The sequence below is a fragment of the Antrihabitans stalactiti genome (assembly GCF_012932915.1).
GTDB classification, from domain to species: Bacteria; Actinomycetota; Actinomycetes; order Mycobacteriales; family Mycobacteriaceae; genus Antrihabitans; species Antrihabitans stalactiti.
The window spans coordinates 1-57,671 of the sequence record NZ_VCQU01000005.1 but is presented as its reverse complement, the minus strand read 5'-3'; the positions used below and the strand labels follow the sequence as shown (position 1 = coordinate 57,671).

Here is a 57,671-nt window from a genome sequence, read left to right as displayed (position 1 = left end):
TCGAACATGGTCAACGGCGGCATCCACCGAATCGCGGTGCTGACCCAGTACAAGTCGCATTCGCTCGACCGACACATTTCGACCGCATGGCGACTCGCGTCGCTGCTCGGCGGCTACGTCACACCGGTCCCTGCCCAGCAACGGCGAGGTCCGCATTGGTATCTCGGCAGCGCCGACGCGATCTACCAGAGCATGAACCTGATCCACGACGAGGCGCCCGACATCGTTGCGGTGTTCGGCGCAGACAACGTCTATCGCATGGATCCCGCGCAGATGATCGAGCAGCATGTCGAGTCCGGCGCAGGTGTCACGGTCGCCGGTATTCGTGTCCCTCGTGACCAGGCGTCGGCGTTCGGCGTCATTCACACCGAAGACGGCACCACCATCTCGGAGTTCCTGGAGAAGCCCGCCGATCCACCGGGACTGCCCGATTCGCCCGACGAGTCTTTCGTATCGATGGGCAATTACGTGTTCTCCACGGAGGCCCTCAAAGACGCACTCGCACAAGACGCCGCGGACCCGACATCGCGGCACGACATGGGCGGCGACATCGTGCCGCAACTGGTGGCACGGGGTGAAGCCGGCGTCTACGACTTCAACTCGAACGTGGTGCCCGGCGAAACCGAGCGCGACCACGGCTACTGGCGCGACGTCGGAACGATCGACGCCTACTACGACGCACATCAGGACCTGATTTCGCCACTTCCGGTGTTCAACCTCTACAACGAGGAGTGGCCGATCTTCGCGCTCCCCTCACAACGCCCGCCGGCAAAGTTCATTGCAGGCGGCGTGGCGCAGGATTCCATGGTCAGCGCGGGGTGCATCGTGTCCGGAGCGCAGGTCGTGAATTCGGTCTTGTCACCGGGAGTGTTCCTCGAACAAGGCGCAGTGGTGCAGGACTCGATCTTGTGCGACCGCGTGCGAGTCGGCGCCGGGGCCGTTGTGCGGCGCGCGATTCTCGACAAGAACGTCGAGGTTCCGGCAGGCGCTCACATCGGCGTCGACCTCGGCCGCGATCGCAGCCACTATCACGTCAGCGACAACGGCATCGTCGTGCTGGGCAAAGGTGCCCTCGCCGTGCGGTGACCACGCTCAACCAACAAAACCAGGAGGCCACACCCAGTGTCGATTGCAGAAGACATCCGCTTGCCAACCCGGACGGGTCGCATCGCGATCGATGAGGTGTGGCCGACGATCCCCGGTGGTCGGGCTGCTAAAGCGGTTGTGGGCGAGGTGTTTCCGATCCGCGCGGTCGTGTGGCGCGAAGGGCACGACGCCGTCGCTGCAAACGTGGCTGTCCGAGAGCCCGGCGGCAAAACGCTGCGGGTACGGATGCACCCCGCCGCCGAGCCCGACGTGTTCGAAGCATCGTTCACGCCGACGTCGGAGGGTGTGTGGCAGTTCCGCATCGAAGCCTGGGGCGACCCGATCACGACCTGGCGGCACGGCCTGGAGGCGAAGCTGGCGGTCGGGCAAAGCGCGGCAGACCTGGCCAACGAATTGGAAATCGGGGCGCGGCTGTTCGATCAGGTCGCACGAAAGGCTCCGCGCGGTGAGCGCTCACGCCTCGCCGAAGTGGCGCAGTCGTTGCGCGGGGATGCCCAGTTGCACGCCCGGGTGGCACCGGCATTCGCCGGTGACGTCACGGAGTTGCTGAACGTATATCCGTTGCGCGACTTGGTCACCCGCAGCGGTGTGCGGTCCGTACATGTCGACCGTCGGCGCGCATTGTTCGGTTCCTGGTACGAGCTGTTTCCACGCTCGACCGGCGGCTGGGACGACCACGGCCGGCCGGTGCACGGTACTTTCGCGACCGCGGCCGCCGACCTTCCGCGGATTGCTGCGATGGGTTTCGACGTGGTGTACCTACCGCCGATCCACCCGATCGGACGAGTAAACCGCAAGGGTCCCAACAACACTCTGACTCCCGGTCCCGACGATGTCGGCTCGCCGTGGGCAATCGGGTCCGCCGAGGGCGGCCACGACGCGATCCATCCGGAATTGGGTACCGAAGCAGATTTCACGAGCTTCGTCGCGGCGGCGGCGAAGCTCAATATGGAAGTCGCACTGGATCTTGCACTCCAGTGCGCGCCCGATCACCCTTGGGCACAAACGCATCAGGATTGGTTCACTGTGTTGCCGGACGGTTCGATCGCGTATGCGGAGAATCCGCCGAAGAAGTACCAGGACATTTACCCGGTGAATTTCGACATCGATCCCGACGGGATCTACACCGCCGTGCTGGACGTAGTGCGGCACTGGATTTCGTTGGGAGTGAAGATATTTCGGGTCGACAATCCACACACCAAGCCACCGGACTTCTGGGAGTGGCTGATCGAGCAGGTCCACACCACGGACCCGGACGTCCTGTTCCTCGCCGAAGCGTTCACTCGTCCCGCTCGCCTCTACGGACTGGCTCGGCGCGGATTCACGCAGTCCTACACGTATTTCACGTGGCGAGTCGCGAAGTGGGAGCTCACCGAATTCGGTACCGAGATCGCCTCGAAAGCCGACGAAGCCCGGCCGAACCTGTTCGTCAACACCCCCGACATCCTGCACGAGAGCCTGCAATACGGCGGTCCGGGCATGTTCGCGTTACGAGCCACACTCGCGGCAACCCTCGCGCCCACTTGGGGCGTGTACTCCGGTTACGAACTGTTCGAGCACCAAGCGGTCCGGGAGGGCAGCGAGGAGTACCTCGACTCGGAGAAGTACCAGCTCCGTCCTCGCGACTTCGCTGGTGCGCGGTCTCGCGGAGAATCGTTGGAGCCCTGGATAACTCGGCTCAACGAAATCCGCCGTGCGCACCCATCGTTGCAGCAGCTGCGCAACATCCATTTTCACCACATCGACAACGACGCCCTGATTGCTTACTCCAAAGTCGATCCGGCGACCGGTGACGCGGTTCTCGTCATCGTCAACCTCAACCCGTTCGGCCCCGAAGCCGGCACGATCCACATCGACATGCCCGCAATCGGGCACGACTGGCACGATCACTTTCCCGTATACGACGAGGTCAGCGGCGAGGAATATCATTGGGGCCAAACCAACTTCATCCGGTTGGAGCCATGGAAAGCGGTCGCACACATTCTCGCGTTGCCGGTGGTCCGATGAGTACCGGAGCGCCCACCGCGGCAGACCTGGATCGACTTGCCCGCGGTGAACACCACGACCCCCATTCGATCCTCGGCGCGCATCCACACCGAGATGGCACGATCATCCGGACCCTGCGACCGCAGGCAGAGTTGGTCGCGGCGCGCATCGGTGGCGTCGACTACCCGCTCGAACACGTTGCGGACGGGTTGTTCAGTGCTCTCGTGCCGATCCACGACTTGATCGACTACCGACTGGTCGTGACCTATCCCGGCGGAGACCCACTGGTCACCGCCGACGGCTACCGCTTCCTTCCGACCCTCGGCGACCTGGATCTCCATCTGTTCAAAGAGGGCCGCCACGAACGGCTCTGGGACATCCTCGGTGCCCATGTTCGCACGTACACGACGCCCGACGGCGACGTCACCGGCACGTCGTTCGCGGTCTGGGCACCGAATGCACGCGGGGTCACCGTGATCGGCGACTTCGAGTATTGGTCAGGCAACCGCACCCCCATGCGCGTGCTCGGCTCGACCGGGGTGTGGGAACTGTTCGTCCCCGACGTCGGCGACGGGACGCGGTACAAGTTCCGCATCCACGGCAGCGACGGCGTCGTCCGCGACAAAGCCGACCCGATGGCGATGCGCACCGAGATTCCGCCCGACACCGCGTCCGTCGTCACCACCAGCCGCTACGAATGGCGCGACCGCGATTGGCTGGCCACACGCGCCGAGACCGAACCCAGCACTGCGCCGATGAGCGTGTACGAGGTGCATCTCGGGTCCTGGCGGCGCGGCCTGGACTACCGATCTCTCGCGCACGAGCTGGCGGATTACGTCAACGAATGCGGATTCACGCACGTCGAATTGCTGCCGATCGCCGAGCATCCGTTCGGCGGCTCGTGGGGTTATCAGGTCACGTCGTACTTCGCGCCGACGGCTCGCTTCGGCAGTCCCGACGACTTCCGGTACTTCGTCGACCATCTGCACTCCGCAGGCATCTCGGTGCTCGTTGACTGGGTCCCCGCGCATTTCCCCAAAGACGCGTGGGCGCTGGCACGCTTCGACGGCACACCCCTGTACGAACACGCCGACCCTCGCCGCGGCGAGCAACTCGACTGGGGCACCTACGTTTTCGACTTCGGTCGCTCGGAGGTCCGCAACTTCCTCGTCGCCAACGCGTTGTACTGGATGGACGAATTCCACGTCGACGGGCTGCGCGTGGACGCGGTCGCGTCGATGCTCTACCTCGACTTCTCGAAGGACGAGGGCGGCTGGACGCCGAACATCCACGGCGGGCGCGAGAACCTCGAGGCTGTCGCGTTTCTGCAGGAGATGAATGCAACCGTGCACAAGGTGCACCGTGGAGTGGCAACCATCGCCGAGGAGTCCACCGATTGGCCTGGGGTTACGCGCGCAACTTCGGATGGCGGGCTCGGCTTCAACATGAAGTGGAGCATGGGCTGGATGCACGACACGCTCGACTACTTCGCGCACGACCCGATTCACCGCTCGTATCACCACAACGAGATCACGTTCTCGGCGATGTACGCCTGGAGCGAGAACTACCTGCTGCCGATCAGCCACGACGAGGTCGTCCACGGCAAAGGCACGCTATGGACCCGGATGCCGGGTGGTGATTACGACAAGGCCGCTGGGCTGCGTAGCTTCCTCGCCTATATGTGGGCGCACCCCGGCAAGCAGTTGCTCTTCATGGGTCAAGAATTCGGTCAGGTCCGTGAGTGGTCGGAGGAACGGTCGCTGGACTGGTACCTGCTCGACGACGACAGACACCGCGGCATCTTCCGCCTCGTGACCGACCTCAACAACGCATACAAAGCCCGTCCCGCGCTGTGGAATCAAGACACCTCACCGCAGGGCTACTCCTGGATCAACGCCGACGACCGTGACGACAACGTCGTCAGCTTCTTGCGCTTCGGTTCCGACGGCGGCGTGGTGGCGTGTATCTACAACTTGTCCGGCTCATTGCACGCCACCTATCGGATCGGCCTTCCCTCCGCAGGACGATGGATCGAAGTACTCAACACCGACGCGCAGGCATACGGCGGAGGTGGCGTCGGAAACTTCGGCGCGGTCGAGGCGTCGAACGAATCGAGGAACGGACTCCCCGCATCCGCGCAGATCGCCCTGGCCCCGCTCAGCGCGATCTGGCTCGTCCCCGACAGATCGAGCTGATCTGGATTAATTTCGTGATTGCATTATCGTGATAATGATGTCACGATAACTGCAGCGCGCATCGAACGTATGCCGCTTCCGTGGAACAAGGGAGTTCTCCGAATGGGTATCAACGTCGCCGAAGTGCGCAAAAACGTCGATCAGTACCTGGTCAAGGACGTGGAGCGGATGAATGCGGTCCGGCTCGCGCCGCGGCCCGACAACGGCTTCTACGGACCAGAATCGCTCACTTGGGAGTTGGGCAAGAAGAGTCCGCTCAGTCTGGTGCTCGGCATCTATCGGGGCGCGATCGAGGTGCTGTTCGACCCCCGCGTGGCCGAGTCGGTCTCGACCCACAGCGTGATGCGCACCGATCCGATCACCCGCGCCCGGCGGTCGATCATGTTCTTCCAGATGGCTTCGTTCGGGGACTCGGAATCCGCCATTCGCGCCGGCCGGACGCTGTTCCGCGTGCACTCGCACATCAACGGAATGGACCCGATCACCGGCCGGGAGTACCACGGCACCGACCTCGAGATGGCGCTCTGGACGCACGCGCTCGGCATCGTGAGCTTGGCCGAGTGCTACGGCCAGTTCGGTCCGGGGCTGAGCAAGTCGGACAAGGACCGATTCGCCGCAGAGAACGTGCCGTTCGCGCAGCTGGTCGGCGTCGATCCCAAAGATGTGCCGCTCACCTTCGAAGGCTGCCGGGAGATTGCGCTTGGTTGGATGCCGCGAATGGCATTGGGCCTCAAAGGCGTCCGGGATGTCGACTTCCTGATGCGCTCACCGATGGAGCCGGCATGGCCGATGGCTGTCGCCGCGCCGGTGCTGCGTGTCGTCGCCACCGCTGTCTCGCGACATCTCACACCAGACCTGTTGGAAATGGCCAGGTTTCATCCATCGAAGCTGACTGTGCGGTTGGCTGAGTTGACTGTCCGGGCGGTGGCGACGGCTCAGGCGAAGGGCCCACTGCGCAACGCCGCCATACCGGTCAGCCCCGAAGGCTGGGGCATGATGCAGCAGGCGTTCGAGGCCGACCCGAACTTGCCGCTGGCTGACGCCTCGATTCGGGAGGACTTGCACCTGCGGGTTCGGCAAGCTGGGCCGGGCAACCAGTACTCCGACAACGAACACTCTCCGTTCGTTCATAGCCAAGCCATGTGATGTCGTACGTCATCGCCGAGCCGTGCGTCGACGTGATGGACAAGGCCTGCACCGACGAATGCCCCGTCGATTGCATCTACGAAGGCGGACGCAAGCTCTACATCCGTCCCGACGAATGCATCGACTGCTCGGCTTGTGAACCGGTGTGCCCAGTCGATGCGATCTACTTCGAGCAGGATCTGCCCAGCGAGTGGGTTGGCTACGCCAGCGCGAACGTCGACTTCTTCGGCGGCAACAGGACGCCGAACAACGAAGCCCCGTTCGTCGCGACGGTGCCACCGCGCACTGTGTCGCCGCCGCGCCGGGAAGCGCCGCCGCCGGTATGGGTGTCGGTGGCCCGGCTCGGACGCCGGCTGCTGAGGTGATCTCGTCCGCGTCCTCGCTGGTCGGATACTGTCACCGAGTGAGTTCCGACGCCGCGCCCGCACGCAAACGCGGCCGACCGCGCGCCACAGCCGCCGATATCGAAGCCCGCAGGCAGAAACTCATCCACGCTGCGTACGAGGTGTTTCTGGAGAAGGGCTACAACGCAACGTCGATTGCCGACATCACCGCCCAGGCCGGCCTCGGCTTCGGCACCTTCTACAAAGGATTCGAGAACAAACGGGAGATCCTGGACCCGGTGATCGACTACGGCGTCCAACAGATCCTCGGCGACATCCTGCTCGACGATGTGGCGTTGACGATCACTGCTACGTCGCTCACCGACTTCGAGAATCAGCTGCGCACCATCGCCCGCCGAATCGACGCTGCCTTCGTCGCAAGGCCGCGGCTGGCGAAATTCCTTGTCCTCGAAGCGAACACCATCGACGACGCCCTCGCCGACCGCTGGTACGGACTTGTCGAGCTTGCAGCATCACTCGTGGCCGGCTACCTCGAACGCGGCATCGAGAGCGGCGTACTGCGAACCGGTCTCGATGTCACCGAGACCTCGCACGCCGTCGTCGGCATCATTTTGATGGCGATCGTGCGCGCCGCACGCGACCCTGACGCCGTCGGCTCCTCCGACAAGTACACAGACGCTGCGATATCCCTGATCACCTCTGGCGCCCGCGCGACTTAGCATGGGCCCCATGGCCATCGACTTGTATGCAGGTATCCCGGTCACGGATTTCGCCGCGGCGCTGGAGTGGTATTCGAGGTTGTTCGGCTGCCCGCCCGATCTGCTGGCCGGCGAATCCGAGGCAGTCTGGGACCTTGCTGAACATCGATCGGTCTACATCCGGGTTCAGCCGACGCACGCCGGGCACGCAATGCACAACATCTTCGTCGACGACCTCGACGCCGTCATCGACGAACTGGAGAAGCAAGGTCTCCAACCCGCCAAATTGGAGACCTACCCGAACGGGGTTCGGAAGGCGACGTACTACGACCCCGACGGCAACGAAACCGGCTTCGGCGGCGGACCGCTCGACACCTAGGACACCTCCTCGGTGCGAGGCACGAGGCTGGTCGCCGAACAGCTCGTCGGCAATCACACGAGCACCAGCGCTCGGCGAAATCCCGTGCGCAACATTAGTTTCTACAGTCTCGAGCTGCGGTTTCTTGTCGGTGGGCGCCGATACAATTAGCACATGAGTTCGAGCACGGTGGTAGCCGACGAGGCAGCGGAAGCAGCGCTCGCTGCACTGTCGGCTGCGCTCGACTCTATTGCCGCGCTCCCCACGACGCTGCCGGAAAAGGTGCAACTCGACATCCTCCGCGGGTTGGAAAGCGCTGCACGACGCATCCCGGCGCTCGGACACAACGCATTGCTGAAAGTGTTGAAAGCGCCCGACGAAGTCTTCGGCAATCAACGAAACCGCGACGTGGTCGCGGATGCTCTGCGCATCACACGTCATGAGTTGCAGCGCCGCATCGGGGAAGCCGAAGACCTCGGTGAACGCACGTCGCTGACCGGTCAACCGATGCCGGCTTTGCGCGAGCACACCGCCGCTGCCCAACGGTCCGGGCTGATCGGACGCGACCACATCAAGGTCGTCCGCGACTTCTTCCGACACCTACCCAACTCGGTGGATATCGAGACTCGCGAGGTCGCCGAGGAAACCCTGGCGACGTTGGCGACCACCATGCGGCCCGACGAGTTGAAGAAGGCTGCCGATCGGTTGGACGCCCATCTGAATCCGGACGGCATCTTCGACGACCAAGACCGCGCCCGCCGCCGCAGCTTCCATCTCGGAAAGCAAGGACCGGACCTGATGAGCACCGGAACCTTCACAGCCGACCCCGAACTTCGCGCAGACCTCGAAGTGCTCTTCGCCAAATGGGCCAAGCCCGGAATGTGCAACCCCGACGACCAATCACCCGTGGTCGACGAGGAACCGACCGAGGAAATCGCCTCGAAGGATCGCCGCAACACCGGCCAACGCCAACACGACGCCATCAAAGCCACGTGCCGAGCCATGCTCGCCTCCGGAGACCTCGGCCAGCACCGCGGCCTACCCGTCACGGTGATCGTGTCGACCACAATGAACAACATCCAGAACCTCGCCGGTCACGCCGTCACCGGCGGCGGGTCGATGGTTCCTCTGCGCGAGTTCATTCGCCTGGGAGCCCACACCAACCACTACCTGGCGATCTTCGACGACTCCGATGGGCGACCGTTGTATCTGGGTCGCAGCTGCCGAATCGCGAAACCCGACCAACGGATCGTGATGCACGCCCAACACCGTGGGTGCACCTTTCCTGGCTGCACGCGCCCGGGGTACTTCTGTCAATGCCATCACTGCAAGGCCTGGCGCGCGCAGAATGGCGCCACCGATGCCGACGAGTTGACCTTCGCCTGCGAATTCCACCACCCACTGGTCGGTGAAACCGAAAACGACTGGACCACAACACCTTGCCGGGCAGGTCGATATCGCGGTCGGACCCTCTGGATCCCGCCCGCCCACATCGACCCGCAACGAAAACCGAGAATCAACCACTACTTCCACCCCGGCGAGTACCTCCTCGACGAGGACGATGAGGACTGTCGTCAGAGAATTCGGTAGTCGGGGTCCAGCGCAGGCGGGGGTGTGTGCCGACTGACCGCGAAGCGGGCCCACGAGACCGTGGGTGACACGATCGTGTCGTTCACGACTGCCACGGCCTCGGCGCGCGATCGCCAGTAGTACTGGCGGTAGGCGTTGTCCCAGCGCCGGATTCCTCGCTCACCGGCATTGTCGGTGAGATTCACAGACAGCGACTCGACGATTTCGGCCGGGGCAGTCGAGACATTCAGCAGTCGGACGACGAACAAGACCTGAGTTTCGTCGCCCTCCCCTGCCGTGTCCATGAACGTTTCCCATTTGAGGACCGGATCACGCGGGATCAGCGCCAACTCCTGGCGAATCGTGGCGACCACGTCTATCGGGTGCCCGTAATTTGCGTCCTGAAGCGTCTCGATCGGTGCATGGATTGCGCCTTTGCGATACAGCTCGTTCCACGGTTGCGCACCGACCGATCCGCCGTATCGCCACAGGACGAAACTCATCCCGCCGACGATCGCGACGACGAGTAGCAGTGCGATCGCGCCCATTCCTACATGGTGCCCCTTCGCAGCGAGTTCATGTAGCCGGAGACTCGGCGCTCTCCCTCGCCGGGAAGACCAGCATCACCAGACCGATAGCGGCGACCCACGCAACCGTGCAGTAGGTAGCCGTTATCCCAACCCACGTGTGAAACAGCGGAAGGATGCCGAGCAGGGCGCCCACCGACGCCCATTTCGGGAGCGCGCTGGTCCGTTCGATTGCCACTGACGCCGCGAAAATCATTACTGCAGCAGCGATCTGACTGTAGTGGTAAAGCCAGACGGCAAGCATGAGAAAAGACTGATCCGACCCCGCGACAGCCACGCCACCGAATCGGGAGATTGCCGCGGGCCGGGCAACTTCTGCGGCGAGCCCGGCGGCCGTCAAAGCAATGAACACTGTGCCGCTGACCAACAGCAAGTAGACGTCGGCAGTCGGACCGGACACAGCGCGCAAGAGGGAGACCAGCACCGCGAGAAAGATCAGTCCGAACAAGATATGCAGCAGCGGCAGCGTGCCATTGGCGGTGATGAACGACGACGCGTCCTCGTAATAGTCACCGACGTCGGCCGGTGTCTTCGGAGTTTCAGGGGATCCGACAACGTACGCCGGGATGACGATCAGCGCCGATGCGACTCCACAGAACCCGCCGAATCTGGTTGACACGGTCTGCGTCATGCATGGCTCCTTCGCTCTGTCTCAGCGTCCAAATGTGCCCCTCAGCTGCGGCAGCCTAGCCCAGTCTGATGCGGCGTTAAGCAAAAGCCAAGAGCCGAGTAAGGGCTCAGCGGAAAGATTCCTGACGTGAACATTCGGACAGTCTCGGAAGGGTACGGAAATGACGGACAGCCTTATTGAATCGGAGGAGCGTCCGTTCAGTCGGCCCGCTGGCCCGCCCCCCGACGATATGCAACTGCCGGACGTGTGGATCTACAAAGGAAAGGCCTACGACCTGACCGACTGGATCTCCAAGCATCCAGGTGGTGAGTTCTTCATCGGTCGAACCAAGAATCGCGACATCACGTCGATCATCGGGTCGTACCACAAGAACCCGGAGCGAATCGACCGGATGCTGAAGCGGTACGCACTGAACCGCGACGCGACGCCCGAGGATATTCATCCGACTGCCAACGCGCCGGAATTCCTGTTCAAGCCCGGCTTCGAAAGTTGGACCGACACACCGTCGTACAACTTCGATGACAAGAAGGATCTACTGCACCAGATCAAGGCCCGGATCCAGGAACCGGTGCTGGCCGCACGAATCAAGAAGATGGACAAGATCTTCAACGTCGTCGTCGGCATGCTGATCGTCGCGTACTTCGGTGTGCAAGCGCTGCGGCTGGCCGAGCCGTCCTGGATGCCGTTGCCGGCGTTCGTCATTGCGATGGTGCTGCTTCGAAGCGGGTTGGCAGGTTTCGGTCACTACGCGATCCATCGCGCCCAGAAGGGCATGACCAAGATCTACGCGAACTTCTTCGACGCCAACTATGTTGCGTTGGCGTTCGTTACCGCCGACGGCCACGCGCTGCTGCACCACCCGCATACGCAGAGTGAAGTCGACATCAAGAAGAACGTCTTCACCTTCATGATGCGCATACCTCGGCTGTACCGGATACCGATCCACACGCTGCACAAGTTCGGGCACGTGCTGACCGGGATGACGCTTCGACTGCTCGACGTCTGCCGCCTCACCCGCAAGGTCGGCATCAAGGACATGTACGGAACCTGGCGCGGTGCACTCCCCCACTTCATCGGGGCGTTCGGCATGCGGTTCCTGCTGGTCGGCGAGTTGGTCGTCTTTACCGTGATGGGCGACTTCTGGGCCTGGGCGCTGCAGTTCGTCGTATCACTGTGGCTCAGCACGTTCTTGGTCGTCTCCAGCCACGACTTCGACACCGACGAGCCAGAGCACGTCGAAACCGAGGACTGGGCGATCAACCAGCTAGAGCAGGCCTACGACTTGAAAGTCGTCGGCAACCGCTACATCGACTGCTTCCTCTCGGCAGGCCTCAGCAGTCACCGCGTGCACCACGTTCTCCCGTTCCAGCGCAGCGGATTCGCGAACATCGCGACCGAAGATGCTGTGCGCGAGGAATCGGCGAAGTACGGCGTCGAATGGCTACCGGCGAAAAGCTTTCTCACCGACCGGTTCCCGAAGTTGTGCCGCACCTACCTCCTGTCGCCCTCCCGCGACGCACAGGAACGCAACTGGGGATTCATCCGCGAGCACTTCTCACCGAGCGCATTGAAGACGAGCGCTCAGTACACCGTCCAAGGATTCACCGGAATCGGAACCGTTTAACACACTTTCTCGAAAGGAAACTGCCATGACTATCACCTTCGGCGAAGGCAACGCCCACACCACCTCGGTCCGTAGACGCAAGCCCCGCAACGACCGCTCGTTCGCGATCGGCATGCACGAACTGCCACCCACCCCGCCGACAACCGTTGCGGTGATCGAAAGCATCGCAACCGGCTCGCCGAGCCAGGTGTACCACCAGTCCGACGCAGCCGCCCAGGTGGCGGCAATGTTCGACGATCCTGCACAACAGGCCCGGATCCCGCGCATCTACGAGAAGACGAAGATCGACACCCGCCGTCTCGCAGTCGATCCGATGGGCCCCGAGATCGAGGAGCTCAGCGGACCGGGGACCATCCGGGACCGGATGAATCTGTTCTACAAGTACGCCGCGCCGCTGGCCGTCGACGTCGCCAGCCGGGCTATCGCTGGCATGGACGGCGCTGTGGAAGACATCGGTCTGCTGGTGTTCGTCACGAGCACCGGCTTCATCGCCCCCGGCGTCGACGTCGCCGTGGTGAAGGAACTGGGCCTGCCGAATTCGGTTGGCCGCATCGTCGTCAACTTTATGGGCTGCGCTGCCGCGATGAACGGCATCCGGACCGCCACGGACTACGTTCGGGCACACCCCGACCAGAAGGCGATGGTCATCTGCCTCGAGTTGTGCTCGGTGAACGCGGTCTTCGACGACAACGTCAACGACGTCATCATTCACAGCCTGTTCGGCGACGGCTGCGGCGCGGTCGTGATCGGCGCCAGCAACGTCCAGCAGCCTTTGGCGCCAGGCAAGATAGTGATCCGCAGCAGCTTCAGCCACCTGTTCGACAACACCGAAGACGGCATCGTGCTCGGCGTCAATCACAACGGCATCACCTGCGACCTATCGGAGAACCTCCCCGACTACATCTACGACGGTGTCGATCCTGCCATCGCAGAGGTGCTGCGGCGCAACGGCTTACGCAAGTCCGACATCGATCTGTGGGCAATCCACCCGGGTGGCCCGAAGATCATCGAGGAGTCGGTCCGCTCGCTCGGGCTCAACCCTGCCGCTGCTGCGCCGAGCTGGGACGTCCTCGCCAAATACGGCAACATGCTGAGCGTTTCGCTGATCTTCGTGCTCGAGCAGATGGCCGCGCAGATCGAGACGGACCCGCGGAGCAAGCGCAAGCCGGCCTCGACCGGCGTCGCATTCTCGTTCGCGCCTGGGGTCACGCTCGAAGGCCTGATTTTCGACATCGTCCGTACCTGATCATCACATCGCCCTAAGAGAGCCCAGTCATGCAACTCATCAAATTCCTCATCTCGGTCTCCTGGCAACGGATTGTCGCCATCATCGCCGCCGGCCTCGTCTGCGGTGCCGCGAACACCTACCTGCTGATCCTCATCAGAAGTGTCGTGTCACCGGAACCCCAGCCGCCGGACATGCTTACGCGCTTCGCCGTGACGGGGGTGGTCGTACTTGCCAGCGGGGTGTTGTCGCAGGTGCTGCTGATCCGTCTCGCTCAGGAAGCGATCTTCCAGCTGCGCGCGGACCTCAGCTCCGGCGTAGTCTCGGCACCACTCGAGCAGCTGGAACGCCTTGGTACACACCGGCTCATCGCCACCCTGACCGAAGACGTGCGGTCGCTGTCGCAGGCCGTCACGGCGATTCCGAGCATCTGCGTCGACGTCACGACGATCATCGGCTGCTTCGTCTTCCTCGCAGCCGTGTCGGGTCCGATCTTCGCCATCACTGTTGCAGGAACGTTGGTGAGCATCGCGTGCGTCGAGATGTTCCTCAAGCGAGTGCGCAAGATCTACCACGAGGCTCGGGAGAACGAGGATGTGCTGCTCCGGTCCTTCCAAGCGGTCACGCTCGGCATCAAGGAACTGAAGCTCCACCGTGGCCGTCGCCGTGACTTCATGGACCGGCACCTGCTCGGCACCGCGGGCACATTGCGGGCGCAGAACGTCGAAGCCGGCTCGAAATTCTCTGTGGCACAAGGACTCGGGCAGACGTTCCAGCTCCTGACGATGGCGCTCATCCTCTTCGTGCTCGCCGCCGCGATGCATGTGCCGCAAGAAACCATGGTTGCCTACGTCCTGATCACGACGTTCTTGTCGATGCCGATGCAGAACTTCATGCACCGCATCCCGGACCTGTTGCGAGGTGACGTGGCACTGAAGAAGATTCGCGGAATGAACCTGTCGATGACCTCGGGGCCGAACGAGGATCTGCTGCCCTACACCGAGCGTCCCGCAGCGGGCGAGGCACGGCTGGAGCTGGCCAATGTCAGTTACAGCTACGAGATGCACACGCCCCCACCGCCGCCGCCTGGTCCGGGCGGTCCGGGTCCGAAGGGTCCGCACCCGATGGGTCCGCCGCCGGACGACGGGTCGGGATTCGCGCTCGGACCGATCGACCTCACCTTCGAACCCGGGCAGATCACGTTCATCGTGGGTGGCAACGGAAGCGGCAAATCGACTCTGGCGAAACTGATTACCGGACTCTACGTCCCGCGGACCGGTTCACTCGTCCTCGACGACGAGATGATCGACCAGAGCAACGTCGAGTGGTACCGCCAGAACACGTCGGCTATCTTCACCGACTTCCACCTGTTCGAGGATTACCTCGGCTTCGACCGGACCGGCATCGACGACGAGGTGCGCCACTACCTCGAAGAGCTGCAGATCGCGCACAAGGTGACGGTCAAGGATGGGCAACTATCCACGATCGCGCTGTCGCAAGGGCAGCGGAAGCGGCTCGCGCTGCTGACCGCTCTGCTCGAGGATCGCCAGATCTACCTGTTCGACGAATGGGCCGCCGACCAGGAGCCTCGCTTCCGGGAAGTCTTCTACAAGGAGATCCTGGTGAACCTCCGTAATCGCGGTAAGACGGTCATCGTCATCACCCACGACGACCGCTACTTCGACTGCGCTGACCAGCTCGTCAAGCTCGAATACGGCCAGGTCGCCGAGGTCACCTACCCCGCGAAATCCCTGCAGGTTGCCTAACCCCTCGTGAGTCTTTTCGGAGTCTATAGACTCCGAAAAGACTCACGAGGTTAGGTGGAGCTTCGATGTCGACAGCGGTTTCTGCGTACGAGCGCTTGCGCGCCGCGCATCTGCACACGGTCCAGGCGGCACTCATCGATCACATCGGTCGGCTGGATTGGTCCCGAGAAGAGATCGAGCGCCACCAAACCCACCGGCTGCGGGCTTTGCTCGGTTACGCCAAGGAACGGTCCACCTTTCACTCGTCGCGGTTGAGCGACATCGATCCCGCGACGGCCACCGTCGCGGATCTTGCGTCGGTGCCGATGATGACCAAGCAGGACGCACAGAACGAATGGGACAGCATCGTCACAGTCAACGACCTCGACCGGGCACAGGCCGAGCGGATATTGGCTGAGCAACAATGGTTTTCGTACACGCCGGGCGACGAACAGATTTTCAGCTCGGGTGGGTCGAGCGGCGTTCGCGGAGTGTACGTCTGGGATTGGAACTACTACGTCTCAGCAGCGTGCCTCGCTTGGCGGGTGCAAGCGCGCGAAGAGCTCCGGACTCAGGGGAACGGTCCGGCGCGGCTTGCAGTCCTGGCGGCCGGGACGCCGCCACACGCCAGCACCCCGTTGTTCGACGTGCCGACGGCCGCCGGGATGGAGACCGCAGTGATACCGGTCGGGGTGCCGTTCGACGAGATCCTCGCCGCTGTCGCGGCCGCCCAGCCCACGCATATGGTCGGCTACGCGTCGGTGATCGGTCGACTGGCTCGGGCGGCGTCGGCCGGCGAACTGAAGATTTCGCCCGTGCGCGTGAGCACCAACTCCGAACCGCTGCTCGACGAGGACCGCCAAGCCATCCGGGATGCCTGGTCCGTGCCGGTGCACAACCTCTGGGGCTCTACCGAGATCGGTGTCCAGGCCGTCGGCTGCGCGCGCGGCGAGGGACTGCACGTCTGCGAGGACGAAGTGGTGCTCGAGCGCGTGGACGAGAACGGCATGCCGGTTGGTCCAGATGAGCCCGCCGTTCGAACCCTGGCTACCGGTCTGGCCAACCGGACCTTTCCGTTCATCCGCTACGACCTCGGCGACCAGGTGACGTGGCTTCCCGATCCATGCCCGTGCGGGAGTGCCTTCGCCCGGGTGGCGGACATCGGCGGCCGCCGCGACGACGACTTCCAATACGGCACAATCACAGTGCCCGCGAGCGCCTTTCGCTACGTGCTCGGCACAGATCCCCGAGTTTCCGAATATCAGGTCACTCAAACTGTCGGTGGCGCAGACATTCTCACCGTCGGCTCACCGGATATCACCACGCTGACCGCTGCGGTCGTCACCGCTCTCCGCGCGCAGGGGCTCTCCGACCCGGCCATTCGGATTCAAATCACCGACCGGTTGCGACGACACGAAGCGACTGGCAAACTTCGCCGATTCGTCCCACTCCCCTCACAGGGGTAGCTTTCCGTTCGCGGCAGCTTCGACCATGAGGCCGTGGTCGATCTCGGTCTGGTCGGCATACGCGCGGGCAAAGTTGCAGAGCGCGGTCTCGAGTCGGTCGGACTTCCCGACGTAGCCGGCGATCATGGACGCGCCGCTTGTCCGCGCATGCCCCTTCGCCAGCAGCCTGCCGCATATTCCTGCGTAATCGGTGAGGGCCGAGGGCGACAGATGATCGATCGCGATGGCGCCCTTCATGTTTCGAAACTGTCGCACGTAATATTGGCGGCCCTCGACGGTCGTCCAGCCGAGCAGCGGATCGCTGACCGTCTGTAGCGCCTGCTGGTATTCGACGACTCGGCGGCCCTGGTGGTCGTGCCATGCGGAGTCGCCGTGCACGAACGGTGCCACGACCGATCGTCGGGCCTGCTTGAGCTGGAGGAAGACGACGTCGTCCGGACTGCTGCCTTCGAGGAGTGCCACGTACGCGCGCAAGCCGACGCTGCCGACCCCGACGACCTTGTGCGCTACATCGACCAGCGTGTAGCCACTGAGCATCCGGCGCCAATGGCTTGGCAAGGTGTCGAGGTAGTCGTCGAGGCCTTGGGCAAGCTGCTCGGCCTCGACTTCGGGCAGGCGAGTGATCAACGGCGGCTCGGTCACGATGCGCCGCCCACCTTTCGCCTCTTCGGTGAACCTGGGCAGCGCCCGGTCGCTCACCCGCCGCCGTGCCCGCTTCGCAGAGCGTTTGATCTCCTTGCGCAGCGACTTGTTCGACGCCGTCGTCTGCAGGCGGTCACGATCCAGGCGTTCGAAAGACCGTGCCAGTAAAGGCTGCTCGGCCAGCCAGCGAATATGGCTGCGATACATGGCAACACACGATTCGACCGCACTCCCACACTGCGCCTCTGTCGCCGAATTCTGTCTCCCCGCAATCCAAATGCTTGCGGTCAGGCGGCGCACGTCCCACTCCCAGCCGCCAGGATGCGCCTCGTCGAAATCGTTGAGGTCGAGGACGAGGTCGCGTTCCGGCGAAGCGTAGAAGCCGAAGTTGCCGAGGTGTGCGTCCCCGCAGATCACCGGTCGGATGCCGGTCGCGGGCAGCATCGCGAGATCGTGTGCCATCACGATCGCGGACCCGCGAAGAAACCCGTAGGGCGAGGCCACCATTCGGCCCACCCGCACGGGAACAAGTGACTCGATCCTGCCGCGATGCGAGGCATCGATCAGGGCAAGCGTGCGCGGACGGTCTGTCGTGGTCTTCCATTCGCCCAACGACGATCTCGGTGTGTCATGACGCAACTGCTTGCCTAGTAGGTATCGCTCCCGCCGTGGCACGGCGCGCCGCCGCAGCGAGGCGTAGTCGGTGCCGTCGGCAGTCGGGACCACCTCGTGGCTGCCGACGCGTTCGGGCACAGCGTCCATAAGCCAATAGTGCGCTGTAATCCCCTGCTAGCGCAGCAATTCGATGCGATGCGTGAGGTGCCCGCGCAACCAGAGCGGGTACAACATGATGACCGCCAGGAAAACGAAAAGTATTGCTTGCGCCCAGTACCACGCCGATGATGTGAGCGCGTGATAGGCAAAGGAGGCCGCGACCATCAGCTCGATGATCGCCAGCGCGACGTAGACCCGGGCGCCGATCGTGTTGAGCCGAGTCAATCCGTTTTCGGCGAGCCGCTCTGCGGCGCTGCGGGTCTCGGGGTCGGATGGCACAGGTCCGCGGATGGCCGCACGCTTCGCGGACCGATAGGCGTCGTCGGATAGTGGACCGACCAGGGCGTTCACCTCTCGCCGCTGGCGAGCCATCTTCGGACCGATTATCGCGCCGAACAGAATCCCGCCGACGACGGCCGGCAGGAGGGCGTCCGGAAGGGTCGCGCGGCCGTGCTGCAGGATCGGCCACTCGATCGCGAGGCAGATGGCGAAGATAAGCCCGAAGTACACCGACAGCACCCAGGTCGGTGCGTTCCGCAGGTAGACGTTCATACAGCAATTTTCGGAGCGTTGAGCTGCGCCGACCAGACACCTTCAGGCTTGATCTAGCCCACCCTTGCAAGGGGTTCGGGGCTTCGCCGCTGCTCACGCCGATACAGCCGGGCACTGCGCTTGGCCGCCATCCGCATGACGAACGGCGGCGGGTCGAGTGCGAGATTGGACAGCATCGTCGGCACATCCTCCTGATGCCAGACTTCGACGAACTTGCCGTCACGGACCCGAAAGATCTCCTGCCCGGTCATCGTGACGGGCCGACCTGTCGGCGGCAGACCGAACATCTCGAACGGTCCGGTGTTGGTGCCGGTCATGGTCCAGCGGCCGGTGACGTATTCGCCGTTCGAGAACGCGATGTCGAGTTCGAAGCGCAGGTCCGGGAACGCGGTGCGGACCATGTTGGCAGCCCACACATCACCCGCGCGGCCTTGGGGCTGCCCCTCCAATCGGTTGTGGTCGACGAGGTCCTCGGCAATCAACTCCTCGGCAACCGAGACGTCACCTGCGCCCCACGCCTCGTACAACCAACGCCGATACATCTCCGTCAAGTCGGTAGTCATCGCGGAACTCCTTGATCGATAGTGGCTTCGAGAAAGCGGTCGACGATCGACATCACCTGGTCCGGCGCTTCGAGAAGCGCCCAATGTCCGACGCCGTCGGTGCGGTCGACGGTCAGCTGCGGACATAGCTCCGCAAGCCGAGCGAGGTCGCAGTTCGGCGCACCGTGGTCGATATAGAGGAACGGCACCCGGCAAGCGGATGCGGCGGGCGCGCTGTCCCAACCGACAAGTCCGTTGATCCACGTCGATGCGACGACGTGCTGCGGCACAGTGTTCATACGGTCGAGGACTCCCGCCGCGTGAGTTCGCGTGTCGGTCGGCAAAACCGTCACCGCCATGAACTGATGCAGCGCTTCGAGATAACCCGGAGTCGTCATCGCGTCGGTGAACGGTTGCAACATGTCGCCGGTCCCATCGGGCGGGGCGATGGTGGAGTCCAGTGCAACGATCGCGGCAGGCAGCTCGGGGTGATCGGCCGCGAGCTGCAGGGCGACCTGACCGCCGAGACTGTGCCCGACGACGATGGGACGGTGGACGCCAAGCTGCGCGCACAGCCAGGCCAGGTCGTCGGCGAAGGCACTCACCGAGTAGACCTGGTCAGGGGTGTCGCTCTCGCCGTGGCCGCGTAGGTCCACGGCGATGACGCGGTGCTGCGGGCGGTAATGCGCGACCAGGCTGACGAAGTCGGCGCGAGTGCAATACGCACCGTGGACGAACAGCATCGGCGGTGCGCCGACGCCGACATCCTCGTAGGCGAGGGTGACTCCATTGCGGTCGATTGTGGACATCGGTACTCCTGTTCAGAGTGGGTGATGTCTTTCTACTGCTGCGTCGACGGCCGTCGCATCGACCAAAGTGTGTATTCGTGCGCTCAACGCGTAGGCGGTGGCCTCTGCACGATTACGGGTGCCGAGCTTGCGGTAGATGTTGGCCACATGCCGACGGACCGTCGGTTCGGCAACGACCAGTTCTCTCGCGATCTCTCGGTTGGTGCGGCCGTTCGCGAGCAGAGCGAGCACCTCGGTCTCGCGGTCGGTCAGCGCCGAATCGGGCTCTGCGGCTTGGCGTTCCCACCCTGTCATCGACAGTCGACGGAAGGACGTCACCGCGTCGTGTCGCAGTTCGGCCGCCCGTCGTCGCGCGTCGGCTCCCCCGCGTTCGAGAACGATCGCTTCGTCCAGATCGGCGATCGCACGCAAAGGACCTTGACCGCCCGACTCCAGCACCACCCGCGCTCTAGCGAACCACTCGCAAGCAGCGGCATCGTCGCCGTCCATTGCTGCCAGCCGCCCCGCGGCAAGCTCGAGCGACCGAGACGGTCCGGCGCATTGCCCAGCGGCCAGCATGCGATCGGTGACCGCCCGCAACCGGCCGACGTGCGGGCTCGACCGCAACGCCCAGATGCCACTCGTCGCCGTCCAGACCGCGCCATTGAGAAGGTAGGTATCCGGCCTGGCAAGTTCCATGCCGTCCAGCAGGTAGCCGAGCGTGCGGTCCGCGCGGAGTTGATTGCCCGAAAGCCCATGGGCCATCACAGAAAACGAGCCAAGCGTGAAGCCAAGCGGGATCGCAGCCAGGGCCGGGTCCGCGGTCAGTGCATCGGTCCGGGCTGCCAATTCCGGCCAGTCGGCTGCACCCACCAGGTATCCCAGGACGCACGGCAGCGCTATTTCGGTCACCACGTGCAGTCGATGCCCCGGACCGAGTTTGCGCACGAACTCGCGCGCTCGATCGAGGTTCGGTTGCGCACGAGGTAGGTCCCCGAGCAGCCCCTGACATAGGGCCAACTGGGCGAGCGCCTCCGCCTGGGCCTGTACAGAACCGTGCCGCTCCCCTTCGGCCAGCAACTCCGCGAGCGCATCGGCACCACGTCTGGCGTCGCCCTGCCGGTAGACGCGGTCACGCGCGACGACGTCGAACGCGCGCAGGCGTGCCGACGCTCGCTGCCAGGTCCGAGCGCGGGCCAGCACCGCCTCTGTCTCTGCAGGAGTTCGGACGTCGAAAGGTTCGAGGGCACGGGCGGCATCGTCCTCGTCGCCGAATTCGGCGACGATCCGCTGTGCTTCGGGGTCGAGGCCGAGCCAACCGGACAGCAGCAGCGGCCCATGCACGACCGGGGCGCCTCGGTCCTGCAGCAACGTCAGGCGCGCCCAGGCCAAGTCCCGGACGTCGCCCTTCAGGGCGAGCCCGCGATCGACGAGTTGATTCCACGCCGATCGCGGAGCGCCTGCGTCCTTGAGTGCAGTCGCCAGCGTGGTGGCAAAGGCGACCTGCTCTGCGGGTGCCAGCGCCGCGAACACCTGCGACGACGTGCGTAACGCGTCCTCGACGAGCACCGCCTCCGCTTGTGCGACCGCCAACTCGGCAAGGAGGTCCGGGCGTGACTCCCCGAGGTCGGCGGCCATCTGGAGCAGCCGGACCGCCTTCGCATGGGCGGCAACGGCTTTCGCTTCACGAGCGGCAATGCGGCACCATTCGATACCCCGCTCGGCGCCGGGAACCGAGGCCGAGGCGTGGTACTGGTATGCGAGTTCGGCAGCCGTGCCGCCAGCCGATTCGAGCGCCTCGGCGACCTGTCTGTGCAGTTGCGCCTCCCGATCGGGATTCATCCCGGCAAGGACCGCGTGGCGAACGATCGCGTGGGCGAAATGGTATTTGGGCGCGCGGTCGGCCGAGCGGATCAGCCCGGCGGCGATGGCCTCGTCGAGTGCGTCGAGCAGGACGGCCTTGTCCAGCGGCAGCAGGTTCTGCAGGTCAGAGAGCGCAAACGGACCGGTGAAAGCCGCCGCATTGGTCAGCAATTGCTGTGTCGTCGGGGACAGTCGGGCAGACCGCTGCGCGACGACCTGCCGGACGCCCTCGGGGATGCCGAGTTCGGCGATGCTGAAGTCCGTCGACCACCAGCCTTCGCGAAATCGCACGCGATCCGAATCGACGAGCAGCTGCCAGACGTGCTTGGTGTAGAACGGATTTCCCGTCGTAGCGTCGTAGACAGCGGCGGTCACCGCGCCGGGCACCGTCGCGCCTGCCGCCTGCGCAAGGTAGCTCGCAACCTCATCGGCCGACAGTCCGGACATGAGCATCAGTTCGGCGCCCGACTCTCGTTGCAACTGTTCGAGTACCGGACCGAGCGGGTTGCTCGCGTCGACTCCGGGATGGCGGTACACGCCGACCAGCGCGAGCCGCGACGAGCGGACGTGCCTGCCGAGGTAGCGCAAGAGCGCGAGCGAATCCGCGTCCGCCCATTGCAGGTCGTCGAGCACCACGACGACCGGCTTGGTCGCCGACGCACCAAGGACACCGCGAGTTACCGCGTCGAAGACCCGTAGCCGTTCTTGCTCGGGCGAGAGGTCGGCATGGTCGGCGCTCAGGTCGGGGGCCTCGCCAGGCAGTTGATTCAGTATCTCGATCCACGCGGCGTACGGCGGCTGCCATTGCCCCTCGTAGGCAGTCGCCGAGACGCCGAGTCCACCGCGCCGCTGGACATCGGCCAGGAAGCGCCGAACCAGCCTGGACTTTCCCACCCCGGGCTCGCCCGCGAGCAGCAGCGCACCGCCGCGCTCCAACAAGAGTTGTAGGCGGCCGAACTCGCGCTCACGCCCGACGAACACCTCCACACCACCATCAAACCGTGGTTCCATACGATCGACCAATGGAATTGGCGAAGCGGATCGCGGAGCTCTATGCCGCTCATCAGGACATACGCGATGCGCGACCGAACCCCGAGGTCGTCGCGGCGATCCGTGAGCCAGGGATGCGACTGGCGCAGGTGATCGCGACCGTGATGGAGAGGTACGCAGATCGCCCCGCGGTCGGGCAGCGCGCGGTCGAGCTGACCACGGACGCTGCGGGTCGTCGGTCGCTTCGCCTGCTACCCGAGTTCCACACGATCAGCTACGGCGAGTTGTGGTCCCGCGTCAATTCGGTCGCGGCCGCCTGGCACCACGACGCCGAACATCCCGTGTACGCAGGCGATTTCGTCGCGCTCCTCGGCTTCACCAGCAGCGACTACACCACCGTCGACCTGGCGTGCGTGCACCTCGGCGCGGTCACAGTGCCGCTGCAAGCCAATGCGACCATCGCGCAGTTGGCAGCTATCACTGCCGAGACGACGCCGAAGACTTTCGCGGTCAGCGCCGAAACTCTCACCACCGCAGTCGACCTCGCACTCGCCGGTCATACACCGGATCGGGTGGTCGTCTTCGACTATCACCCTGAAGACGACGACCAGCGCGCCGCATTCGAATCCGCGACCCGACGCCTCGCGGACACCGCGGTAATCCTCGAACCATTGGACTCGGTACTCGAACGGGGCCGTGCGCTCGCTCCCGCGCCGCTGTTCGTTCCGGCCGAGGACGACGACCCACTGTCGTTGCTGATCTACACCTCAGGCAGCACGGGGACGCCGAAAGGTGCGATGTACACCGACAGTCTGGTGACCGCGGTGTGGCTGTCCCAGCCGGTGGTTGCCGGCATCAATCTCAATTACATGCCGATGAGCCACATCGCAGGCCGCATCTCGCTGCAGGGCGTGCTCGCGCGTGGCGGCACAGCGTTTTTCGCGGCGAAGAGCGACATGTCGACGCTGTTCGAGGATATTGCCCTCACCGGTCCGACGGAACTGTTCTTCGTGCCCCGCGTGTGCGACATGATCTTTGCGCGCTACCAGAGCGAGATGGACCGGCGCTTCGTGCCTGGCGCGGACCGCGCTGCACTCGATGACGAAGTGAAAGCCGAACTACGCGAACACTTCCTGGGCGGACGGTACATGTCCGTCATCGTCGGCAGCGCGCCGATCGCACCGGAGATGAAGACGTTCATCGAATCGGTGATCGGACTGGATCTGCACGACGGCTACGGCTCGACCGAGGCCGGCGGCGGCGTGGTGATCGACACGATCGTCCGGCGTCCACCTGTACTCGAATACAAGCTGGTCGACGTGCCCGAACTTGGCTATTTCGGTACAGACCAACCACATTCGCGTGGCGAACTATTGTTGAAGACGACCACCATGATTCCCGGGTACTACAAGCGACCCGACATCAACGCCGAGATCTTCGACGCGGACGGCTTCTACAAGACCGGCGATATCGTCGCCGAACTCGCGCCGGACCGGCTCGTCTACGTCGACCGCCGCAACAACGTGTTGAAGCTGTCGCAGGGCGAGTTCGTCGCGGTCGCCAACGTCGAGGCAGCGCTTGCCAGCAGCCCTCTGCTGGAACAGATCTTCGTCTACGGCAGCAGCGAACGCGCATACCTGCTCGCCGTCATCGTGCCGACTCAGGAGGTCTTGAACAGCGCGGATCCAAAAGCAGCGCTGAGCAATTCGATGCATCAGGTCGCCAAGGCCGCCGGACTCAACTCACACGAAATCCCACGCGACTTCATCATCGAGACCGAGCCGTTTACGACCGCGAACGGACTTTTGACCGGTATCGGTAAATTGTTGCGGCCCAAGCTGATCGCTCACTATGGCGACCGTCTCCAGCAGCTGTATGCCGAGTTGGCTGAAGGCGAAGCCAACGAGTTGGTAGCGCTGCGTCACGAAGCCCGAGACCTGCCTGTGGTGGAAACTGTGCGTCGCGCGGTCAAGGCGTTGCTCGGCTGCGACCCGAGCGAACTGACGCCCGATGCGCACTTCACCGATCTCGGCGGGGATTCACTTTCTGCACTGTCATTTTCGAACCTGTTGCGCGACATCTTCGACATCGACGTACCGGTCGGCGTCATCGTCAGTCCGGCCAACGGCTTACAGGAGTTGGCGGACTATGTCGCTGCGGCACAGAAGTCCGGGTCGCTGCGTCCAACGTTCACCTCGGTCCATACCGAGCAGCGGGCGTTGGCCGCCGACCTGACGTTGGACAAGTTCATCGACGCCCGAACACTCGACGCCGCAAAGGATCTCCCGTCGAAGACAGGCCAGCCGCAGACCGTGCTGCTAACGGGCGCGAACGGCTATCTCGGCCGCTTCCTGTGCCTCGAATGGCTGGAGCGGCTCGACCGAACCGGAGGCAGCCTGGTCTGCATCGTTCGCGGCAAGGACGTCGACGCAGCACGCACCCGCCTCGAGGAAGCCTTCGACAGCGGCGACCCCGAATTGATAACCCACTACCGCGATCTCGCCGCTCGACGGCTCGAAGTGCTGGCCGGCGACATCGGCGAAGCGAACCTCGGCCTGGACGACGCGACCTGGAATCGGCTCGCCGAGACCGTCGACCTGATCGTGCACCCAGCGGCCCTCGTCAACCATGTCCTCCCCTACGACCAGCTGTTCGGCCCCAATGTCGTTGGTACTGCGGAGATCATCCGCCTGGCGATCACGTCGCGGATCAAGCCCGTGACCTACCTTTCGACGGTCGCGGTCGCTGCCCAGATCGCCCCGTCGGCATTCGAGGAGGACGGTGACATTCGCGAAATGAGCCCCGAGCGCACCGTCGACGGCAGCTACGCCAACGGGTACGGCAACAGCAAATGGGCAGGTGAGGTGCTGCTGAGGGAGGCCCACGATCTGTGCGGGCTGCCCGTTGCGGTTTTCCGTTCGGACATGATCCTGGCGCACAGTCGATTCGGCGGTCAGCTCAACGTCCCCGACCTGTTCACCCGCCTCCTGCTGAGCGTGGTCGCCACGGGGATCGCACCTTTGTCCTTCTATCGCACCGACGCCGACGGGCAGCGGCAACGCGCGCACTACGACGGTCTGCCCGCGGACTTCGTCGCCGAAGCGATCACCACGCTCGGCGCAGGCGCGACCGCGGGTTTCCAGACCTTCGACGTGCTCAACCCGCACGACGACGGCATCTCGCTCGACGAATTCGTCGACTGGCTCATCGATTCCGGCCACCCAATTCAGCGCATCGACGACTATGCCGACTGGCTGGCTCGCTTCGAACCCGCGCTGCGGTCGCTACCGGAGACCCAACGCCAGGCATCCGTGCTGCCGCTGCTGCACGCCTACAAGCGTCCCGGCCGCGCTGTCCGTGGATCGGCTGTGCCGGCGAAGGGCTTCAGCGCAGCCGTCGACGCCGCGAATATCGATTCCGGAAACGGCATTCCGCACCTGACGCGGGCGCTCATCGGCAAATATGTGACAGACCTGCAGTTGCTCGGATTGCTCGGACCCGCGATCGACTCCTAGGAACACGATGACCGAATCCCAGGTCGTGCCACGGCGCATTCTTCCCATCCTGCTGATGGTGGTTCCCCTCAGCCAGATCCCGCTCGACGTCTACACACCCGCGCTGCCCGACATGGTCATCGATCTGCACTCGTCCAACGCGCTCATCCAAAACACCGTCACCGCATACATGCTCGGGATGAGCCTCGCATTCATCCCGGTCGGCGTCGCCGCCGATATCTGGGGACGAAAGCGCGTCCTCCTCAGTTGCCTCGGACTGGTCGTCGTGACCAGCGTCGGCTGTGCCGTTGCGAGCAACGTGGCGGCGCTCCTCGCGCTTCGTTTCGTCCAAGGAAGTGGCGCTTGCGCGTGCTTGGTCCTGTCGTACGCCATCGCCGCAGACACCTACAAAGGCAATCGGCTGGTATCGGTATCGGGTCTACTCGGCGCCGCGTGGGGCCTGGCTCCCGTACTTGCCCCGGCAGTCGGCGGCGTGCTGGTCCAATTCATCTCGTGGCGTTGGATATTCGCGTTGATTGCGACGATCGGTGCGATCGTCGGCCTTGCCGTCGCATTCGCCCTCCCCGAAACGCTCGACAAGATGAACCGGTCCACTCTCGACGTGAAGGCGACCGGCCGGGTCCTCACCGAGGTGCTGCGACACCGCGTATTCGTCAGCTTCGTCTTGATCTTCGGGTTGATGGCCTCCGCCCAGCTCGTGTTCGGCGTCGTCGGACCGTTCCTATATCAGACCGAGCTCGGATTCAGTCCTGCGATGTACGGACTTTTCGCCTTGATAGTCGGCGGCGCCAACCTCGTCGGTGAACTCGCCTGCGGCACGCTCGCCGCCCGAATCACCACTCGCCAACTCGCTTTCGGCGCCTGGGCCCTGTTCGCAGCAGGGGCCGGCGTGCTCGTTGTGTCGGCTGCAACCATCGGGGTGAGCGCGTGGGCGATCACGCTGGGCGCATGTCTCGCGCTCGCCGGATGCGGGGTCTTGTGTCCGCAAATGTACGGACTTGCGCTCGGTCTGTTCACGCGCAACTTGGGTTTGATCGGCGGGATGGTGAGCGCCGGGTGCTATCTCATCGTCAGTGTGGCAATGGCCGCAGCAGGCGCATTGCCCGAAGAGTCGCAGGCGCCGATCGGCTGGCTATACGTCACAGTCGGTCTGGTTGCGGGCGCATTACTGTTGTCGGCAACGTCTGCTCGTAATCGGCAAGTGGTCACGGAAAACCAACCGTAAGCCTTTTTCGACCACCAGTCTTGCGCCCCAATGACATTTATGGTCAATTCGAATTCGTGAGCCAGGTACATTACGGGCATATCTACCACGTGACTGGTGCCCCGAAAGTCACAGACGCGGCCGACGCCTTGGTTTCGATTCCTGACGGCGCTCTGGTGATCGACGATGAAGGTCGAATCACGTTCTGCGGTAACAGAAGTGAGGCCCCCGAAGACAGCGGGACGGTGTTCGATCACAGACCTGGCTTCATCCTCCCCGGGTTTGTCGACACCCATATTCATTTCCCGCAGACTTATGCGGGCGACGCATACGGCGGCGGCCAGCTCCTCGAATGGCTCAACCTGTGCATCTTCCCCTCGGAATCCAGGTTTGCCGACAAAGACTTCGCCCAACAGGCGGCCGTCGAATTTTGCACGCGCCGAATTGCTGCGGGCACGACGGCAGCGATGGTGTTCGGCTCAGCTTTTCCGCACGCACAGGATTCGTTGTTCGCGGAAACCCTTCGAGTAGGTCTGCGCGTCGTCAGCGGTCGGGGCATCCAAACGCAGGGTGGTGAAACTGCGACGCCGCTGATGACGTCGGAGGAAGACGCTATTCGTCTGACCCGCGAAGAAATCGAAAAATGGCACGCCGCCGATACCGGTGACGTCGCGACCGCGTTGCTCCACGTCGCGATCGTTCCCCGATTCTCGCTGTCGGTGACCACCGAAACCTTGAAGAATTTGGGCGAACTCTACGACGAGGTACGTGATCGTGGCGTTTATGTCCACAGCCATCTGAACGAGAACAACCGACCCGGAACCGGCGAGGTCGATTCGACCAAGGATTTGTACCAAGTCAATTCGTATCTGGACACGTACGACGGAAAGTTCTTGCCCGGCTCCACCGTTGGCGGCAAGAGCCTCCTCGGCCGTCGAACGATTCTCGCGCACTGCGTGCATTGTCAGGACGTCGAACTCGAACGCATGGCGGAAACCGGCACCTCGATTTCGCACTGCCCGGTTTCGCAGCAATTCCTCGGGTCCGGAACGATGCCGTGGAAGCGGACCGTTGCGTCCGGCGTCAACATTTCCGCAGGCACCGACTTCGGTGGCGGCGACGAATGGCTCATTTCCAAGGTGCTGTCGGATGCTTTCAAGGTGCACATCTCCGAAGCCGGCGACGCCGGCGTGTCGATGCATCCCGGCGAAATGCTGTTCCTTGGAACGCTCGCCGGCGCTAGAGCGCTCGACATGGAGGACCGGTTCGGAAACCTCGACGTCGGCAAGGAGGCGGACTTCATCATCGTCGACCCGTCGCAGACGCCCACACTCGACGCCGCATTGACGAATCTCACCCGCTCCGACGACCCGAAACTAGCAAGCGATCAGGAACTGTTCGCCCTGCTGATGGGTATTCGAGAGCCCGCCATCACCGAGGTCTACGTCCGTGGCCACCGGGTCGAGGCCACCTAACTACACCTTCGGGTAGGTCGGGTACTCGATTCCCGAGAGGAACTGCACGGTGCGGACGACCTGGCAGGAGTAGCCGAACTCGTTGTCGTACCAGACGTAGATGATTGCGCTGTCGCCGTCGACGATCGCTGCGTTCGCGTCGATGATGCAGGCTGCGCGCGATCCGATGAAGTCGCTGGAGACGGCGTCGGTCGCGGCGGTGTAGTCGAGGTTGCGGCTCAACGGGCCGGACAGTGATGCCTGCCGCAGGGAGTCGAGCACTTGCTCTTTGGTCGTCTCCCGCTTCAGTTGCAGATTCAGGATGGCGACCGACACATCCGGCGTAGGAACGCGGATCGAGTTTCCGGAGATCTTGGCTTTCAGGTCCGGCAGCGCCTTCGCCACCGCCGACGCGGCACCGGTCTCGGTGAGGACGAGGTTGAACGGCGCGGACCGACCGCGACGGTCAGCCTTGTGAAAGTTGTCGAGCAGGTTCTGGTCGTTGGTGAACGAGTGGACCGTCTCGACGTGACCGCGCGTGATGCCGAACGCGTCGTCCATCGCCTTGAGGGGCGGAACGATCGCGTTGGTCGTGCACGATGCGCACGAGAAGATCTGCTGCTCGAGGTCGAGCGTCCGGTGGTTGACGCCGTGCACGATGTTCGGCACATCGCCCTTGCCCGGCGCCGTCAGCAACACCTTTGCGATGCCAGGTCGCAGGTGCTTGGTCAATCCTTCGCGATCACGCCACTTACCCGTGTTGTCGATGAGGATCGCGTTCTCGATGCCGTACTCGGTGTAGTCGACGTTCGCCGGGTCGTCGCTGTAGATGAACTTGATGACGTTGCCGTTGGCGATCAGGGCATTGTTGTCGTTGTCGGTCTTGATCGTCCCGTTGAAGTGACCGTGGACCGAGTCGCGACGCAGCAGCGAGGCACGCTTCGCGAGATCACCTGCACCACCCTTACGCACGACGACGGCCCGCAGATTCAGGCCATTACCCGACCCGGCCTTCTCGATGAGCAAGCGAGCAACAAGTCGGCCGATGCGTCCGAAACCGTAGAGCACAACGTCGCGTGGGCCCTGCGGCTCGCTCTTGTTGGCACCCGTCACGTCCCGCAGCGACTCGGCGGTGAATTCAGGAATGGAAAGTCCGCGGTTGTCCGCGCGATACGCCATCGCCAGCAGGCCGAGGTCGATCTTCGCTGCCCCCAGATCGAGGTCCGAGAGCGCCTGCAGAAATGGGAAGGTCTCGCTGACGAACAGGTCGTCGCCTGTCACCTGCCGTGCGAATCGATGTGTCCGAAGAATGCTGATAACTGACTTGTTCACCAAAGAACGGCTGTGCAGCAGGATAGTCACACCCGTCGTGCGATGGAGCGTGCCGATGATCGGAATCATCGACTCAGCGATCGCTTCCTGGGTGTTCCAGCGAGACAGTTCTTCGGTAGTCACTCGGTCGTCCTATGGTCGATTCGTGCGTTCTGGCAGGTGGCGCATTTGAATCCTAGGCAACACCGATCACCGCACAGGACTCGATGGGCGGTCGGTGAGGTCTAGATCACCTGGACCGTTATCAGGACCGATCGATTTCCAAGTCGACGACGAGCTCGGCAGCTATCCGCTCCAGTTCGGCGCGAATGTCGGCGAAATCGAGCTGCGGCGGAACGCGAACATCGATTGTCGCTTCGAACAAAAGGCCACCCGCCATCGGTGCTTCCCGTGTGTTCGTCGTCATCCGCTCGATACTCAACCCGTGGGTCGATAGCACCGTCGACAGTTCGTGCACGATGCCAGGGCGGTCGTTACCCAGAATCGCGAGAGTCAGCCCCGTCGATTCCTGATCGGCCTTGGCACGGTCGTGCGCCCCGGTATGCACCGACACCTCGAGGAGCCCTTCGAGCGTGCGCGTGGCCGACAGGAATGCGTCGAACCGTTCCGGCGGAATGGTGACCACGACGATTCCAGCGAATTTTCCGGCGAGTTCCGCCATCTGGCTTTCCTCCCAGTTGCCGCCATACGAAGCGATGACGTCGGCAAGCGAGGAAACAAGCCCGGCGCGGTCGTCACCGATGACTGTCAGAACGAGGCGTGGCATCTCGCGATCGTAGCTATCTGCTGTAATCCCACGGTGCATTCGTCGGGGATCCGCATGTGCACGGTCGGACTGATCGCCTGCACCGTTGCGTTCGTCGCAACGCCGGCATCGGCCGAATCGGCGTGGGATCAGGTGCCGCCCCACAATCCATTCCTCGGTCCGCAGGGCACAGCCACGATGCACGGCGACGCCCAATCATCGGACTCGACAACACTTTCCGGACCTGGGGCGGCCACCGTCTCGGTTTCCGGATATCCCTTGGCTGCCGCATGTCCGACGATTCTGCAGGGGTCGGACGGGCTCGTTGTTGCGCTGTGCACGGCGATTCTCGGTCAGGTCCCGACCGTCTATCTGCTCGACCCCACCGGCCCGCTGGCTTCGCTCGCGCTCGCCAAGGGCAGCTTGCTCGGCGGGGTGTACGCCTACCTCGACAACGACGACCGATTGATCGCCGTCGATGGGAACCGGCAACTGGTCCGAGTCGGGCATGCGCGTGATCGGTCAGGGGCCTGGCACCTGACCGTCGACCATGCTGTCGACCTCGCAGGCGTCATCCCGTCCGACGACGGCGCGACCGGTCTGGTGCCGGACTGGGACGGCAACGTGTGGTTCGCGACCGGCAACGGCCTCATCGGCGTGGTCGATGCGGCTGGGTCCGTGGAGACCGTGCACCTGCCGGCAGGCGAGCACGTAGCGAACAGCATTTCGGCCGCACCGAACGGCAGCGTCGCGATCGCGTCGACACACGCGCTCTACGAGTTGACCGCCGACGGCGCAGGTCGTCCCCGAATCGCTTGGCGCGCAACGTACGACCGTGGCTCCGCACGCAAACCGGGTCAGCTCAGTTGGGGCACCGGATCGACGCCCACCTACTTCGGGCGCGACTACCTCACCATCGTCGACAACGCCGACCGCCAGGTCCGGCTGCTCGTATACCGTTCCGGCAGTGGTGAATTGGTCTGCTCGCAACCCGTGCTCACCCAAGGCGGTCCGGGGAGCGAGAACTCCCCCATCGGGATCGGCGGGTCCGTATTCGTCGCAGGCACCTACGGCTATCCATACCCCACGGTCCCTGGCGATGCCGGCCCCGCGCAGCCGGAATCGGCACCGTTCGTGGGCGGGATGACGCGCGTCGACGTGGACGAAAGTGGTTGCCGCACAGTCTGGGACAACCAGGTCCGTAGCGCGGCCGTCCCGCGGATTTCGACTGCCGACGGCAACATCTACACGACCACTCGGGTCGGCCCGGACGCCACGACTCCGCTGGACGGCTTCATGTTCACGGTCCTCGACCCGGACACCGGCGCGGTGAAGGCCACCCATGGCCTACCCGGAACGATAGTCAACGACACCCTGCAGACCGCGCCGCTCATCACACGCGACGGCGAAGTCTTACAAGGAACGCTCAGCGGAGTCCTGCGAATCTCCTCGTGAGTCTTTTTGGAGTCCAGGGACTCCAAAAAGACTCACGAGGGTAGCCGGCGGATTCTTGCCAGCCACGCCGTCGTGTCGACGGGACCCTCGCTCGGCAGCCCAGCCTGCGCAGCCTGGTCGGCGACCAACGCGGTCACGCGGCCGTGATAGCGACTCGGCCCCAGCTCTTCCAATTCCCATCCCGTACTGAATGATTCGCGGATTAGCTGATCACCGATCCGCGGACCGAAGCCGGGTTCTGCGTCCGACAATGCCAGCACGTGCACAAGCCCACCGGGTTTGACGACGGAATGCAGACTCTGCACGTACTGTGCACGCCCTTCGGGGTCCGTGCCGAAGATGTGGAACAACGCGCTGTCCACGACAGTGTCGAACAAACCGATGTCGCCCAGGTGCAATGAGTCACCGACTTCGAACCTTGCTTCGGGCACGCCCTTTTCGGCGGCATTGCGCCGCGCCTCCGCAACGGCGCTGGGCGACAGATCGATACCGAGCACGTCGTAGCCGAGACGCGTCAGCAGGATTGTGTGTTCACCCGCGCCACAACCAGGATCGAGCACCCGCCCGCGGATCCAGCCGTCGCGTTCCAACTCCTCGATTGCCGGTTGGGGGCGGCCGATCACCCATGGCGCATTGCCGTTGTCGTAGACAGTGTCCCAGCGTTCCGCAGTTGTCATGCAATCACCTTGCATCCTGAACTGTGGTTGAGGTCAACCCGACCGGGACGCGTCGTGTCGATCTCGAGGTAGTTCTGGCGAATCGTGGCCCGTTCATCTGGCTGCATCGACGAGGTCGACTGTCTCGAACGGCGCAGCTGCGCCCTCGAAGTGCAGGTGGCTGTCGTCGATCGGGCTCTCGCGGAGAATCTTCGAGTCCTGCTTGTAGTTCATCAGGACCTTCCAGGGGCCACGGGCGCCCTGACGAGGAAGTGTCTCCTTGGCGCGCTGCACATAGCCGGACTGCAGCGCGTCGAAGATGCCGCCGTCAAGCGCGGAATCCTCCAGGTCTCGGGGGGTTGCGACGGTGTGGCCGTTGGCGTCCATGTGCTCGAGCAGTCGGCAGATGTACTCACCTGCAATGTCGGACTTCAGAGTCCACGGCGCGTTGGTGTAGCCGAAGATCCAGGCCATGTTGGGAACGTCTTCGAGCATCACTGCCTTGTAGGTCATCCGCTCGCGCAGCGCGATCGCCTCACCGTCCACCGACAGCTGCACGCCGCCGAGGGTCTGGATCTGCAAGCCGGTCGCAGTGACGATGATGTCCGCTTCGAGCTCTCGCCCGGACTTCAGCCGAATGCCCGTCTCGGTGAACGTGTCGATGTGGTCGGTGACAATCGAGGCTTCGCCGGCCTTGAGCACCTTGAACAAGTCGCCGTCGGGAACTGCACACAGTCGCTCGTCCCATGGCATGTAGCTCGGCGTGAAGTGGGTCATGTCGAAGTCGGGGCCGACTTGGCGGCGTACTTCCGAAAGCAGGAAACGTCGCATCGGCTTGGGCCAGCGACGGCAGGCCACGTAGAGAGCGCGCGCGATTCCAATATTGCGGTGACGCGCGAACCTGAACACCCACTTGGCGGGGAGGAAGCGGCCCAGGACCTCGGAGATCTTGTCGAACGCGGGTAACGCGAAGATGTACGACGGCGACCGCTGCAACATGGTCACGTGCGAGGCGGTGCCGGCCATCGACGGAACCAGAGTGACGGCCGTGGCGCCGCTGCCGATCACGACGACCTTCTTCTCGGTGTAATCGAGATCCTCCGGCCAGTGCTGGGGATGCACACACTCGCCCTTAAACTTCTCGGCGCCCGGGAAGCTCGGCAGGAAGCCGTTGTCGTAGTTGTAATAGCCGGTCGCGCTGACTAGGAAGCTCGTTGTGTAGGTGCGCGTTTCGCCGGTTTCCTCATGCTCGGCGACGACGGTCCAGCGCGACTCGTCGCTCGACCAGTCGGCAGTCATGATCTTGATTCCGTAGTGGATCTTCTTGTCGATCCCGAATTCTGCTGCGGTGTCGGCGATGTACTGCCGGATCGTCTCGCCGGGTGCGAGAACCCGCAGGTCGTGCCACGGACGGAACTTGTAGCCGAAGGTGAGCATGTCGGAGTCCGAGCGGATGCCCGGGTATTTGAACAGGTCCCAGGTGCCGCCGAGCCGCTCACGACGCTCCAGTACGGCGATCGACTTGCCGGGATGCTCGTTGGCAATCTGGCATGCGGTGCCGATGCCGGACAGGCCAGCGCCGATAATCAGGACGTCGAAGTGCTGTGCATTCATGGGATCCTCGCAGTTGTTGCGTGCTGTGGGTCACAGCTCGTGTACACCAACAATGGACGAACGCAACGCACGACCCAATGTGCCCTCGCCTAGAAAGCAATCCTTCTTATGTGCGGTGGCACGTAGGGCAGCCGACCTAAGTCGTCCTCACCAGCACCCGAGGGCCGAGTCGGTATGCAAGCTCGAGCGCAAGCGCTAGCGCGAGACGACGCTCGCCGACATCGTGGCCGAGCAATTCAGTCGCTCGCGCGATCCGCTGCAAGACGGTGTTGCGGTGGGTGTGCAGGCGTGCCGCGGCCCGCGGTGCGTGGTCGGCCTCGTCGAGGAACACCCGCAGCGACTCACGCAGGCGCTCCGCATTGGGCTCGTCTGCGGCAAGCGGTCCTAATGTGGCCGCGACGAACTCGGCTGCCCGCCGCTCGTCGTGGGCGGCAAGGGCGGTCACTTCGAGCTCGGCGTACGTTGCGAAACGCTCGCCTTCGAGATGGCCGGCGAGGAGGCGGTGAACACCCAGCGCGGCGTCATGCGAGCGGCGAAATCCTAGGATGCCGCGTTCGGTGGGTCCGACCGCAGCTCGGATGGTCGTCGGAGTCTGGGCGAATGCCGCCCGAAGGTCCCCGATCACCGGCTCGGCCCCGGTACCGATCCACACCCACAACGTCGACGTGCCGGCGACCATCGCGAGTGGGCGGCGTGCCCCCGCTGCGCTAGCGAGCAGTTCGGACGCAGATTCCAGCGCGCCTTGCGGAACTCTTGCCTCTGCCCAGAGCACCACCGCGGTATGCCGTCGGGACAGCTCGTAACCAAGGCGGCCACTTGCCGTGCGCTCATCGATGGGAGCGTGGTCGAGGATCAGCCGTACGGTCTCCGTGCGGCGAGCGAGGGCGCCACCCAGGATCTCCTCACGCTCGCGCTGAGCTTCAGCCAATACCCGGCTCAGCACGTCGTCGACGTACTTGAAAAGCAGCGCGAGTGACCCTTCGAGGACGGCCGCGAACTCGGGGCCCGGCTCGACCACTTGGGACGCGGCCTCGAGCCAGCGCTGCCACGCGACCTGCTGTCCAGCGCGATAGCCCTGGAATATCGCGTCGAACTCCAAGCCGCGACGCACGAGCGTGCGCGCGATGTCGAGGGCCTCCGGCGGCACCTCTACAGGCGGTGGCGAGTCGGCGTGCTGCGCGACGGTCAAGAACCGGCGGAGGTTGGCGCGGTTGCTTGCGCCGACCTCGGCCGCGATCGCGGCGTCGGCACCGAGGGTGGGCACCAGCTCGAACGCCGCGGCGTCCATCTCACGAACGAGCGCGTCCTCGTCGGCGAGCATTCGTTGGGCGATCGCGCTGATAAGGCCGCTCAGGTGCGAATCCATAGCCACGATCAGAGTGTGCCACGGCACACCCTAAATGGTGAGATATGGGCCATGGCCCGTATCGAGCGGGCCCGACCGGACGTAACTTTTCGGCATGACCAAGCAGCGCGAGCTCACCTTCAGCAGCAGCGGGACTCGCTGCGCAGCCCAACACCTGACCGCCTCGAGCGACACCTTCCTCGGCGAACGTGGCTTGCCCTGCGTGGTTATGGCCCACGGATTCGGGGGCACCCGCGACACCGGCCTCCTCCCCTTTGCAGAAGGTTTCGCCGCCGCCGGGCTCGACGTCGTGGTCTTCGACTACCGCGGCTTCGGTAACTCGGAGGGCTCGCCTCGACAACGGGTCTCCTACCGGCGACAGCGCGCCGACTACCACGCTGCGATCGCCGCCGCGAGGCAGATCGACGGTGTCGACCCCGAACGAATCGTCCTGTGGGGTACGTCGTACTCGGGAGGCCACGTCCTGCCGGTCGCCGTCGCGGACCAACGGATCGCGACCATTCTCTCGCTGACCCCGGCGATGGACGGACTCGCGGCGCTGGGCGCGATCGTCCGACGCCACCCGCGCAAGCTCGCACCGCTCGTCGGACACGGACTCCGCGACGCCGCACATGCGCTGCTTCACCGCGAACCACACCGCATTCCGATCGTTGGCGAGCCCGAATCCACCTCGGTCATCAGCTCGCCTGGCGCGCTAGAGGGCTACCTGGCACTCGCTGGACCGACCTGGCGGAACGAAGTCTGCGCGCGCGCCATTCTCGAGGTCGCAATCAATCGCCCGGGTCGCGTGGCGCATCAGCTCAGGACCCCACTGCTCGTGCAGTACGGCGAGCGAGACGCCGTCGCACCTCCCGCCGCAGCCAAGCGGGCCGCGGCCAAAGCCGGCCGCTACGGCGAGGTCCGCGCCTACCCTGTCGACCACTTCGACGTTTACCAAGGCCCCTGGCAGCATCGCGCGCTCACCGACCAGATCGAGTTCCTCCACCAACACCTCAGCACCAACCCGGCCACCACCACAACGAAAGCGATCCACACATGAAAGGGCCCGGGAAGGGTTCGAATCCCCGGTCGCTCATCGCTTCGAGGCCACGTTCCCAGGCTTCCTCCGTGATGCCAATGTGAAGGTTGTAGACCCGCAGCCGGTGATTGTCGCCGTCCAAAAGGCGAGCGCATAAGGGCAGGTATATCGGCCGGGCGAACTATATGATCGGTTGTCGAAACGTTCCTGCGAAGGAGCCGAATGCGTTCGTTGGCTATCGCTGCAATTGCCGTGCTCACGCTGACGTCGTGCTCGTCATCGACGAAAGACGACAGCGACGATTTCGCCCGGTCGGTCGATATCGGTGGCCGAAACATCTACCTGACCTGCAAGGGCAGCAACTCCAGCGGAGCGCCGACGGTCGTCCTCGTCTCTGGTTATCACGATTCGTCCGACACTTGGACGAGCGACGATGCACTGTCATTGCTCGCGCCGGCGAAAGGGCCGGCCGTGTTCCCGGCGCTCGTGAAGTCACACCGCGTCTGCGCGTACGACCGCCCGGGGACCATTCGGTACGAAGGCGACGGTCCGCTGACCGACCGCAGCACGGCGGTGCCACAGCCTCGTACTGCAGCCGACCTGGTCGCCGAACTGCATGCAACGCTGGCAGCCGCTGAAGTCGCAGCACCCTTCGTTCTGGTCGGCCATTCGCTGGGCGGGCTCATCAGCCTGCTGTACGGCAAGACGTACCCTGACCAGGTCAAAGGCATCGTGTTCGTGGACTCGCTGAGCCCCACGTTGCCGGAGACGCTCGGTCCGGTGTGGGCGATCTATCGCGACCAACTGCTCAACCCGCCGCTCGAGCAGGCTCCGATGCCGTCGATGAAGAGTCCGGACTCCGAGCGCGTAGACATCGACGCGAGCATCGCGCAGGTGCAGGCTGCTCCCGCGCTACCCGCAATGCCGCTTGCGGTCCTCACCAAGACCGAGCCGTTTGCCGTACCGACCCTGCCGCCGGGATTGACGTCCGACGTTCTCAACTTGGGCTTTCAGAAGGCCGAAGACGCCTTCGTCGCCCTGGCTCCCCGCACGCCGCAGATCCTCGCCACCGGCAGTGACCATTACATCCAGTTCTCCCAGCCCGACCTGGTCACGCAGACAACCGATCTCGTCGTGGGCCGCGCAACCCCCTGACCCTCGTGAGTCTTTTAGGAGTCTCTGGACTCCTAAAAGACTCACGAGGGTGGGCGACGCCACACGTCCGGTTGCACCGGATACTCGATCGCACTGGCGAGCGCCCGAGAAGCATCGGCGCCGATCTCGCGCTCGACGAGCCAGAGCGCCAAATCGATTCCTGCCGTGACGCCGCCGCACGTCACGATATTGCCGTCGTCGACGACGCGGTGATTGCGTACGTGGGCGCCGTAGCGGGAAATTTCTTCCAGTGCTGCATGATTCGTCGTCGCGTTGCGGTTTTGCAGCAGGCCTGCTGCGCCGAGCAGGAGTGCGCCCGTACAGACCGACGACACCCAGCGGACCGAACTCGATAGCTCGCCGATCAGGCGCGGCAGGGTGCCGAGGCGCAATTCCTTTGGCACGCCGGTGTCTTCACCCGAAACCCAGCTGCCGCCCGGAACGAGGAGCGCGTCGGGATTGCCGAGCTCCTCGACGACGTTCAGCTCCAGTCCGTCCGCTGCCCGGATGAGTTGTGGCCCGCCGACGCGAACGAGGGCGACGTCGAGGTTCGTGTCCAAGGCCGCCGCGCGGACGAATACCTCCCATGGAGCGACGACGTCGAGGGCGTCGAAACCTTCGAAAACCAGTATCTCGATACGCACGGACCAAGCATGCGCCGTTCACATCATTTTTGGGCGGCAAGCCAGGTAGCGAAATCCGGGCCGGCGATGACCGCGTCGGGTCCGGGGAGGCACGCGCCGTCCGCCATGGCCTGACTTTCGACGACCGTCTCGACCGTGACCTGATCGCCGCGCGACTTGGCGACCTGGCGGATGAGATCGTCCAGATCCTCCGGCTTGGGGCCGGCCAACTCGACGCGCTGCCGCGCCTCGGTGCCGTCGGCGAGCTCGACCAGCAGCCTGGCGATCTCCTCGACCGCAACCGGCTGCGTCTTCATTTCGGGGACGGTCACGGTGTCGCCGTTGCGGTACCAATCCAGCATCTGACCTGGGAAATTGAGGAACTGGCTCGCTCGGAGAATGTGGACGCCTGGCGCGTGTGCGAGGGCTGCGTTTTCCTGAGCGAGCTTGGCGACGTAGTAGCCGTAGTCGGGCATGTCGTCGACGCCGATGATCGAGAGCACGACCGTGCGACCGACACCGGCAGACTTTGCCGCTTCGCCGAGGTTGCGCGCAACGGTGGTGAAGAATTCGCTCGCCTCGGCCTCGTCGAGGGTCGGGCTTTGCGTCACATCGATGACCGCGTCAGCTCCGGCGAGCCGGTCGGCGAGGCCATCGGGCGCAGTGAGGTCGATGCCATGCTCGCGGGCGAGCTCGATGACGTCGTGCCCGGCGGCGGTCGCTGCGGTTATGACGTTGCGGCCGACGAGTCCGGTCGATCCAGCGATAGCGATACGCATGATGTCTCCTCGGTGAGTTAACGCGGATAGTTATTGTCCGAGTATTTAGTACCATACTCGGATACTTTGTGTCCAGGTATAGTCGAGCCATGAAGATGTCGGCCGGGGTCGAGTGGGCGCTCCACTGCTGCACTGTGCTGAGCACCGCGACCGATCCGGTGCCAGTCGCTGCGCTGGCCGAGTTGCACGGGGTGTCGAAGACCTACTTGGCCAAGCACATGCAGGCGCTCTCGGGTGCCGGCTTGATCCACGCGGTCGAGGGCCGAGACGGCGGCTACCTGCTTTCGCGACCGGGCTCCGACGTCACCGTGTACGACGTGGTCCGCGCCATCGACGGACCTGAGCCTGCGTTCCGATGCACGGAGATCCGCCAGCGCGGACCGCTCGCCACAACCGGAGAGGCGTGCAAGGTGCCGTGCGGGGTCGCGAAGGTCATGGCGAATGCCGAACTGGCATGGCGAAATTCCTTGCGTGCAGTCACTTTGGCTGATCTGGCTGCGTCGGTCGATGCCTCCTCCCCGGGAGCATGGGATGGCGTACGGACTTGGCTGGCACGCACGGACTAGGCAATTTGCCAAATACTGCGTTCTCGCTTCGTGTTTTTGCAGGTAGCGCGCGGCGCCGGCTGTGCGGTCTGCTATCTCGGTGTTCGACTCCAACACCCGACGGACCGCACTCGCGATCGCGCTGACGGCGGCGGCCGTCCTCGCATCGATCAGTGTCGCCGCAGCAGACCCCGAGCCGCCGACATCCCCCGTGGTGGTCCAGCCGGCGCTGCCGTTCCCGATACCGCCAGCCCTGCCCGAGTTCGACGACTTCTATCGACCCGCGCAGTCGGTGGTGGAAAGCAAGGCCCCGGGTGAGCTCATCGCGGCGCGACAGGTCAACGTCGCCTATCTCGCGGTACTGCCGCTGAACATCGACGCCTGGCAGCTGTCGTTTCGCTCGAACAACACGCGTGGCGAGGCGATTCCGTCGGTCGCGACCGTACTGAAGCCTCGCGTTCCGGCCGCCGGCCCACGACCGCTGCTCTCCTATCAATTCGCCGAGGACTCACTCGGCCAGTACTGCCGGCCGTCGTACCTGAGCCAAGTCGCCTCGTTGGGTCTGCTCGCGGGGTCCGCAGAAACGTCACAACTCTTTGCAGTCCCCATCGCTGCAGCGCAATTGGGTTGGGCCGTGGTCATTCCCGACCATCAGGGACCGAACCAAGCATTCGGCGCCGGACCGCTCGAAGGGCAAATCACCCTCGACGGCATTCGCGCTGCGGAAAACTTCGCGCCGATGGAGCTGAGTGCAAACACCAAGGTCGGCCTGACGGGCTACTCCGGTGGCGCGCTCGCGACCGGGCACGCCGCTGAATTGCACCCGAGCTACGCGCCGGAATTGAACATCGTCGGTGTCGCCGAGGGCGGCATTCCTGCCGATGTTCGCGCAGCCCTCAAAATGGCAAGCGGCAATGCCGGGTCCGGGATCATCTCCGCGGGCGCCGTGGGGGCACGTCGCGAATATCCGGAGTTGCAGAAGCTGTTCGACGATTTCCTCACCCCCGCAGGCAGATTGCTGGTCGCGGCCAAGGAAAACCTCTGCCAGGTATTCACGTCGGCCGTGGTGCCGTTCGTGAATCTCGACGCGATGTTCACGATCCCCCATCCGTTCGACGACCCACGCGCGGTCGCTGTCATGGACCAGATCAAGATGGGGCACGCAGTCCCGCGCGCGCCCATGTTCATGTTCCACGCCAACCCTGATTGGCTCCTCCCCGTCGGTCCGGTCAACGAACTGGTCGATACGTATTGCGCAGATCCGACCGCGCACGTCCAGTACGTCCGCGACCACTTCAGTGAGCACCTCACCCTCGACGTCTTCGGCATTCCGCTGTCGATCAAGTTCTTGAAAGATCGCTTCAACGACATCCCGATGCCGACTGGCTGCAACACCTTCGACGCGGGTTCGGTGTTGTTGAACCCCGATTTGTGGACGACGTTGTTGCCCGAGATCGCGCCGTTGATGTTGAACCTGTTCGGCAAACCGGTCGGGCAGTGATGTTTACGAAGCAAAGGATCGGTCAACACAGAACTATGAAGCCATTCAGGACGACTCTGCTTGCCGCCCTAGCTGGCGGTGCCTTCTTACTCACCCCCGCAACCGCCACCGCCGATCCCGCGGACCTCTTCGATCCGCTGTTGAACTCGACGTGCTCGTTCAATCAGATCGATGGCTCACTGCATGACCGGTACCCAGACATCGCGGCACGTCTGGACGGCATGCCGGAGCAGAAGATGGAGCTGCAGTCCTTGTTCGAGCTGCCGATCGAGCGACGGCACAGCGCGGTCAACGATTACCTCGCCCAGAACCCCGGCCTTCGTGACCGCGCAGAGCAACTCGTGAACAGTCCTGCTGGCGCACAAGCAAGTCCGATCATTCAGGACGTCGCCAACACCTGCCACAACTACTGAGCCGGTGACAGGGCGGTCAGAGCCACTTGCCTTGCCGGCGATCTCGCTCCGTTGACCGATACCCCCGGCACGCCGCCCGCCCTCATGAACGAATGCAATTCCGGTCCGCTGATCGGTGTCGGAACTCAGCGCCGCAACGAATGCGTGCCGGCCTGCTACAACAGCACACGGTGGTCGTCAGTGCCCGCTGTCGTCTACCTCGATCAACCTCTTCCGGTCGCGAACACTTCGGCCACAAGGTTCTCGCATGCCACCGTTGTGACGACCTCAGGATCTACGAGCTACCGGGTCTGACGGCGCCCGGATCGTCTAGAAAACCGATGCACACGCCCTAGCGTTTGTAGCCTTGTCGAAAGTCAGTACGTCAGGAATTACTGACTTGCAAGCGCTTTCAGTTAGGGGCGGCGTTGTCGGACGGAGCACTGGAACCGGTTGGGCCCGCACCACGGGTCGAACTGGGACGCCTGCTGGTCGTTGTCGTTCTGGTGGGAGTAGGCGCGGGCATCGGCGGCGCGGCGCTCACACTATTGCTGCACGCCATTCAGCATCTCTCGTTCGGCTATACCGAAGCGACGTTCTTGACCGGCGTCGAAGAGGCATCGGGGCTTCGGCGCGTGGTGGTGATGACAACAGGCGGACTCGTCGTCGGCCTGGGTTGGTGGGCGCTCCGTCGCTACCGGACCGTCGTGACCGTCAAAGACGGGCTGAAGAACGACGATCCCCGACTCCCACTGCCCACCACGGCAATTGATGCGGTCCTGCAGGTCGTCGCCGTTGCGATGGGCGCGTCGTTGGGTCGCGAAGGTGCGCCACGACAACTCGGCGCAGCGATCGGCGTATGGATCGCAGCGCGGGCCGGACTGACGATCGATCAGCAGCGAACGCTGCTGGCGTGCGGAGCAGGCGCAGGGTTGGCGGCTGTCTACAACGTGCCTTTGGGTGGCGCACTGTTCACGTTGGAAATCCTCCTTGTCTCGTTCGCTGTCCGTGACGTCTTGGCGGCGTTGCTCACCTCCGCGATCGCGACCGGTGTCGCGTGGGCGTTTCTCTCGGACAAGCCGACCTACATCGTCGAGCCCTTCGCCATCACCGCTGGCCTCGTGGTTTTCGCAGTGCTGTTCGGCCCCATCGCGGGCGTGGGCAGTGCGGTCTTCACCCGACTCATGGATTTCGCTCAACGACACCCGCCGCAGGGTTGGCGCCTCCCTGTCGTCACCACGTCGGTGTTCGCCGGTGTCGGCTTGCTTGCCGTCGTGTTTCCTCAGTTGCTCGGGAACGGTAAGGGTCCCGCACAACTTGCCTTCGACGGGGCGCTCGCGCTCCCGATGTTTCTCGCTCTCGTCCTGTTGAAGCCGGCAGCGACCGCCGCGTGCCTGGGGAGCGGAGCGACCGGAGGCACGCTGACGCCATCTCTCGCCACAGGTGCCATGCTCGGCGCGCTCACGGGCGGGGTGTGGTCGACCTTCTGGTCCGGCACGCCGATCGGCGCGTTCGCGATAGTCGGCGCCGCGGCTTTCCTGGCCGCAAGCCACAAGGCGCCGTTCACCGCCATCGTTCTGCTGCTGGAGATGACGCAAAGCGGCAATGCGTTACTCGTGCCGATCATTGTCGCGGTGGGGTCGGCCTACGTCGTCAGCAGTCTGGCGAGAACCCCGCGCACCTCAGCGAATCCGGTGGTAGAACCGAAAAATGACGCTCGGTAAGCAAATCGAGATCGACGCCCGGACCCGTTTGATCGTCGGCCAAGAGCTCAACATGGCGGCTGGCCAGCCCGACGTGTGCAACGTGATCGTGCACCGCACCGGAGACACCCTGGTTCTCGTCGACAGCGGCGTGACGTCGACCATTCGAGACGCGATTCGCACCGTTGCCGACGACCTCGGTCCGTGGTCGAAGATTCTGCTCCTCACCACCCACGGCCACCCCGACCATGTGGGCAACAACGACATCGTCAAGGAGCTAGGCGCCGACCTCGATCCCTCGGCGGTGCAGCATTTCGTCAGCGCGTACGACGCAGGTCAGTACCGCGATCTCGGCGTTTCCTACTGGACGACGAACTTGACTCGCATCTCCGGGCTGGTGCCGGGCTTCGACGATCCAGCGGCGACCGCGCATCGGCTACTCGGCCTGTTCCACCCGATGGTTCCCATCACCGACATCACCCGAACCTACGAAGAGCTTCCGATGGAGCACCTCACGATCGGGACGCAACATCTGTCCGGTTAGTCGTTCGCCGACGGCGCCGTCCAGGTGATCCGCACTCATGGCCACTGCGCGGGGCACGTGGTCGTCCACCTACCCGAGGCGCGGCTGCTACACCTGTCCGACGAGCCGAACGGTCCATGCGGTGCGATGCACGATGCCAACCAGCTCAACATCTTCGGCGCCGTCGCACAGGCGTTGACGCTCGTGGAGACCGGTGCCGTCGACTTCGTCACCGAGGGCCATGCATTCGACGTGTTCGACCGTGCGACGGCGGCGCAGCGCCTCTCGACGCTGCTCGATCATGCGTCGGCGCTCGACGACGCCGCGCAGGGTCTGCTGACCGCCGACGTCGACGACGTGCCTGCGTTCGTCCAGGCATTTATCGCGCGGTGCCAGGAGATCGGCGTATCTGGCGCGAACCCCAACCCCATGTTCTTCACCATGATGGCAGCGTCCAAACTACGTGAGCTCGGCCTGGTGCCGAAAGGCGAAGGCTCGCAACAGACCTGGAGCCGACCGGTGCTGGAGGGCGCCTGACGCTACCCGACGGGCGCGGTGCAGTTTCCGTCCTCGCCGTTTTTGTACGGCGTGACGACGTGGTTCGTCAGGCTAGAGGAGTTGACCGTCACGCAATCATTGTTTTGGTTCGCCTCGCGCATCTGCTGACCGATCGGGCTTATCGGGTTCAGTGGCGACAGAGCCCACGATGCTGCGTTCGCCTCGTCATGGCTGAATGTGGTTTGCACAGTTCCTGCTTCGTTGACGGGCGTCGCCGGATTGTCGGTCGGGACGTAGCCCACCGACGGGACTGCCGATGCGACGCCGATTCCCGCGGTCAATGCACCGAAAAGGATCGCCGCGCCAGCGACGAGACGTCGTATGTTCATGATCGCTCCAGGGGTTCGTGGTGCCCGACCCACCTTCACACTAGGCCAGCATCGGCACAGGTGGGAGCCCCATTGTTCGGGTTGCGGGCAACCGACCCAACCCCTCGTGAGTCTTTTTGGAGTCTCTGGACTCCAAAAAGACTCACGAGGGTCAAGTCGTTGCCGCGACTTCCGATGGTTCAGCTCGCCTCGCGAACGGCAGTGCAGTTCCGTCCCTTCGCCTTTGCCGCATACAGCGCACGGTCGGCGGCGTCTATCAAGGCGGGCAACGACATCGACGGCGTTGCGGTCGCGACCCCGAAGCTCGCCGTCAGCGACGCGCTCGCCCCGCCGTAGATGATCGCTTGCGCAGCTAGGCGCGCCCGTGCGGACTCGGCAAATTCGATCGCGGAATGCGAGTCCATTTCCGGCAGGAGCACGGCAAACTCCTCGCCGCCGATCCGGCCGGACACCTGGCCGACATCGGGCGCGGATCGCAGCACCCGGGCGAATGTCGCCAGCGCATAGTCCCCACCCGCGTGGCCGAGCGCGTCGTTGACCCCTTTGAAGAAGTCGAGATCTGCCAGCACCAACGTGCTCGCAGGCGCGCGACGCAAAGTCAACTGGGCATGCTCGAGGAATCCCCGGCGATTGAGCAAACCGGTCAGTTCGTCTCGATCGCGCTGGAATCGTAGGTCGGCAACGAGGTCCGCGACGGTCACGGCGAGCAGCGTGACGAGCAACGCGGGCATGATCACCGCACTTGCGATGATGATGCCCACCTCCAGCGGGGACGCAAGGTAGGCGTCCAATTCCGCGTCCGACGTGATCTCACGCGGCACATTCGAGAACGGTGCGAGCAGCACATTGACGAGGAGGGCGACGCCGAGCGTCGTCGTGGCGATCACAGTTACCCGGTCCGCGAGCTGCGGACGGACCGCTGCCCGCAGCTTGGCAGCGACGAACAGCAGCAACAGGCCGGTCCCGAGATTCTGCGTGACGATTCGCGCCACCATCAGCGGCGATACATACGCGAAGTACCACACGGCAACAGCCAGCACGACGATGTAGCTCGCCGCGATCGAATGCCCGAGCCGTAGACCGGAGCGTCGCAACAGTCCGTCGGCTAGCAATACGAACGCAATGGGAAACAGGATTCCGTGGATCGAGGCGAGCAGCGCAATATCGGCATTCAGCGACAGCGCGAGGGTGCCGGCGAAGTAGAGCGCGATCATGCCCGCGAAGAACAGTGGGTGCACACGGCTGCGGTCGATCCCCCACAGCACGACCAGAACCAGCGCGACGCCGACCATCGCAAAGGACCCGAGATTGACGACCACCAGCCAATCTCGGCCCACGGCAACACCTTTCGTCTCCCGCGGCCGCCCGACCTACGACTGCAATACCTTTTGCCAGCACAACTATCGTAGCCAGTCCACGAACCCCCTCGTGAGTCTTTTTGGAGTCCCTGGACTCCAAAAAGACTCACGAGGGGTGGGGGTCAGGTCTGGGGCCGGACCCGTCGCACAGTATTTCGGGCGACGAGTTCGAGGGTGACCGCCACTGCGCAGGTCTGTGCGAGGAGCAGTCCGACGAGGACCAGAATTTGCACCGCACCGGCTTGGACCGCCGAACCCGTCGCAAGGAGCACGCCGACGAACGCACCGGGCAAAGTCACCAACCCGACAGTCCTTGTCTGATCGAGCCCCGGCAGCAGTGCATCTTGCGCGGCCGACCGCGCGACTTCCATGTGCGCGTCCCGAGCGCTCAGACCGATACTCAAGCCCGCTTCGACCTCACCCCAGCGCGTCTCGATCGAATCGAGCGCGCGCCTCGTTCCGAGCGTGGTCGCTGTCATCGCCCCGCCGAGGACGATGCCTGCGACGGGGACGAGCGCGTAGCCGTCCAATGGCACGACGCCACTGAGCAGCATCAGCGGCACGACCGCACCGACGCCGCTGGCCAACGACACCGCGAGCCACACCCCGCTCCAGCCTGCTCGGGCGCGGCGGGCGCAGGTCGCCACCGCGGCGGCGAACATGACGAGAAGTACGAGAATCGACGACCAGAGATGGGTCAGCGCGGCGGCGAGGACGAGCGACACGATCGCCAGTTGGCCTGCTCCTCGCACTGCAGCGGCGGGGACGGCGAACAGGTTGTCGAGGTGCGCGACCCGATAGACGACGGTCGCGAGCACCACCATTACGGCGCACAACGCCGCTAGGGCAATCCCGGGATCTGCGATCGAGGAGCTCACGCGGTCGAGTCTGCTGCATCCCACCCCTCGTGAGTCTTTTTGGAGTCCCTGGACTCCAAAAAGACTCACGAGGGGTGGGGGTCAGGTGTCGGCGAACCAGGAGTTGGCGGATTGCAACGCGGCTTCCCTACTGTCCCCCAGCCCGATGATGAGATTTCGCATCATCGGCCGGAGCACGTTGCGGACCCCTGCGTCGGGCGGTCGGAAGTAACCGGCGAGCTCGAGCACCATGTAGCCGTGCAGCGCGGCCCAGACCTGGGCGGCGAGGGCGGTCGGGTGAAGTTCGTCCAGGCGACCGGCATCCACGGCACGCTTCAGACCCTCGGCGATGACGTCGAAGGTGTAGCGACCGGTATGCAGAATGTTGTCGCCGGTTCCTCGGTAGCCGCCCAACGAGGCCGAGCCGAACATGACGACGTAGAGGTCTGGGTTGGCACGCGCGTTCGCGACATAGGCGGCGAAGATTCCACCGAGGTCAGCGACCGGATCGTCCGTCCGGGGTACGCGCTCGAATTCCTCCCCCAGCCGGGCGAATCCTTCGTCGACGACCGCCTGGACGAGGTCCGGCATGGAGCCGAACTGGGCGTACAAAGTCATCGTCGATGTCCCGGCATCGGCGGCGACTTTTCGCGTCGACAAGCCGCTGGGGCCCTCCGTAGCGAGCAGGCGAGCCGCGCTCTCAAGCAGCCGGAGACGCATTGGGGAGTCGTCTCGGCGCACGGTCACCTGCATGTACTTATCACGCCATGTGCGATACGGTGCAATATCATTGATATAACAGTAGTAAAGGTAGGGTCCTCTGTGCAGCGAGAGTTCGTTGATGTCGTCGTCGTAGGCGCGCGCTGCGCTGGCACTGCCCTGGCAGCGCCGCTCGCTCGGGCGGGCCGCACGGTCGTTGTGCTCGACAGAGCAGCCTTTCCAGCCGACACCATGTCGACGCACGTGCTGTTCCCCATGGGCGTCAACGAGCTCGACCGACTCGGCGCACTCGACAAGATCCTTGCCCTGAACCCGTCGCGCATGACCCATTTGCGCCTGGACTTGGTCGGCACGAGCCGAACCGAACGTTTCCAACGGGTTGGCGAGATCGACTACGGAATCAGCGTTCCGCGCATCGACCAGGACCTGCAGTTGATCGCCGCGGCACGCGAGGCCGGCGCCGACATTCGCGAGCAATGCACCGTCCAAGACGTCATCGTCGAGGATGGGCGGGCAGTGGGAGTGCGGTACTTCGACGGCAGCGGAACGGTCCGCGAGGTGCGCGCACGCCTGGTCGTCGGCGCCGACGGACGACATTCCACCGTCGCCAACGGCGTCGGCGAATGGGAGCCATATCGCCGCTCGCGCAACGGTCGCGGAATGGTGTTCCGCTACATGGACGATCCGGCCGCCGATACGGACTGGGCTTCGACGCTGTGGGAGGGCCGTCGCGGCGACACCATCGCGTTCGCCTTTCCCGGTACGCCGAAAGGACGCCTACTCGTTCTGTTCATGGGCCCGCGCGCCGAGGTCGCCGAGGCTCGCACCGACAGCGAAGTGCACTGGGCGCGCAAGGTCGCCGAATTCCCGGTTCTCGCCGACCGAATCGCCGGTGCGACGAATCAAACGGCGATCCGCTCGACCGGGCAAACCCACGCTTACTTCCGCCGGTCGTCGGGCCCGGGCTGGGCCCTGATCGGCGATGCCGGGCACTTCAAAGATCCCGTCCTCGGTCAGGGAATGCGGGACGCGATGTGGATGGGACGGAGGCTCGCGGAGCATGTCGTTGACGTGCTCGACGATCCACGCAAGCTCGACGCCGCGGCTCGCGCGTGGGAACGCGCCCGCGACCTGGAATGCCTGCCGACCTACCACTACGGCAACCTGGAAACGCGAATTCCAGCGCCACCTCCGCAGCTCATCGCCTCGGTGGTCCGTAACTCGAGCGGCACGGAGCTGTCCGACATCCATCAGCGCTTGGTCAAACCACACGGGGTCTACACCACCAAGCGGATCGTGAAGGCGGGCGTCGCGACGCTGATGAGTCGCTGGCCCACACCCGGAAATCTGCTCGAGATCGGTGAGCTGGTCACCGTCGAAGCAGTCGTCCGTGCCGAGCTAATGGCCGCCCGGACCTACCGTGGCCGCATGCGCTCGCTCGGACCGATCGTGGGCGAACACCGCGACGACGAACCCTGGAGCCAACCGCCGCGCCGACCCAAACCTCGTGCTGCACGCAGCATTCCGGTCGCAGCGCAGGTCGCTGGTATTCGACCGGTGAGCAGCGACACCACGGTGTTCGACCTGAAGCGAGTCGACGGTGAACCGTGGACGGAATGGACGCCGGGCGCCCACATCGACCTGCATTTGCCGTCGGGCAAGGTCCGGCAGTACTCGCTGTCGGGTGACGTGTCGGATCGGGAGACGTTGAGCGTCGCGGTCTTGCGCGAGCCCGAAGGCCGCGGTGGTTCGGTCGAAATACACGACCTCGCAGTAGGCGCCGCCGTCGCAGTTGTGGGTCCGCGCAACAACTTTGCGCTCGACGATGCGACGGAGTACGTGTTCATCGCGGGCGGCATCGGGATCACGCCGATCCTGACCATGATCGCCGCTGCCGAAAACGCCGGGAAGCCATGGCGACTGCTGTACCGAGGGCGCAGCGCAGCACACCTACCGTTCGGCGCCGACCTCGCAGAGCGCTACGGCGACAAGGTGACACTGAGCAACGGCGAAACCGATCCGCGGCCGGACCTTGGTAGCTGGATCGACGGTCTGCCTGCCGGCTCGGCGGTGTACAGCTGCGGACCGAACAGCCTCATGGAGGCCGTCGTCGAGACAGCCGACCGGCACCCGCGCGTGACCGCTCACATCGAGCGCTTCGTCCCGACCGAATCTGCTCCGCGCGAGAACAATTCGTTCGAGGTCGAGTTGGCTCAGTCCAATGCCACGGTCGCGGTGACAGCTGAGATGTCGATGCTCGACGCTATCCGTGGCGCGGTGCCCGACTTGCCTGCGTCATGCGAGAACGGTCTCTGCGGTAGTTGCGAGGTCGCAGTGCTGCGCGGCCGCCCCGACCATCGGGACGACATCATCGGACCAGCCGAACGAACCCGGACCGACATCATGTACCCGTGCGTCTCACGGTCGCTGGACGCCACACTGACGATCGACGCATAGGAACACCATGGCTCGCACAATCACCGTCGCCGCCGTCCAACCCGCCCTCGCGCTCGCCGACGTCGACAACAACCTCGTCCGGCTCGAAAACCTCATCCGCGACGCCCACCGGCAACACGGTCCGGACGTGATCATCGTGCCCGAGGCGGCGTCGTCACCGAACGTGCACCATCCCGCGATGCGGACCGTGCCCCGGCCCGAACTCGGTGCGCCGTATCAGTTGTTGACCGGCCTCGCGCGCGAACTGAACGTCATCGTCGGCGGGGGTTACCTGTCCGAACGCGACGGCGACGCCTATGGGCACTACGTGCTCGCCGAACCGGATGGCACGGTCAATGCCCACGACAAGGACATCCCGACGATGTGGGAGCAGAACTTCTACACCGGCGGCAGCGACGATGGCGTCGTCGAAAGTCCGTCGTTGGGCACGGTCGGTCTCGTCTGCGGCTGGGAGTGGGCACGCTATCGCACTGCAGCGCGGCTGCGCGGTCGCGTCGACGCCGTGCTCGGTGGCATGTGCTGGCCGACAACGCCGAACAACTGGTTCGGCCCCCTCGGCTGGTGGGGCAGGCGTGAACATCGGCTGCAAACCGAACTTGCACGCCGGCTACCCGGGCAATTCGCACGACTTGTCGGCGCACCGGTCGTGCATGCCAGCCACGTCGGCCCGGTCACCATGCACATGCCTGGACTGCCCGGCATCCCCTACCGCACGAGCATGCTCGGCGAAACCCAGATCACCGAACGCGACGGCACTATTCTCGCGCGGCTCACCGAAAAAGACGGTGAAGGTCACGTCGCGGCGACCATCGAGTTGGCTGACCCGCAGCCTCTGGATCCGATCGCCGACCGCTTCTGGATCCCCGACATGACGGCCTCTGTTCGCGCCACTTTCGACCTGGCCAACTTGCACGGCAAGGCGAATTACGAAGCTCGCAAGCTCATCGGGCAGCACATCTCCCACTAGGTTGTGAGTCTTTTCGGAGTCCCTGGACTCCGAAAAGACTCACAACCGCAATATTGACGGACTCGTCCGTCCGCTTGTACGGTCCAGGTATGCCGAGCGAAAAAACCCAGCTCACCCGGGCCGAGCAACGGCGCGCCGACACCGAAGCGCAGCTGGTTCGGTCAGCAGCCGAGGTGTTCGGAAGACTCGGCTATCACGCGACACGCGTGTCCGATATCGCCGAGGAAGCCGGTGTCGGGCAGGGCACCTTCTACCGCTACTTCGAAGACAAGCGCGACGTGCTCGACGCTGTCGTCGCGTCGATGATGGAACGCCTCGGCAAGGTCTTCGAGGACAACAACGCCGCGGAGCAGATCAACGACCTGGCCGAATACCGGGCACGTGCAGCCGATATTGCGACGAAAGCATTCGACCTGATCGCCGTCGAGCACCGCAGCGTCGGGTTTCTGATGCGAGAGCTGCCGTCGATCGACGAGCGGGCCGTTAGCGGGATGTCCGGCCTGACCGACCTGATGCACACGGTGATCGAGCAGTACTACGTCGTCGGCATCCGGCGTGGGTATTTCCGCGCCGACCTCGATACCGATGCCGCGGCCACCGGAGTGTTGGGGTTGGGGCTGATCGCCGTGTGGTCGATCCTGCGCGACCCTGAGGATCAGGAATTCCGGCGCCGCTACGGCGACACCGTTGTCGATTTCATCGTCCGTCACGCCGTGAAGGACCTGACGGAAGTGACCCAGCCATGACCGATACGACCATCGCCGATGTGCGAACAGCCGCCGGCGTCGTGCGCCGGATTGCGGATTCCGGTGTTCGGGAGGCGGCGTCAGCCCTGACTGCACGGTCCACCCATCCGGCGAAAGCGCCGCTCACCTCCTTCGACCCGCTGGATCGAGACGTGATCGCCGACCCGTTCCCGGCCTACAAAGCACTGCACTCCTCCGGTCCGGTGCACTACAGCCGCAAGCGCGGGCTGTGGATCATCAATGGGCACAACGAGTTACGCACCGCATGCCGCGCACACGACGCGCTCTCATCGGCCGAAGGGATCCTGCGGCTGCGCAGCCAGCTGCCGATGATGTTGACCATCGACCAGCCCGACCACACCCGCCTGCGCAAGCTGGCAGTCAAGGACTTCAACCCGCAAGCGCTCGCAAAGCTCGAGCCGGAGATTGACCGTTACGCTCGCGAACTGGTCACCAACGCAGCAGGCTTCCCGGCCGACGACCTGATCGGGCGCGTCGCTGCGCCGCTGCCACTGTGGGTGACCGCGCGATTGCTCGGCGTGCCCGACTCGGACATGCACGACTTTCGCCGCTGGTCCGACGGCGCGTTGCAGGGCATGGCCGTCGAATGGAATCCGAAATCCCTGCTGCGGGCGGGAAGAATGATCGGGTCGGTCACCGCGCTGCACCGCTACTTCCACGACCAGTTCGAACTCCGCCGGCAGAATCCCGGAACCGATCTACTCAGCAAGCTCATCGCCTCGACCGAGGACGGCAGCCTCAGCGACGACGAGCTGTTCTGGTTCGCGTTGCTGCTTCTGATCGCGGGTCACGAGACGACGACAACGTTGCTCGGCACCCTCCTGCTGCAGTTCTCCGAGCATCCCGATCAGTATCAGCAGTTGCGCGACGACCCCGCGCTCGCATCCGGTGCGGTGGACGAAGCCCTCCGCTTCTTCGCACCGATTCAGGGCTACTACCGCACCGCGATTCGCGACTACCCGATCGGCGACGTGACGATCCCGGCAGGCGCACGAGTACTGATGCTCTTCGGCGCGGCCAACCGCGACCCTCGCCGCTACGAAGACCCCGATACTTTCCGGATCGATCGCGACGCCAGCGATCACATCGCCTTCGGGTTCGGCATCCATTTCTGCCTCGGCGCGCAGCTCGCGCGTATGGAGGCGCGCCTGTTCCTGACTCACCTCGCAGACCAGGTCGCCGCCATCACCGTCACCGGGCAGCCCCGCTGGGACGGCAACCCTGCGTTACGCAGGCTCGAGCGACTGCCCGCACGGCTGGAGAAATCAGCGTGAGCACGCTCGAGCTCAGCCAGGACGGTCCGGTGCTGCAGGTGTGGCTGAACCGTCCCGACTCCTTGAACGCCCTGGACGACGCGACATTGACCGACATTGCCGAGGTGTTCGACGGGGCTGCTCGGCGCTTCGACCTCAAGGCGATCGTGCTCGGTGGTCGTGGCCGATCCTTTTGCGCGGGAGCAGATCTGAAGAATCCGCCCGGCCGCGGCGGGACCGGCGAACGGGAACGTCGGTGGCGCTCCCAGATCGGCGACCGAGCCTGCCGAGCGATCGCCGACTGCGAGGTCGTCACGATCGCCAGGCTGCACGGTCATGTGTTCGGTGGCGGATTCGCTCTTGCGCTGTCGTGCGACTTCCGCGTCGCGACGGAGACGACGTCCTTCGCGCTACCCGAGGTCGACCTCGGCATCCCCATGACCTGGGGCGCCGTCCCGCGACTCATCGCCGAGGTGGGTGCATCGCGTGCACGAGAGATCGTGATGTTGTGCGACCGCTTCGACGCCGCGACCGCACACCGTATTGGGTTGGTCCATCGGGTGGTCAGCGATGCCGAGTTGGACGACGCCGTGGCGGCGCTCGCCGGCCAGCTCGTCGCAAAACCCGAACGCGCACTTGATGTCAGCAAGTCACAGTTTCGCGCGTACTCGAACTCACTCGGCGACGCCACTCTGTCCGACGGTGACTACTTCCGCGAAGGCATTGCCGCACATAGGTTGTGAGTCTTTTCGGAGTCTATAGACTCCGAAAGGACTCACGAGGGTTTGGGTGAGGCGCCGTGTTCGCCGGCAACGAGGTCACGCATTCGGTTCCAGCGAGCGTCGTATTTGTCGTCGAATCGAGCCTGCGAGCGTGCAAGGCGAGCGGGTCGGTCGGCATACCGGCGGCGGGCCCACCACGAGTCCGGTTTCGCGAGCCGAATCGCACCGACGATCGCAATAGGTTCGAACATGACGCCGACAATTCCGGTGACGAATTTTCCTTTCAGCATGCAGACGACTGAGATCGCCAATCCAAGGAGTAGGTAGCCGATCGAGCCCCACCACGCCGATGAACCGATCTTGCCGCTGACAAACTCCGATCCGCCGATCAGCACACCGGTGATCGCCAGCGCACAGAAGATTGCGTCGATCGATTTACGTCCGTCGGTACTCCAATACACATCGTCGACGTGCAGCCACAAAGCGAACTCGTCGAGGGTGAGGGCGAGCCCAACTCCGAACGCGGCCGAAAAGATGTACAGCGCAGTGCCTTCGGGAGTCGTTGCGATCAGCGCGACTCCGACGACTGCCATCAACAGAATTCCGAAGACCTGATGGTGAATGTGCACACCGCCAATGGTGATGTCGCGAAATACTTCCGTGGTTGCCTCCGCCGGTTCCCGACTCGACTTGGCCCGAATATGTCGCGTGATCAGTCGCGTCGCCACGAACGTGACGAGGACTGCAAGAAACAGCCACATCACCGGAACCAACAGCCCGTCGTTTCCGGCGCCGAAATTCAGCTCCACGCGTCGAGAATAGTCCGCTTCCACGTGCAATTGTCCGTATTCGCGGTGCCGCCCGTGCGTGCGTGCTTTGATACGAAAATGACCTTGATAGCGCTCGAGGAACACTACGCGTGGGATCCCGCTAGCGAAGGCAACGTGGTTGCGACGTGGCTGCAGTCGAACAATCCGCTCGGACGTGAACGGTTGTACGACCGCGGTCCATTGCGGCTCGAGCAGATGGACGCTGCCGGAATCGACTTCCAGATCCTGTCGCTGTTCGACCCCGGCGTGCAGGACTACACCGACGTCGCGAAAGCTTCCGACTACGCGCGCCGCGCCAACGATAACTTGGCTGAGACCGTGCGTGGCAACCCTCAGCGCTTCGGCGGATTCGCGACGCTCGCACCGCAGGATCCGGATGGTGCCGCAGCCGAATTCGAGCGCGCAGTAACGGAACTCGGACTCGTCGGCGCACTGATCAACGGGCACACCCAGGGGCGCTATCTCGACGATCCGGCGTACGAAGGACTGTTCGAGCGCGCCGAAGCATTGAACGCACCGATCTACCTGCACCCGACGACGCCGACCAAGCCGGTGCTGGACGCGTGGTTCGCGCCGTACAAGGCGGATGGAATGCACCTCGCATCATGGGGCTTCTCGGTCGAGACCGGAACGCACGTGCTGCGGCTGATCTACTCAGGACTGTTCGACAAATTCCCGGGCCTTCAGATGATCATTGGACATCTCGGGGAGATGTTGCCGTTCAACATGTATCGCTGTGATCGCTACTACGGTCTGGGTGGCGACGGCGTCAAGCGGCTGAAGCGCCTGCCCGGAGAGTATTTCCGCGACAATTTCCACGTCACGACGAGTGGCAATTTCAATCCGCCGGCGTTCGCCTGCACGCTCGAGGTGATGGGCGCCGAGCGGGTGATGTTCTCGGTGGACTATCCGATGGACGACAACGTCGATGGCGCGCAGTTCCTCGCCGACTTTCCGATGGACGATGAGACGCGACGAAAAGTGAGCTCGTCGAACGCGATACGCCTCTTCGGCGACCGTATTCCGTCGTTCAAATAGCGGATCAGATCTCGAAAACTCCGCCGTCCTTGCCGACGGTGATCTTGCCCGAGTAGTGCTTCCCGACTTTGTCGAGCCATTCCGAGTCAGGCAGGTCGCTCGGCTGATAGTGACTCAGAATCACGTGTTTGGCGTTGGCTGCGGCAGCCACCTCGCCGACCTGCTCGGCCGACGTGTGTGAGTTCTTCAGATAGTTCGGAGGAAACCTGTTGCCGTAGTACGAATCGTCGAGACTGAATTCGGCTTCGTGCACGAGAATGTCGGTGTCTTTGGCGAGTCTGATCAGGTTGTCGGATTTGGTCGTATCCCCCGAGAACGTGATCGACATACCAGATTTCTTCAGATCGAAGCGAAAAGCGAATGCGGGATAGACGTCGTAGTGGGAGACGAGCGTCGCGGTGACGTCGATGTTGTCGTCGGAGGCTACCGGGAACGGATCTGTCTTCGGCGACCTGTTGCGGAAGTCCGAACCCGGTGGCACCGCGATCTCTGTGACCTTGAATGTGTTCTGGATGTCGACGGTTCCCATGTCGCGGATGAACAGATTGCTGGTGTACGCGTATGCCTGCACCAACGCGGCAGTGGTGAATGCGAGCCCACGTGCCGGATTCTCGGGATCGACGGTGGGCGGATTCGGGTTGCCGAGTTGGCTATCAGGCAGGCCACCGGCTGGACCGGGACCGTACACGTTGACCGCAGCTTTGTCGGGTTTAGCCGTATAGCCGCCGGACAGGAAGAAGCTGAAGTAGTCGACCATGTGGTCGGTATGCAGATGGGTGATGAACATGCTCTTGAGGTTCTCGAAGCTCAGGCCGGCATTGGTGAACGCATTGAAAGAGCCCAGACCGCAATCGATTTGATAGACGTCGTCGCCGATCTTGAGTGCTGACGAAATGCCGATCCGACCCCGGATCGGCGGCGGACCCGCAGCGACGCCCAGAGTGATGAGCGCAGTGTCCGGCAACTTCGGGGCTGCCTCGGGCGCAGGCGCCGCAGTCGTTTCCGACGCCGAGTCAGAAGAATCCGAACTGCATGCCGCTGCACTGAACAACGCCCCACCGACAACCGCTGCGAACGATCCCGCAATCGCTGATCTCCGCGAAAAGCCGCCAGACCCATGCCCACCGCCGTCGAGTACATGCATGCTCGCCAGCCTAAATCTACTGATCTTGTTCGGTGGGAGAATTCGCAGGTAGGCGGTGGACACCATTGTTCGGCCGTCCCATGCATCGTCAGCGCCAGCCGACCTCCGACGGTCGTGAGTCTTTTAGGAGTCCAGGGACTCTGTCCAGTCTCGACACATGTGGGACATCTGATGTCTACCCACATGTGGGACAGGTTGTTGGATGCGTAGGTGATGGCACCTGAGACCGGGCTTGGATCAGTTCATGCCCAGATCGGTT

Annotated in this window: 50 protein-coding genes (1 of these 50 running past the window's edge); 30 read left to right on the top strand and 20 right to left on the bottom strand. The window is 64.0% G+C overall.

Going from position 1 to position 57,671, the window contains the following annotated elements:
- The 8 genes from glgC to FGL95_RS15350 all read left to right on the top strand — a co-directional run.
- On the top strand, positions 1-1,086 hold the 3' portion of the coding sequence (glgC, locus tag FGL95_RS15385) for a glucose-1-phosphate adenylyltransferase (protein ID WP_169588334.1). Its footprint begins 135 nt before the window's first position; 1,086 of the gene's 1,221 nt are visible here — the last part of the coding sequence; its start codon lies off the left edge, out of view; its stop codon occupies positions 1,084-1,086.
- A gap of 36 nt (positions 1,087-1,122) precedes the next feature.
- On the top strand, positions 1,123-3,114 hold the full coding sequence (locus FGL95_RS15380) for an alpha-1,4-glucan--maltose-1-phosphate maltosyltransferase (RefSeq protein ID WP_338079869.1): 1,992 nt from the start codon (positions 1,123-1,125) through the stop codon (positions 3,112-3,114).
- Positions 3,111-5,288 carry a 1,4-alpha-glucan branching protein GlgB gene (gene glgB, locus FGL95_RS15375; protein ID WP_169588332.1) on the top strand — a complete coding sequence of 726 codons (2,178 nt, stop codon included), beginning with the start codon at positions 3,111-3,113 and terminating at the stop codon, positions 5,286-5,288. Before FGL95_RS15380 ends, glgB begins: the two co-directional genes overlap by 4 nt.
- A gap of 102 nt (positions 5,289-5,390) precedes the next feature.
- Entirely contained in the window at positions 5,391-6,434 is a 1,044-nt protein-coding gene (locus FGL95_RS15370; protein ID WP_169588330.1) for an oxygenase MpaB family protein, read from the top strand.
- The gene (gene fdxA, locus FGL95_RS15365) at positions 6,434-6,799 is read left to right on the top strand and encodes a ferredoxin (protein ID WP_169589065.1); all 366 of its coding nucleotides are present in this window, start codon (positions 6,434-6,436) and stop codon (positions 6,797-6,799) included. Before FGL95_RS15370 ends, fdxA begins: the two co-directional genes overlap by 1 nt.
- 38 nt (positions 6,800-6,837) lie before the next feature.
- Positions 6,838-7,497 (top strand): TetR family transcriptional regulator, encoded by a 660-nt coding sequence (locus FGL95_RS15360; protein WP_169588328.1) that lies wholly within the window; start codon positions 6,838-6,840, stop codon positions 7,495-7,497.
- Between the two features lie 10 nt (positions 7,498-7,507).
- Positions 7,508-7,855, top strand: coding sequence for a VOC family protein (locus tag FGL95_RS15355; RefSeq protein WP_169588326.1), 348 nt, complete (start codon positions 7,508-7,510; stop codon positions 7,853-7,855).
- Positions 7,856-8,008: 153 nt separating this feature from the next.
- Complete coding sequence (locus FGL95_RS15350; RefSeq protein WP_169588324.1) at positions 8,009-9,424, top strand: HNH endonuclease signature motif containing protein; 1,416 nt, start codon at positions 8,009-8,011, stop codon at positions 9,422-9,424.
- Here the strand turns inward: FGL95_RS15350 and FGL95_RS15345 are convergent.
- Positions 9,409-9,951: a hypothetical protein gene (locus FGL95_RS15345; protein ID WP_169588322.1), complete on the bottom strand. Its 543-nt coding sequence runs from the start codon at positions 9,949-9,951 to the stop codon at positions 9,409-9,411. The two genes, FGL95_RS15350 and FGL95_RS15345, sit on opposite strands and share 16 nt — an antisense overlap.
- A 28-nt stretch (positions 9,952-9,979) precedes the next feature.
- Positions 9,980-10,621: a hypothetical protein gene (locus FGL95_RS15340; protein ID WP_169588320.1), complete on the bottom strand. Its 642-nt coding sequence runs from the start codon at positions 10,619-10,621 to the stop codon at positions 9,980-9,982.
- 229 nt (positions 10,622-10,850) lie between these two features.
- Here FGL95_RS15340 and FGL95_RS15335 point away from each other — a divergent pair, with 229 nt between their 5' ends.
- The 4 genes from FGL95_RS15335 to FGL95_RS15320 all read left to right on the top strand — a co-directional run bounded on the left by FGL95_RS15335 (position 10,851) and on the right by FGL95_RS15320 (position 16,681).
- On the top strand, positions 10,851-12,245 hold the full coding sequence (locus FGL95_RS15335; RefSeq protein ID WP_420838057.1) for a fatty acid desaturase: 1,395 nt from the start codon (positions 10,851-10,853) through the stop codon (positions 12,243-12,245).
- Positions 12,246-12,270: 25 nt separating this feature from the next.
- A complete protein-coding gene (locus FGL95_RS15330; RefSeq protein WP_206071934.1) occupies positions 12,271-13,491 on the top strand; it encodes a type III polyketide synthase in 1,221 nt (406 codons plus the stop codon).
- A 29-nt stretch (positions 13,492-13,520) separates the two neighbouring features.
- A complete protein-coding gene (locus FGL95_RS15325) occupies positions 13,521-15,236 on the top strand; it encodes an ATP-binding cassette domain-containing protein (RefSeq protein WP_169588316.1) in 1,716 nt (571 codons plus the stop codon).
- Between the two features lie 65 nt (positions 15,237-15,301).
- Complete coding sequence (locus FGL95_RS15320) at positions 15,302-16,681, top strand: phenylacetate--CoA ligase family protein (RefSeq protein WP_169588314.1); 1,380 nt, start codon at positions 15,302-15,304, stop codon at positions 16,679-16,681.
- Here the strand turns inward: FGL95_RS15320 and FGL95_RS15315 are convergent.
- From FGL95_RS15315 to FGL95_RS15295, 5 genes are read right to left on the bottom strand one after another with little or no spacing between them, the layout of a single operon-like run.
- Positions 16,670-18,085: a DUF2252 domain-containing protein gene (locus FGL95_RS15315; protein WP_169588312.1), complete on the bottom strand. Its 1,416-nt coding sequence runs from the start codon at positions 18,083-18,085 to the stop codon at positions 16,670-16,672. The genes FGL95_RS15320 and FGL95_RS15315 overlap by 12 nt on opposite strands.
- A gap of 27 nt (positions 18,086-18,112) precedes the next feature.
- Positions 18,113-18,649, bottom strand: coding sequence for a hypothetical protein (locus tag FGL95_RS15310; RefSeq protein WP_169588310.1), 537 nt, complete (start codon positions 18,647-18,649; stop codon positions 18,113-18,115).
- Positions 18,650-18,702: 53 nt separating this feature from the next.
- Positions 18,703-19,212, bottom strand: a complete 510-nt coding sequence (locus FGL95_RS15305; RefSeq protein WP_169588308.1) for an ester cyclase — start codon at positions 19,210-19,212, stop codon at positions 18,703-18,705.
- Positions 19,209-20,000, bottom strand: a complete 792-nt coding sequence (locus FGL95_RS15300) for an alpha/beta fold hydrolase (protein ID WP_169588306.1) — start codon at positions 19,998-20,000, stop codon at positions 19,209-19,211. The genes FGL95_RS15305 and FGL95_RS15300 overlap by 4 nt, the downstream gene beginning before the upstream one ends.
- A 12-nt stretch (positions 20,001-20,012) precedes the next feature.
- Positions 20,013-22,853, bottom strand: coding sequence for an ATP-binding protein (locus FGL95_RS15295; protein ID WP_169588304.1), 2,841 nt, complete (start codon positions 22,851-22,853; stop codon positions 20,013-20,015).
- Between the two features lie 11 nt (positions 22,854-22,864).
- Here FGL95_RS15295 and car point away from each other — a divergent pair, with 11 nt between their 5' ends.
- Genes car through FGL95_RS15280 form a run of 3 tightly spaced genes read left to right on the top strand, consistent with a single transcriptional unit; the run spans position 22,865 to position 29,026 of the window.
- Positions 22,865-26,347 carry a carboxylic acid reductase gene (gene car, locus FGL95_RS15290; RefSeq protein WP_169588302.1) on the top strand — a complete coding sequence of 1,161 codons (3,483 nt, stop codon included), beginning with the start codon at positions 22,865-22,867 and terminating at the stop codon, positions 26,345-26,347.
- A gap of 7 nt (positions 26,348-26,354) precedes the next feature.
- A complete protein-coding gene (locus FGL95_RS15285; protein ID WP_169588300.1) occupies positions 26,355-27,572 on the top strand; it encodes a multidrug effflux MFS transporter in 1,218 nt (405 codons plus the stop codon).
- Positions 27,573-27,628: 56 nt separating this feature from the next.
- Positions 27,629-29,026, top strand: a complete 1,398-nt coding sequence (locus FGL95_RS15280; RefSeq protein ID WP_169588298.1) for an amidohydrolase family protein — start codon at positions 27,629-27,631, stop codon at positions 29,024-29,026.
- Here FGL95_RS15280 and FGL95_RS15275 read toward each other — a convergent pair whose 3' ends face one another.
- Positions 29,027-30,460, bottom strand: a complete 1,434-nt coding sequence (locus FGL95_RS15275; protein ID WP_169588296.1) for a glyceraldehyde-3-phosphate dehydrogenase — start codon at positions 30,458-30,460, stop codon at positions 29,027-29,029. It lies immediately after the preceding gene.
- A 121-nt stretch (positions 30,461-30,581) separates the two neighbouring features.
- Entirely contained in the window at positions 30,582-31,103 is a 522-nt protein-coding gene (locus FGL95_RS15270; protein ID WP_169588294.1) for a glycine cleavage system transcriptional repressor, read from the bottom strand.
- 54 nt (positions 31,104-31,157) lie between these two features.
- On the opposite strand from FGL95_RS15270, the gene FGL95_RS15265 reads away from it, so the two are divergent.
- On the top strand, positions 31,158-32,537 hold the full coding sequence (locus tag FGL95_RS15265; protein WP_169589061.1) for an NHL repeat-containing protein: 1,380 nt from the start codon (positions 31,158-31,160) through the stop codon (positions 32,535-32,537).
- A gap of 32 nt (positions 32,538-32,569) precedes the next feature.
- On the opposite strand, the gene FGL95_RS15260 is transcribed toward FGL95_RS15265, so the two are convergent.
- From FGL95_RS15260 to FGL95_RS15250, 3 genes are all read right to left on the bottom strand, one after another.
- The gene (locus FGL95_RS15260) at positions 32,570-33,214 is read right to left on the bottom strand and encodes a class I SAM-dependent methyltransferase (RefSeq protein WP_169588293.1); all 645 of its coding nucleotides are present in this window, start codon (positions 33,212-33,214) and stop codon (positions 32,570-32,572) included.
- Between the two features lie 93 nt (positions 33,215-33,307).
- Positions 33,308-34,807 (bottom strand): flavin-containing monooxygenase, encoded by a 1,500-nt coding sequence (locus FGL95_RS15255; RefSeq protein ID WP_169588291.1) that lies wholly within the window; start codon positions 34,805-34,807, stop codon positions 33,308-33,310.
- A 136-nt stretch (positions 34,808-34,943) separates the two neighbouring features.
- Positions 34,944-36,173, bottom strand: a complete 1,230-nt coding sequence (locus tag FGL95_RS15250; protein WP_169589059.1) for a PucR family transcriptional regulator — start codon at positions 36,171-36,173, stop codon at positions 34,944-34,946.
- 94 nt (positions 36,174-36,267) lie between these two features.
- On the opposite strand from FGL95_RS15250, the gene FGL95_RS15245 reads away from it, so the two are divergent.
- Complete coding sequence (locus tag FGL95_RS15245; RefSeq protein ID WP_169588288.1) at positions 36,268-37,212, top strand: alpha/beta hydrolase; 945 nt, start codon at positions 36,268-36,270, stop codon at positions 37,210-37,212.
- 201 nt (positions 37,213-37,413) lie between these two features.
- Positions 37,414-38,346: an alpha/beta fold hydrolase gene (locus tag FGL95_RS15240; protein WP_169588286.1), complete on the top strand. Its 933-nt coding sequence runs from the start codon at positions 37,414-37,416 to the stop codon at positions 38,344-38,346.
- Between the two features lie 41 nt (positions 38,347-38,387).
- Here the strand turns inward: FGL95_RS15240 and FGL95_RS15235 are convergent, their stop codons facing one another.
- Complete coding sequence (locus FGL95_RS15235) at positions 38,388-38,990, bottom strand: DJ-1/PfpI family protein (protein ID WP_169588284.1); 603 nt, start codon at positions 38,988-38,990, stop codon at positions 38,388-38,390.
- A gap of 23 nt (positions 38,991-39,013) precedes the next feature.
- Entirely contained in the window at positions 39,014-39,748 is a 735-nt protein-coding gene (locus FGL95_RS15230) for an SDR family oxidoreductase (RefSeq protein WP_169588282.1), read from the bottom strand.
- Positions 39,749-39,837: 89 nt separating this feature from the next.
- On the opposite strand from FGL95_RS15230, the gene FGL95_RS15225 reads away from it, so the two are divergent.
- The 6 genes from FGL95_RS15225 to FGL95_RS32360 all read left to right on the top strand — a co-directional run bounded on the left by FGL95_RS15225 (position 39,838) and on the right by FGL95_RS32360 (position 44,949).
- Entirely contained in the window at positions 39,838-40,314 is a 477-nt protein-coding gene (locus FGL95_RS15225; RefSeq protein WP_169588280.1) for an RrF2 family transcriptional regulator, read from the top strand.
- Positions 40,315-40,393: 79 nt separating this feature from the next.
- Entirely contained in the window at positions 40,394-41,794 is a 1,401-nt protein-coding gene (locus FGL95_RS15220) for a lipase family protein (RefSeq protein ID WP_169588278.1), read from the top strand.
- 35 nt (positions 41,795-41,829) lie between these two features.
- The gene (locus FGL95_RS15215; RefSeq protein WP_169588276.1) at positions 41,830-42,207 is read left to right on the top strand and encodes a hemophore-related protein; all 378 of its coding nucleotides are present in this window, start codon (positions 41,830-41,832) and stop codon (positions 42,205-42,207) included.
- Positions 42,208-42,614: 407 nt separating this feature from the next.
- Positions 42,615-43,910, top strand: coding sequence for a chloride channel protein (locus FGL95_RS15210; protein ID WP_206071932.1), 1,296 nt, complete (start codon positions 42,615-42,617; stop codon positions 43,908-43,910).
- Entirely contained in the window at positions 43,897-44,433 is a 537-nt protein-coding gene (locus FGL95_RS32365) for an MBL fold metallo-hydrolase (RefSeq protein ID WP_240963053.1), read from the top strand. Before FGL95_RS15210 ends, FGL95_RS32365 begins: the two co-directional genes overlap by 14 nt.
- A 24-nt stretch (positions 44,434-44,457) precedes the next feature.
- Complete coding sequence (locus tag FGL95_RS32360) at positions 44,458-44,949, top strand: hypothetical protein (protein ID WP_240963052.1); 492 nt, start codon at positions 44,458-44,460, stop codon at positions 44,947-44,949.
- Positions 44,950-44,951: 2 nt separating this feature from the next.
- Here FGL95_RS32360 and FGL95_RS15200 read toward each other — a convergent pair whose 3' ends face one another.
- The 4 genes from FGL95_RS15200 to FGL95_RS15185 form a co-directional block, all read right to left on the bottom strand.
- On the bottom strand, positions 44,952-45,299 hold the full coding sequence (locus tag FGL95_RS15200) for a hypothetical protein (protein WP_169588274.1): 348 nt from the start codon (positions 45,297-45,299) through the stop codon (positions 44,952-44,954).
- A 179-nt stretch (positions 45,300-45,478) separates the two neighbouring features.
- On the bottom strand, positions 45,479-46,636 hold the full coding sequence (locus FGL95_RS32955; RefSeq protein ID WP_169588272.1) for a diguanylate cyclase: 1,158 nt from the start codon (positions 46,634-46,636) through the stop codon (positions 45,479-45,481).
- A 143-nt stretch (positions 46,637-46,779) separates the two neighbouring features.
- Positions 46,780-47,535, bottom strand: coding sequence for an ABC transporter permease (locus FGL95_RS15190; RefSeq protein ID WP_169588270.1), 756 nt, complete (start codon positions 47,533-47,535; stop codon positions 46,780-46,782).
- 81 nt (positions 47,536-47,616) lie between these two features.
- Positions 47,617-48,234, bottom strand: a complete 618-nt coding sequence (locus FGL95_RS15185) for a TetR/AcrR family transcriptional regulator (RefSeq protein WP_169588268.1) — start codon at positions 48,232-48,234, stop codon at positions 47,617-47,619.
- 102 nt (positions 48,235-48,336) lie between these two features.
- Here FGL95_RS15185 and FGL95_RS15180 point away from each other — a divergent pair, with 102 nt between their 5' ends.
- The 5 genes from FGL95_RS15180 to FGL95_RS15160 all read left to right on the top strand — a co-directional run bounded on the left by FGL95_RS15180 (position 48,337) and on the right by FGL95_RS15160 (position 54,421).
- The gene (locus tag FGL95_RS15180) at positions 48,337-50,691 is read left to right on the top strand and encodes an FAD-dependent monooxygenase (RefSeq protein WP_169588266.1); all 2,355 of its coding nucleotides are present in this window, start codon (positions 48,337-48,339) and stop codon (positions 50,689-50,691) included.
- Positions 50,692-50,698: 7 nt separating this feature from the next.
- Positions 50,699-51,658 carry a carbon-nitrogen hydrolase family protein gene (locus FGL95_RS15175; RefSeq protein WP_206071931.1) on the top strand — a complete coding sequence of 320 codons (960 nt, stop codon included), beginning with the start codon at positions 50,699-50,701 and terminating at the stop codon, positions 51,656-51,658.
- Between the two features lie 89 nt (positions 51,659-51,747).
- Positions 51,748-52,404 (top strand): TetR/AcrR family transcriptional regulator, encoded by a 657-nt coding sequence (locus FGL95_RS15170; protein WP_169588264.1) that lies wholly within the window; start codon positions 51,748-51,750, stop codon positions 52,402-52,404.
- Positions 52,401-53,699, top strand: coding sequence for a cytochrome P450 (locus FGL95_RS15165; protein WP_169588262.1), 1,299 nt, complete (start codon positions 52,401-52,403; stop codon positions 53,697-53,699). The genes FGL95_RS15170 and FGL95_RS15165 overlap by 4 nt, the downstream gene beginning before the upstream one ends.
- Positions 53,696-54,421 (top strand): enoyl-CoA hydratase-related protein, encoded by a 726-nt coding sequence (locus FGL95_RS15160; protein ID WP_169588260.1) that lies wholly within the window; start codon positions 53,696-53,698, stop codon positions 54,419-54,421. The genes FGL95_RS15165 and FGL95_RS15160 overlap by 4 nt, the downstream gene beginning before the upstream one ends.
- Before the next feature lie 32 nt (positions 54,422-54,453).
- On the opposite strand, the gene FGL95_RS15155 is transcribed toward FGL95_RS15160, so the two are convergent.
- On the bottom strand, positions 54,454-55,209 hold the full coding sequence (locus FGL95_RS15155) for a hypothetical protein (protein WP_169588258.1): 756 nt from the start codon (positions 55,207-55,209) through the stop codon (positions 54,454-54,456).
- Between the two features lie 78 nt (positions 55,210-55,287).
- Here FGL95_RS15155 and FGL95_RS15150 point away from each other — a divergent pair, with 78 nt between their 5' ends.
- Positions 55,288-56,268: an amidohydrolase family protein gene (locus tag FGL95_RS15150; protein ID WP_169588256.1), complete on the top strand. Its 981-nt coding sequence runs from the start codon at positions 55,288-55,290 to the stop codon at positions 56,266-56,268.
- 4 nt (positions 56,269-56,272) lie between these two features.
- Here FGL95_RS15150 and FGL95_RS15145 read toward each other — a convergent pair whose 3' ends face one another.
- The gene (locus FGL95_RS15145; protein ID WP_169588254.1) at positions 56,273-57,412 is read right to left on the bottom strand and encodes an MBL fold metallo-hydrolase; all 1,140 of its coding nucleotides are present in this window, start codon (positions 57,410-57,412) and stop codon (positions 56,273-56,275) included.
- Between the last annotated feature and the right edge of the window lie 259 nt (positions 57,413-57,671).

Bases quoted from the DNA above. Each gene is read 5' to 3' on its own strand.
- glgB (WP_169588332.1), top strand. From the start codon at position 3,111: ATGAGTACCGGAGCGCCCACCGCGGCAGACCTGGATCGACTTGCCCGC.
- FGL95_RS15370 (WP_169588330.1), top strand. From the start codon at position 5,391: ATGGGTATCAACGTCGCCGAAGTGCGCAAAAACGTCGATCAGTACCTG.
- fdxA (WP_169589065.1), top strand. From the start codon at position 6,434: ATGTCGTACGTCATCGCCGAGCCGTGCGTCGACGTGATGGACAAGGCC.
- FGL95_RS15355 (WP_169588326.1), top strand. From the start codon at position 7,508: ATGGCCATCGACTTGTATGCAGGTATCCCGGTCACGGATTTCGCCGCG.
- FGL95_RS15350 (WP_169588324.1), top strand. From the start codon at position 8,009: ATGAGTTCGAGCACGGTGGTAGCCGACGAGGCAGCGGAAGCAGCGCTC.
- FGL95_RS15345 (WP_169588322.1), bottom strand. From the start codon at position 9,951: ATGGGCGCGATCGCACTGCTACTCGTCGTCGCGATCGTCGGCGGGATG.
- FGL95_RS15340 (WP_169588320.1), bottom strand. From the start codon at position 10,621: ATGACGCAGACCGTGTCAACCAGATTCGGCGGGTTCTGTGGAGTCGCA.
- FGL95_RS15335 (WP_420838057.1), top strand. From the start codon at position 10,851: ATGCAACTGCCGGACGTGTGGATCTACAAAGGAAAGGCCTACGACCTG.
- FGL95_RS15330 (WP_206071934.1), top strand. From the start codon at position 12,271: ATGACTATCACCTTCGGCGAAGGCAACGCCCACACCACCTCGGTCCGT.
- FGL95_RS15325 (WP_169588316.1), top strand. From the start codon at position 13,521: ATGCAACTCATCAAATTCCTCATCTCGGTCTCCTGGCAACGGATTGTC.
- FGL95_RS15320 (WP_169588314.1), top strand. From the start codon at position 15,302: ATGTCGACAGCGGTTTCTGCGTACGAGCGCTTGCGCGCCGCGCATCTG.
- FGL95_RS15315 (WP_169588312.1), bottom strand. From the start codon at position 18,085: ATGGACGCTGTGCCCGAACGCGTCGGCAGCCACGAGGTGGTCCCGACT.
- FGL95_RS15310 (WP_169588310.1), bottom strand. From the start codon at position 18,649: ATGAACGTCTACCTGCGGAACGCACCGACCTGGGTGCTGTCGGTGTAC.
- FGL95_RS15305 (WP_169588308.1), bottom strand. From the start codon at position 19,212: ATGACTACCGACTTGACGGAGATGTATCGGCGTTGGTTGTACGAGGCG.
- FGL95_RS15300 (WP_169588306.1), bottom strand. From the start codon at position 20,000: ATGTCCACAATCGACCGCAATGGAGTCACCCTCGCCTACGAGGATGTC.
- FGL95_RS15295 (WP_169588304.1), bottom strand. From the start codon at position 22,853: ATGGAACCACGGTTTGATGGTGGTGTGGAGGTGTTCGTCGGGCGTGAG.
- car (WP_169588302.1), top strand. From the start codon at position 22,865: ATGGAATTGGCGAAGCGGATCGCGGAGCTCTATGCCGCTCATCAGGAC.
- FGL95_RS15285 (WP_169588300.1), top strand. From the start codon at position 26,355: ATGACCGAATCCCAGGTCGTGCCACGGCGCATTCTTCCCATCCTGCTG.
- FGL95_RS15270 (WP_169588294.1), bottom strand. From the start codon at position 31,103: ATGCCACGCCTCGTTCTGACAGTCATCGGTGACGACCGCGCCGGGCTT.
- FGL95_RS15265 (WP_169589061.1), top strand. From the start codon at position 31,158: ATGTGCACGGTCGGACTGATCGCCTGCACCGTTGCGTTCGTCGCAACG.
- FGL95_RS15260 (WP_169588293.1), bottom strand. From the start codon at position 33,214: ATGACAACTGCGGAACGCTGGGACACTGTCTACGACAACGGCAATGCG.
- FGL95_RS15255 (WP_169588291.1), bottom strand. From the start codon at position 34,807: ATGAATGCACAGCACTTCGACGTCCTGATTATCGGCGCTGGCCTGTCC.
- FGL95_RS15250 (WP_169589059.1), bottom strand. From the start codon at position 36,173: ATGGATTCGCACCTGAGCGGCCTTATCAGCGCGATCGCCCAACGAATG.
- FGL95_RS15245 (WP_169588288.1), top strand. From the start codon at position 36,268: ATGACCAAGCAGCGCGAGCTCACCTTCAGCAGCAGCGGGACTCGCTGC.
- FGL95_RS15240 (WP_169588286.1), top strand. From the start codon at position 37,414: ATGCGTTCGTTGGCTATCGCTGCAATTGCCGTGCTCACGCTGACGTCG.
- FGL95_RS15230 (WP_169588282.1), bottom strand. From the start codon at position 39,748: ATGCGTATCGCTATCGCTGGATCGACCGGACTCGTCGGCCGCAACGTC.
- FGL95_RS15225 (WP_169588280.1), top strand. From the start codon at position 39,838: ATGAAGATGTCGGCCGGGGTCGAGTGGGCGCTCCACTGCTGCACTGTG.
- FGL95_RS15215 (WP_169588276.1), top strand. From the start codon at position 41,830: ATGAAGCCATTCAGGACGACTCTGCTTGCCGCCCTAGCTGGCGGTGCC.
- FGL95_RS32365 (WP_240963053.1), top strand. From the start codon at position 43,897: ATGACGCTCGGTAAGCAAATCGAGATCGACGCCCGGACCCGTTTGATC.
- FGL95_RS15200 (WP_169588274.1), bottom strand. From the start codon at position 45,299: ATGAACATACGACGTCTCGTCGCTGGCGCGGCGATCCTTTTCGGTGCA.
- FGL95_RS15185 (WP_169588268.1), bottom strand. From the start codon at position 48,234: ATGCGTCTCCGGCTGCTTGAGAGCGCGGCTCGCCTGCTCGCTACGGAG.
- FGL95_RS15175 (WP_206071931.1), top strand. From the start codon at position 50,699: ATGGCTCGCACAATCACCGTCGCCGCCGTCCAACCCGCCCTCGCGCTC.
- FGL95_RS15170 (WP_169588264.1), top strand. From the start codon at position 51,748: ATGCCGAGCGAAAAAACCCAGCTCACCCGGGCCGAGCAACGGCGCGCC.
- FGL95_RS15165 (WP_169588262.1), top strand. From the start codon at position 52,401: ATGACCGATACGACCATCGCCGATGTGCGAACAGCCGCCGGCGTCGTG.
- FGL95_RS15150 (WP_169588256.1), top strand. From the start codon at position 55,288: ATGACCTTGATAGCGCTCGAGGAACACTACGCGTGGGATCCCGCTAGC.
- FGL95_RS15145 (WP_169588254.1), bottom strand. From the start codon at position 57,412: ATGCATGTACTCGACGGCGGTGGGCATGGGTCTGGCGGCTTTTCGCGG.